This is a genomic window from Frigidibacter sp. SD6-1, assembly GCF_030143255.1.
Taxonomy (GTDB): domain Bacteria; phylum Pseudomonadota; class Alphaproteobacteria; order Rhodobacterales; family Rhodobacteraceae; genus TMP-24.
Genome location: NZ_JARJNR010000001.1, coordinates 222,800 through 280,470 on the forward strand (window position 1 = coordinate 222,800; position 57,671 = coordinate 280,470).

49 protein-coding genes (2 of these 49 running past the window's edge) are annotated in these 57,671 nt (G+C 65.9%); 27 read left to right on the forward strand and 22 right to left on the reverse strand.

The window, feature by feature from the left end; all coding sequences use genetic code 11:
* Positions 1-1,368, forward strand: partial view of a peptidoglycan -binding protein gene (locus P0645_RS01105; RefSeq protein WP_284162706.1) — the 3' portion only. 108 nt of this gene lie to the left of the window's left edge; 1,368 of the gene's 1,476 nt are visible here — the last part of the coding sequence; the start codon falls outside the window, past its left edge; the stop codon is at positions 1,366-1,368.
* A 198-nt stretch (positions 1,369-1,566) separates the two neighbouring features.
* On the opposite strand, the gene clpA is transcribed toward P0645_RS01105, so the two are convergent.
* A complete protein-coding gene (gene clpA, locus P0645_RS01110) occupies positions 1,567-3,894 on the reverse strand; it encodes an ATP-dependent Clp protease ATP-binding subunit ClpA (RefSeq protein WP_284162707.1) in 2,328 nt (775 codons plus the stop codon).
* Positions 3,895-4,214: 320 nt separating this feature from the next.
* Between clpA and P0645_RS01115 the strand changes: the two genes are divergently transcribed.
* Positions 4,215-4,901: a hypothetical protein gene (locus tag P0645_RS01115; protein WP_284162708.1), complete on the forward strand. Its 687-nt coding sequence runs from the start codon at positions 4,215-4,217 to the stop codon at positions 4,899-4,901.
* A gap of 209 nt (positions 4,902-5,110) precedes the next feature.
* On the opposite strand, the gene gloB is transcribed toward P0645_RS01115, so the two are convergent.
* Complete coding sequence (gene gloB / locus P0645_RS01120; protein ID WP_284162709.1) at positions 5,111-5,878, reverse strand: hydroxyacylglutathione hydrolase; 768 nt, start codon at positions 5,876-5,878, stop codon at positions 5,111-5,113.
* A gap of 78 nt (positions 5,879-5,956) precedes the next feature.
* Between gloB and P0645_RS01125 the strand changes: the two genes are divergently transcribed.
* From P0645_RS01125 to P0645_RS01155, 7 genes are all read left to right on the forward strand, one after another.
* On the forward strand, positions 5,957-6,703 hold the full coding sequence (locus tag P0645_RS01125) for a class I SAM-dependent methyltransferase (protein ID WP_284162710.1): 747 nt from the start codon (positions 5,957-5,959) through the stop codon (positions 6,701-6,703).
* A gap of 244 nt (positions 6,704-6,947) precedes the next feature.
* Positions 6,948-7,508: a F0F1 ATP synthase subunit delta gene (locus P0645_RS01130; RefSeq protein ID WP_284162711.1), complete on the forward strand. Its 561-nt coding sequence runs from the start codon at positions 6,948-6,950 to the stop codon at positions 7,506-7,508.
* Positions 7,508-9,046 (forward strand): F0F1 ATP synthase subunit alpha, encoded by a 1,539-nt coding sequence (gene atpA, locus P0645_RS01135; protein ID WP_284162712.1) that lies wholly within the window; start codon positions 7,508-7,510, stop codon positions 9,044-9,046. Before P0645_RS01130 ends, atpA begins: the two co-directional genes overlap by 1 nt.
* Before the next feature lie 21 nt (positions 9,047-9,067).
* Complete coding sequence (locus P0645_RS01140; protein ID WP_284162713.1) at positions 9,068-9,937, forward strand: F0F1 ATP synthase subunit gamma; 870 nt, start codon at positions 9,068-9,070, stop codon at positions 9,935-9,937.
* 18 nt (positions 9,938-9,955) lie between these two features.
* Positions 9,956-11,404, forward strand: a complete 1,449-nt coding sequence (atpD, locus tag P0645_RS01145; RefSeq protein WP_284162714.1) for a F0F1 ATP synthase subunit beta — start codon at positions 9,956-9,958, stop codon at positions 11,402-11,404.
* A 9-nt stretch (positions 11,405-11,413) separates the two neighbouring features.
* The gene (locus tag P0645_RS01150) at positions 11,414-11,827 is read left to right on the forward strand and encodes a F0F1 ATP synthase subunit epsilon (RefSeq protein ID WP_284162715.1); all 414 of its coding nucleotides are present in this window, start codon (positions 11,414-11,416) and stop codon (positions 11,825-11,827) included.
* Positions 11,828-11,928: 101 nt separating this feature from the next.
* A complete protein-coding gene (locus P0645_RS01155; RefSeq protein WP_284162716.1) occupies positions 11,929-12,279 on the forward strand; it encodes an H-type lectin domain-containing protein in 351 nt (116 codons plus the stop codon).
* A 3-nt stretch (positions 12,280-12,282) separates the two neighbouring features.
* Here the strand turns inward: P0645_RS01155 and P0645_RS01160 are convergent, their stop codons facing one another.
* Positions 12,283-14,199, reverse strand: coding sequence for a DEAD/DEAH box helicase (locus P0645_RS01160; protein WP_284162717.1), 1,917 nt, complete (start codon positions 14,197-14,199; stop codon positions 12,283-12,285).
* Positions 14,200-14,411: 212 nt separating this feature from the next.
* Between P0645_RS01160 and P0645_RS01165 the strand changes: the two genes are divergently transcribed.
* Complete coding sequence (locus tag P0645_RS01165) at positions 14,412-15,101, forward strand: FadR/GntR family transcriptional regulator (protein ID WP_284162718.1); 690 nt, start codon at positions 14,412-14,414, stop codon at positions 15,099-15,101.
* A gap of 47 nt (positions 15,102-15,148) precedes the next feature.
* Here the strand turns inward: P0645_RS01165 and P0645_RS01170 are convergent, their stop codons facing one another.
* The 15 genes from P0645_RS01170 to P0645_RS01240 form a co-directional block, all read right to left on the reverse strand.
* A complete protein-coding gene (locus tag P0645_RS01170; RefSeq protein ID WP_284162719.1) occupies positions 15,149-15,583 on the reverse strand; it encodes a hypothetical protein in 435 nt (144 codons plus the stop codon).
* Positions 15,580-17,637, reverse strand: a complete 2,058-nt coding sequence (locus P0645_RS01175) for a glycosyltransferase (protein WP_284162720.1) — start codon at positions 17,635-17,637, stop codon at positions 15,580-15,582. Before P0645_RS01175 ends, P0645_RS01170 begins: the two co-directional genes overlap by 4 nt.
* Complete coding sequence (locus tag P0645_RS01180) at positions 17,634-18,692, reverse strand: glycosyltransferase family protein (protein ID WP_284162721.1); 1,059 nt, start codon at positions 18,690-18,692, stop codon at positions 17,634-17,636. The genes P0645_RS01175 and P0645_RS01180 overlap by 4 nt, the downstream gene beginning before the upstream one ends.
* A gap of 19 nt (positions 18,693-18,711) precedes the next feature.
* Positions 18,712-19,017, reverse strand: a complete 306-nt coding sequence (locus P0645_RS01185) for a hypothetical protein (RefSeq protein WP_284162722.1) — start codon at positions 19,015-19,017, stop codon at positions 18,712-18,714.
* Positions 19,018-19,048: 31 nt separating this feature from the next.
* Positions 19,049-20,431, reverse strand: a complete 1,383-nt coding sequence (locus P0645_RS01190; RefSeq protein ID WP_284162723.1) for a hypothetical protein — start codon at positions 20,429-20,431, stop codon at positions 19,049-19,051.
* Positions 20,432-20,644: 213 nt separating this feature from the next.
* A complete protein-coding gene (locus P0645_RS01195; protein WP_284162724.1) occupies positions 20,645-22,654 on the reverse strand; it encodes a beta-N-acetylhexosaminidase in 2,010 nt (669 codons plus the stop codon).
* Positions 22,655-22,663: 9 nt separating this feature from the next.
* Positions 22,664-23,734 (reverse strand): ABC transporter ATP-binding protein, encoded by a 1,071-nt coding sequence (locus tag P0645_RS01200; protein ID WP_284162725.1) that lies wholly within the window; start codon positions 23,732-23,734, stop codon positions 22,664-22,666.
* Positions 23,735-23,823: 89 nt separating this feature from the next.
* A complete protein-coding gene (locus P0645_RS01205) occupies positions 23,824-25,041 on the reverse strand; it encodes an ABC transporter substrate-binding protein (protein WP_284162726.1) in 1,218 nt (405 codons plus the stop codon).
* Between the two features lie 45 nt (positions 25,042-25,086).
* Positions 25,087-25,947, reverse strand: a complete 861-nt coding sequence (locus tag P0645_RS01210) for a carbohydrate ABC transporter permease (RefSeq protein WP_284162727.1) — start codon at positions 25,945-25,947, stop codon at positions 25,087-25,089.
* On the reverse strand, positions 25,947-26,831 hold the full coding sequence (locus P0645_RS01215) for a carbohydrate ABC transporter permease (RefSeq protein WP_284162728.1): 885 nt from the start codon (positions 26,829-26,831) through the stop codon (positions 25,947-25,949). Before P0645_RS01215 ends, P0645_RS01210 begins: the two co-directional genes overlap by 1 nt.
* A complete protein-coding gene (locus P0645_RS01220; protein WP_284162729.1) occupies positions 26,831-27,997 on the reverse strand; it encodes a Gfo/Idh/MocA family protein in 1,167 nt (388 codons plus the stop codon). Before P0645_RS01220 ends, P0645_RS01215 begins: the two co-directional genes overlap by 1 nt.
* Positions 27,998-28,258: 261 nt before the next feature.
* Positions 28,259-28,726: a hypothetical protein gene (locus P0645_RS01225; protein WP_284162730.1), complete on the reverse strand. Its 468-nt coding sequence runs from the start codon at positions 28,724-28,726 to the stop codon at positions 28,259-28,261.
* 13 nt (positions 28,727-28,739) lie between these two features.
* On the reverse strand, positions 28,740-29,810 hold the full coding sequence (locus P0645_RS01230) for a D-TA family PLP-dependent enzyme (RefSeq protein WP_284162731.1): 1,071 nt from the start codon (positions 29,808-29,810) through the stop codon (positions 28,740-28,742).
* A 1-nt stretch (position 29,811) separates the two neighbouring features.
* The gene (locus P0645_RS01235) at positions 29,812-30,702 is read right to left on the reverse strand and encodes a MurR/RpiR family transcriptional regulator (RefSeq protein WP_284162732.1); all 891 of its coding nucleotides are present in this window, start codon (positions 30,700-30,702) and stop codon (positions 29,812-29,814) included.
* Positions 30,699-31,466 (reverse strand): SDR family oxidoreductase, encoded by a 768-nt coding sequence (locus P0645_RS01240; RefSeq protein ID WP_284162733.1) that lies wholly within the window; start codon positions 31,464-31,466, stop codon positions 30,699-30,701. Before P0645_RS01240 ends, P0645_RS01235 begins: the two co-directional genes overlap by 4 nt.
* A gap of 225 nt (positions 31,467-31,691) precedes the next feature.
* On the opposite strand from P0645_RS01240, the gene P0645_RS01245 reads away from it, so the two are divergent.
* From P0645_RS01245 to P0645_RS01255, 3 genes are read left to right on the forward strand one after another with little or no spacing between them, the layout of a single operon-like run.
* The gene (locus P0645_RS01245) at positions 31,692-32,090 is read left to right on the forward strand and encodes a RidA family protein (protein WP_284162734.1); all 399 of its coding nucleotides are present in this window, start codon (positions 31,692-31,694) and stop codon (positions 32,088-32,090) included.
* Between the two features lie 5 nt (positions 32,091-32,095).
* On the forward strand, positions 32,096-33,562 hold the full coding sequence (locus P0645_RS01250; protein WP_284162735.1) for a M81 family metallopeptidase: 1,467 nt from the start codon (positions 32,096-32,098) through the stop codon (positions 33,560-33,562).
* Positions 33,563-33,620: 58 nt separating this feature from the next.
* Entirely contained in the window at positions 33,621-35,207 is a 1,587-nt protein-coding gene (locus tag P0645_RS01255; RefSeq protein WP_284162736.1) for a N,N-dimethylformamidase beta subunit family domain-containing protein, read from the forward strand.
* A 1-nt stretch (position 35,208) separates the two neighbouring features.
* On the opposite strand, the gene P0645_RS01260 is transcribed toward P0645_RS01255, so the two are convergent.
* Both P0645_RS01260 and epmA read right to left on the reverse strand, forming a co-directional pair.
* The gene (locus P0645_RS01260; RefSeq protein ID WP_284162737.1) at positions 35,209-36,414 is read right to left on the reverse strand and encodes an MFS transporter; all 1,206 of its coding nucleotides are present in this window, start codon (positions 36,412-36,414) and stop codon (positions 35,209-35,211) included.
* A 149-nt stretch (positions 36,415-36,563) separates the two neighbouring features.
* Entirely contained in the window at positions 36,564-37,604 is a 1,041-nt protein-coding gene (gene epmA / locus P0645_RS01265; RefSeq protein WP_284162738.1) for an EF-P lysine aminoacylase EpmA, read from the reverse strand.
* Between the two features lie 126 nt (positions 37,605-37,730).
* On the opposite strand from epmA, the gene efp reads away from it, so the two are divergent.
* From efp to pcaF, 7 genes are all read left to right on the forward strand, one after another.
* The gene (gene efp / locus P0645_RS01270; protein ID WP_267632635.1) at positions 37,731-38,300 is read left to right on the forward strand and encodes an elongation factor P; all 570 of its coding nucleotides are present in this window, start codon (positions 37,731-37,733) and stop codon (positions 38,298-38,300) included.
* Positions 38,301-38,628: 328 nt separating this feature from the next.
* Complete coding sequence (locus tag P0645_RS01275; protein ID WP_284162739.1) at positions 38,629-39,762, forward strand: ABC transporter substrate-binding protein; 1,134 nt, start codon at positions 38,629-38,631, stop codon at positions 39,760-39,762.
* 60 nt (positions 39,763-39,822) lie between these two features.
* On the forward strand, positions 39,823-40,743 hold the full coding sequence (locus tag P0645_RS01280) for a branched-chain amino acid ABC transporter permease (RefSeq protein ID WP_284162740.1): 921 nt from the start codon (positions 39,823-39,825) through the stop codon (positions 40,741-40,743).
* Positions 40,740-41,720 (forward strand): branched-chain amino acid ABC transporter permease, encoded by a 981-nt coding sequence (locus P0645_RS01285; protein WP_284162741.1) that lies wholly within the window; start codon positions 40,740-40,742, stop codon positions 41,718-41,720. The genes P0645_RS01280 and P0645_RS01285 overlap by 4 nt, the downstream gene beginning before the upstream one ends.
* The gene (locus P0645_RS01290; protein WP_284162742.1) at positions 41,713-42,462 is read left to right on the forward strand and encodes an ABC transporter ATP-binding protein; all 750 of its coding nucleotides are present in this window, start codon (positions 41,713-41,715) and stop codon (positions 42,460-42,462) included. The genes P0645_RS01285 and P0645_RS01290 overlap by 8 nt, the downstream gene beginning before the upstream one ends.
* Positions 42,459-43,145, forward strand: coding sequence for an ABC transporter ATP-binding protein (locus P0645_RS01295; RefSeq protein WP_284162743.1), 687 nt, complete (start codon positions 42,459-42,461; stop codon positions 43,143-43,145). The genes P0645_RS01290 and P0645_RS01295 overlap by 4 nt, the downstream gene beginning before the upstream one ends.
* A gap of 9 nt (positions 43,146-43,154) precedes the next feature.
* The gene (gene pcaF, locus P0645_RS01300) at positions 43,155-44,357 is read left to right on the forward strand and encodes a 3-oxoadipyl-CoA thiolase (protein WP_284162744.1); all 1,203 of its coding nucleotides are present in this window, start codon (positions 43,155-43,157) and stop codon (positions 44,355-44,357) included.
* Between the two features lie 93 nt (positions 44,358-44,450).
* Here the strand turns inward: pcaF and P0645_RS01305 are convergent, their stop codons facing one another.
* Positions 44,451-47,894 (reverse strand): pyruvate carboxylase, encoded by a 3,444-nt coding sequence (locus P0645_RS01305; protein WP_284162745.1) that lies wholly within the window; start codon positions 47,892-47,894, stop codon positions 44,451-44,453.
* 304 nt (positions 47,895-48,198) lie between these two features.
* Here P0645_RS01305 and P0645_RS01310 point away from each other — a divergent pair, with 304 nt between their 5' ends.
* On the forward strand, positions 48,199-50,568 hold the full coding sequence (locus P0645_RS01310; RefSeq protein ID WP_284162746.1) for an ATP-dependent helicase: 2,370 nt from the start codon (positions 48,199-48,201) through the stop codon (positions 50,566-50,568).
* A 375-nt stretch (positions 50,569-50,943) separates the two neighbouring features.
* On the opposite strand, the gene P0645_RS01315 is transcribed toward P0645_RS01310, so the two are convergent.
* Positions 50,944-51,153 (reverse strand): DUF1127 domain-containing protein, encoded by a 210-nt coding sequence (locus P0645_RS01315; RefSeq protein ID WP_284162748.1) that lies wholly within the window; start codon positions 51,151-51,153, stop codon positions 50,944-50,946.
* Positions 51,154-51,424: 271 nt separating this feature from the next.
* Between P0645_RS01315 and P0645_RS01320 the strand changes: the two genes are divergently transcribed.
* From P0645_RS01320 to P0645_RS01345, 6 genes are all read left to right on the forward strand, one after another.
* Positions 51,425-52,492 (forward strand): Mrp/NBP35 family ATP-binding protein, encoded by a 1,068-nt coding sequence (locus P0645_RS01320; protein WP_284162749.1) that lies wholly within the window; start codon positions 51,425-51,427, stop codon positions 52,490-52,492.
* Between the two features lie 693 nt (positions 52,493-53,185).
* Complete coding sequence (gene mraZ / locus P0645_RS01325; RefSeq protein ID WP_284162750.1) at positions 53,186-53,689, forward strand: division/cell wall cluster transcriptional repressor MraZ; 504 nt, start codon at positions 53,186-53,188, stop codon at positions 53,687-53,689.
* A gap of 2 nt (positions 53,690-53,691) precedes the next feature.
* Positions 53,692-54,690 carry a 16S rRNA (cytosine(1402)-N(4))-methyltransferase RsmH gene (rsmH, locus tag P0645_RS01330; protein WP_502854772.1) on the forward strand — a complete coding sequence of 333 codons (999 nt, stop codon included), beginning with the start codon at positions 53,692-53,694 and terminating at the stop codon, positions 54,688-54,690.
* A gap of 3 nt (positions 54,691-54,693) precedes the next feature.
* A complete protein-coding gene (ftsL, locus tag P0645_RS01335; protein ID WP_284162751.1) occupies positions 54,694-55,050 on the forward strand; it encodes a cell division protein FtsL in 357 nt (118 codons plus the stop codon).
* A complete protein-coding gene (locus P0645_RS01340; RefSeq protein ID WP_284162752.1) occupies positions 55,047-56,831 on the forward strand; it encodes a peptidoglycan D,D-transpeptidase FtsI family protein in 1,785 nt (594 codons plus the stop codon). The genes ftsL and P0645_RS01340 overlap by 4 nt, the downstream gene beginning before the upstream one ends.
* Positions 56,832-56,847: 16 nt before the next feature.
* Positions 56,848-57,671: the 5' portion of a UDP-N-acetylmuramoyl-L-alanyl-D-glutamate--2,6-diaminopimelate ligase gene (locus P0645_RS01345; RefSeq protein WP_284162753.1), read on the forward strand. It continues 658 nt past the right edge of the window; 824 of the gene's 1,482 nt are visible here — the first part of the coding sequence; its start codon is at positions 56,848-56,850; its stop codon lies beyond the right edge, outside the window.

Sequence of the window (57,671 nt, forward strand, 5' to 3'; positions counted from 1 at the left end):
TTCATGATCCTGCAGTTCGCGCTTCGGGAAACCATATCGAACCAGGGCGACGAGCTTGCCGACCTCAATCAGCAGCTCGCGGGGCTTGCCGACAGCCTGGGAGTGGAGCGCGCGCGCACCGCCGAGCTGCAGACCGAGGTTGGCACATTGACCGCGACGCTTGCCGCGCGTGTCGCTGACCTGTCGGCGGCCGAAGGCAGGATCGACGATTTCGAGGCACAGGTCACCGCCCTCCTCGCCGCGCAGGCCGCCGACCGGGCGACGATTTCCGCGCAGGAGGAAGCGGCGCGGCTGGCAGAGGCCAAGCGGCTGGCACTGGAGGCTTTGGCCGCCGAGCTGAAGGCCGAAGGCGAGAAGACCGCAGCGCAGCTGAGCGAGACCGAGGCCGCGCGTCTCACCGAAGCCGCCGTCGCCGCCGCGCTCCGGGAGAAGCTGAAATCGTCCGAAGATGAACTGACGGCGATGACGCTCGCGCTTGAGGCACAGCGCAAGAAGGCCGAGGAGACGCTGACACTTCTTGCCGCCGCCGAGGCAGCGAAGAAGGAACTCGATGCCGCCAAGCTCGCAAGCCTCAGCGAGGCCGACCGCCAGAAGGCGCTTCTGGCGATGGCGGAAGCAGAACTGGGCAAGGAGAAAGCCTCAAGCGCGGAGGCTGCGCGCAAGGTCACGCTTCTGAACGAACAGGTCGCGGCCCTGCGCGGCCAGCTTGGCGCGCTGCAGAACCTGCTTGACGCCTCTGCCGCCAAGGATGCCGATGCCAAGGTCCAGATCGAGGCGCTGGGCAGCCAGCTCAATTCCGCGCTCGCCCGCGTCGCGGCTGAGGAAAAGCGCCGCGCCGAGCTTGAGGAGGCGGAGCGCAAGCGGCTCGCCGAGGAGGCGCAGGCAGCAAAGGACGAGGCGAAAGAGCTGGCCAAATACCGGTCGGAATTCTTCGGCAAGCTCTCCGAAGTGCTTTCAGGGCGCGAGGGCGTGCGCGTGGTGGGCGACCGGTTTGTCTTTTCCTCCGAAGTGCTGTTCCAGCCCGGCGCCGCCGACCTTTCGCCCGAGGGCAAGAGCCAGATCGCCGGGGTGGTCGCAACCCTACAGGAGGTGGCGGCGGTGATCCCGCCCGAGGTGAACTGGATCATCCGCGTGGATGGCCACACAGACAACGTGCCGCTTTCCGGTTTCGGCGCGTTTCGCGACAATTGGGAGCTCAGCCAGGCCCGCGCGCTTTCGGTCGTGCGCTACATGCAGGACGATCTCGGCTTCCCGCCCGAACGGCTGGCGGCGACGGGTTTCGGGGAATATCAGCCGGTGGCGGCAGGCGACACGCCCGAGGCGCTCGCCGCAAACCGCCGGATCGAACTGAAGCTCACAGAGCGATAGTCACAACACGACGTGATCGGTCGGCGCTTCCATCGGGTTCACCGTGCTTTCATCTTGGCCAAAATACCTCCGCCGGAGGCGCACGTCACCGCCCGCGAGGGCCTCGCAGAACCAATGACAAGGGGAGCGCAATGCGCTCCCCGACACGGCCCTTGGGGGCCTCGATGGCCCCCGAGGGGCGGGCCCGTCTGTCAGCCGTCAGTCCGCCGTCAGAAGAGGCGGCTTCGATCCGGTGATGCGCGGCCGCGACGGCTCCTCGATATCAAGCGAGATGGCGCCATCCCGCACCATCACCCGCACCACGCCGCCCTTGGTGAGGCGTCCGAACAGCAGCTCCTCGGCGAGCGGCTTCTTGATATGCTCCTGGATCACCCGGCCGAGCGGGCGCGCGCCCATGCGGTCGTCATAGCCCTTCTCGCCAAGCCAGGCGGCGGCTTCGGGCGAAAGCTCGATATGGACATTGCGGTCCATGAGCTGGGCCTCAAGCTGCAGGACGAATTTCTCGACCACCTGCAGGATCACCTCGCGCGGCAGGGCCGAGAAGGAGATGACCGCATCCAGACGGTTGCGGAATTCCGGCGTGAAGGTGCGCTCGATCGCCGCGGTATCCTCGCCCTCGCGCCGGTCGCGGCCGAAGCCGATGGCGGTCTTGGCCAGTTCCGCCGCCCCCGCGTTCGAGGTCATGATCAGGATGACATTGCGGAAGTCGACCTGCCGCCCGTTATGGTCGGTCAGCTTGCCGTGATCCATCACTTGCAGAAGGATGTTGTAGACATCCGGGTGCGCCTTTTCGATCTCGTCCAGAAGCAGCACGCAATGGGGATGCTGGTCGACGCCGTCGGTCAGCATGCCGCCCTGGTCGAAGCCGACATAGCCCGGAGGCGCGCCGATCAGGCGCGAAACCGCGTGCTTCTCCATATATTCCGACATGTCGAAGCGCAGGAGTTCCACGCCGAGGGTCGAGGCGAGCTGCTTCGCGACCTCGGTCTTGCCGACGCCCGTGGGCCCGGCGAACAGGTAATTGCCGATGGGCTTTTCCGGCTCGCGCAGGCCAGCGCGGGCGAGCTTGATCGCCGAGGACAGGGCTTCGATCGCCTTGTCCTGTCCGAAGACCACGCGCTTCAGCGTCTTTTCCAGATCGCGCAGCACTTCGGCATCGTCCTTCGAGACGTTGCGCGGCGGGATGCGGGCGATCTTGGCGACCACCGCCTCGATCTCCTTGGGTGTGATCGTCTTGCGGCGCTTGGATTCCGAGACCAGATGCTGGGCCGCGCCCGCCTCGTCGATCACGTCGATCGCTTTGTCCGGCAGCTTGCGGTCATGGATGTAGCGCGCGGAAAGCTCCACCGCCGACTTGATCGCATCCTTTGTGTAATGCAGCTCGTGGTGCTTTTCGAAATAGGGCTTCAGACCCATCAGGATCTTCACCGAATCCTCGACCGTCGGCTCATTGACGTCGATCTTCTGGAACCGGCGCGACAGCGCGCGGTCCTTTTCGAAATGCTGGCGGAATTCCTTGTAGGTCGTCGATCCCATGCAGCGCAGCTTGCCGCCCTGCAGCGCGGGTTTCAGCAGGTTCGACGCATCCATCGCCCCGCCCGAGGTGGCGCCTGCGCCGATGACCGTATGGATCTCGTCGATGAAGAGGATCGCGTCGGGATGATCCTCAAGCTCCTTCACCACGGCTTTCAGCCGCTCCTCGAAATCGCCGCGATAGCGGGTGCCGGCCAGCAGCGCGCCCATGTCGAGTGAGAAGATCGTCGATTTCGACAGGATCTCCGGCGTTTCGCCGCGCGTGATCTTCAGCGCCAGCCCTTCGGCGATGGCGGTCTTGCCCACGCCCGGATCGCCCACCAGAAGCGGGTTGTTCTTGCGGCGGCGACACAGGACCTGGATGCAGCGCTCAACCTCGGCATCGCGGCCGATCAGCGGATCGACATCACCCTTGCGGGATTTCTGGTTCAGGTCGACGCAATATTTGCCAAGCGCGCTTTCCTTGGCTTCGCCCCCTTCTGCCTCGCGCGGCTTGTGCTCTTCCTCGCGCTCGGTCGCGCCGGTCACGGGACGCGTCTCGCCGAAGGACGGGTCCTTGGCCACGCCATGGGCGATGAAATTCACCGCGTCATAGCGCGTCATGTCCTGTTCCTGCAGGAAATAGGCGGCGTTCGATTCCCGCTCGGCGAAGATCGCGACCAGGACGTTGGCGCCGGTCACTTCGCTGCGTCCCGAGGATTGCACATGGATCGCCGCGCGCTGGATCACGCGCTGGAAGGCGGCCGTCGGCACCGCCTCGGACCCTTCGACATCGGTGACGAGGGTCGAAAGGTCGTCGTCGATGAATTCCTGCAAGGTCTTCCTCAGTTCATCGAGATCGACCGAGCAGGCCCGCATCACCTTGGCGGCGTCCGGTTCGTCAATGAGCGCCAGAAGCAGATGTTCGAGCGTCGCAAGCTCATGCCGTCGCGCGTTGGCCAAGGCCAACGCCGAATGGATTGCCTGTTCGAGTGTGTTCGAGAATGACGGCACCTGCGTGCTCCTTTCTTCCGGGCGAGTCGGGGCTTTGCCTCCTCCTCACCTTGGCCTCATACCTTTAAAGTTCGGTGGAATTCCGGCGGCTTCAAGGGGAAAGTGGCAGATTTTGGCTGGCGCCGGGTCCGGACACCCAAAATGTGATCGTTTCGTGACCAATTGGCAAAGGCGCCGGGCTTTGATGACCTGCCGGGACCGCGTTTGATCGCTGCTAGAATGGTTGAGCGATGCCGCCGCGATCATCTTGGGGTATTTGCGCCACGGCCCAACTGAGCGATATGAAACTATTGATGGTTCACACTCGAGGAGACACCGAGTTGAATTTCCACGAACGCGAATATTGCGTGTACGCCGTTTTTTCAGGAGCGGATGCCCCGAAACCATGGCTGCACTCGACATGGCTTTCCATTGCTGAAGCGACGTCGGCCATCTTCACGGCAGCCCGTGATCGCGGAGCTGTGCGCTGCACGCAGTACGATCCAACCTCTCCAGGTTCGCCCGTTATCTCGTTCGGTCGTATCGGGCACAACGCGAGAGGTGCCGCAAAGTGGACGCATGAGGCGGACGGTAAACTAGTTTCTAGTATCCAGGCGCGGTTTCAATCGGCAGAGGTATGGGCTCCGAACTGGAATGCGTGCGAACGCGACCGGCTGGCGCCTGACACTTACCTTTGCATTTCAAATCGGCTCGCGTGGGCTCGGGAGTCCGACTTTGGCGCAGTGAAATTCCCGGCATTGTGCATCTTTGCAGTCGCTACGGACCTTGGAGAGCGGCTTCGCCGTGATGGACGACGCGCGAGTGCGATCTTGTCCGCAATCTTGATGTCGCCCATCGGCTTCGTCGGTGTTCGCCCATGGGGCTTTGCATCGTTCAACGGCTTTACTGACGCCATTAACGACCTCGAGCTGGTCGAACCATTTCGTCCACCCCTGCGAAGCAGAGACGAACCGTCGCTCTCCTTGCTAAGGGGTGACTGGGAAGTTTTCCGAGATAGCCTGTATTGACAGCAAAAAACAGGGCTGCATTCGGAAATCGCTGCCTTATCTGCTTCGATGGTAGACAGTGTTTCCGATCAAGTGGATCGGCGCATTTCGCTGCCGCCACTTCGCGCTTTGGGTGGTGTGCAAGCGTCGTCGATCTGGCGAGCCTCCTTCACATGTGTGCCGCTGCGCGCGATGCGGGGCGCCAACGCCCTGAAGCGGGGGCGAAGGCCTCAGAACCGGTCTTTCAAGGCCCGGAGGTGCGCGAAGACCTTGGCATCCGGCGCGCCCGCGAGGCCGACACGGGCCTTCATTCCCGGGTCGGTCGCGCGCAGGAACGGATTGGTCGCCTTTTCTTCCGCGAGCGTCACCGGCACGGTCGCCTCGCCCCTTGCGCGCAGCGCCGCAACCCGCGCGGCGCGGGCTTTCAGCGCGGCATTCTCGGGGTCGACCGAGAGCGCGAAGCGGATGTTCGACTGGGTGTATTCATGGCCCGAACAGACCAGCGTCTCGTCGGGAAGCGCCGCGAGTTTCGTCAGGCTTTCCCACATCTGGTCCGGCGTCCCTTCGAAGAGCCGCCCGCAGCCGCAGGACATCAGGCTGTCGGCGGTGAAGACGACCGCACTGTCGGGGAAGTGGAAGGCGATATGGCCGACCGTATGGCCCGGCACCTCGATCACCCGGCCCGCGCCCATGCCGAGAAGAACGCTGTCGCCCTCGGCGACCGCTTCGTCGAGCGGCGGCAGGCGGTGGGCATCCGCCGCCGCGCCGATCACCCGCGCCCCGGTCGCCGTCGCCAGCGTCTCGACCCCGGCGATATGGTCGTCGTGGTGATGGGTGATCAGGATATGGCTGGCCTTCCAGCCCCGCGCGGCCAGCGCGTTCAGGATCGGCGTCACCTCCGGCACGTCGATGACTCCCGTCGTCCCCGTTGCCGCATCATGGGCGAGGTAGGCATAATTGTCCGCAAGGCAGGGAATGGTGACGATTTCGAGGGGCATGGCGTTCGCGACTTTTGACGATATGGTACGGGCGGAGTTCGACTGAAACCACTCTGACCGAGGCCCGGGACCGGCGCAATGCATCTTGATGTGCATGATCTGCGGAATTTCTACTACCGGACCCAGCTTGGCCGGGTGGCCCAGAAGGCGATCCGCGACCGGGTGGTGGAGCTGTGGCCAGACGCTAAGGCGCAGACCGTCGTTGGCTTCGGTTTCGCCGTACCGCTGCTGCGGCCCTATCTGGACAGTGCGCGCCGGGTGATCGGCCTGATGCCGGGGCAGCAAGGCGTGATGCCCTGGCCCGCGGGCATGGCCAATGTCTCGGTCCTGTGCGAGGAGGTCCAGTGGCCGGTCGAGACCGGCATGGTCGACCGGCTGGTGGTGATGCACGGGCTGGAAACCTCGGACCGGCCTGCCGCCCTTCTGGAGGAATGCTGGCGCGTCCTCGGGCCGGGGGGGCGGGCGCTTTTCATCGTCACCAACCGCTCGGGCCTCTGGGCGCGGTCGGATGCGACGCCCTTCGGGCACGGGCGGCCCTATACGATGCGCCAGCTCGACGCGCAGCTTCGACAGAACGGTTTCACCACCGAGCGGTTCGAGACGGCGCTTTTCGCCCCGCCGTCCGATCGGCGCTTCTGGCTCAGGACCGCGCAGATGTGGGAAAGGGCGGGGCAAAGGGTGCAGCGGCTGCTGGCGGGCGGCGTCCTGATGATAGAAGTGTCAAAGCAGATCCATGCACCGATCCGGCCCGGCCTGCGGGCGGTCGTGAAGCGGCCCCTGAAAGCGATCGAGGCGCTGCCGAAACCTGCACCGGCGCCGGTCTGATTCTGGCGCCGACGGCCTTTGGCATCCGGCAGGTGCGTCCCTGCCGCCACGCCCCGGCCGCTGTGACCGCTAAAGGCCCGCAAAAGCGCCTGACAGGTGATCAAAAACTCGCTCCGGGGCGGTTGCGGGGCAGGGACCTCTCTGATAGAGGGGCACGCAATTGAGGCGCGCGCCACCGGTGCGCGCACTGGGGATGCCTTGGCCGGACGACAGGCCGCCGGGCGCAACAATCGGAAGGGTGGACGTGTCCGAAACAGCTTCGACAGCTTCCGGGATCGCAGGGCGCTATGCGCTTGCTGTCTTCGATCTCGTCAAAGAGACCAATGGCGTGAAGGCGCTTGAGGCGGATGTGGCGGCTCTGGGTGCCGCGCTGAACGACAGCGCCGAATTCCGCGCGCTGATTTCCTCGCCGGTCTATTCCCGCGAAGAGCAGGGCGCCGCGATCGCCGCGATTGCCAAAAAGATGAAACTCTCAGGCGTTCTGGCGAACACGCTGGGCCTGATGGCCGCGAACCGCCGCCTCTTCGTCCTGCCGCAGCTTCTGTCGGCCCTGACCGCGATGATCGCCGAGGAAAAGGGCGAAGTGACCGCCGATGTCACCGCCGCCGCCGCGCTGACCGCCGCCCAGTCGAAGAAACTCGCCGCCAGCCTCAAGGCTTCGGTCGGCAAGGACGTCAAGCTGAATGTCTCTGTCGATGAAAGCCTCATCGGCGGTCTTATCGTCAAAGTGGGCTCGAAGATGATCGACACCTCGATCCGCTCGAAGCTCGCATCCCTTCAGAATGTCATGAAAGAGGTCGGATAATGGGTATCCAGGCAGCCGAGATTTCTGCGATCCTCAAGGAGCAGATCAAGAACTTTGGCCAGGAAGCGGAAGTGGCCGAAGTTGGCCGCGTCCTGTCGGTCGGCGACGGGATCGCCCGCGTCCATGGCCTCGACAATGTCCAGGCCGGCGAGATGGTGGAATTCCCCGGCGGCATCCGTGGCATGGCGCTGAACCTTGAAGTCGACAACGTCGGTATCGTTATTTTCGGCGACGACCGCGCCATCAAGGAAGGCGATACCGTCAAGCGCACCAAGGCCATCGTGGACGTGCCGGTGGGTGACGAGCTTCTGGGCCGCGTCGTCGACGCGCTCGGCAACCCGATCGACGGCAAGGGCCCGCTGAAGACCAAGAAGCGTTCGGTCGCCGACGTGAAGGCCCCGGGCATCATTCCGCGGAAATCGGTGCACGAGCCGATGGCAACCGGCCTCAAGTCGGTCGACGCGATGATCCCGATCGGCCGTGGCCAGCGCGAACTGATCATCGGCGACCGTCAGACCGGCAAGACCGCGATTGCGCTCGACACGATCCTGAACCAGCAATCCTACAACACGGCCGCTGGCGACGACGAGGGCAAGAAGCTTTACTGCGTCTATGTCGCCATCGGGCAAAAGCGCTCGACCGTCGCGCAGCTGGTGAAGAAGCTCGAGGAAACCGGCGCGATCGCCTATTCGATCGTTGTTGCCGCGACCGCCTCGGACCCGGCGCCGATGCAGTTCCTTGCGCCCTATTCGGCGACCGCCATTGCGGAATATTTCCGCGACAACGGCCGCCATGCGCTGATCATCTATGATGACCTGTCCAAGCAGGCCGTTGCCTACCGCCAGATGTCGCTGCTGCTGCGCCGTCCGCCGGGGCGTGAAGCCTATCCGGGCGACGTCTTCTATCTGCACTCGCGCCTTCTGGAGCGTTCGGCCAAGCTCGGCGATGCTTCGGGCAACGGTTCGCTGACGGCGCTGCCGATCATCGAAACCCAGGGCGGCGACGTGTCGGCCTTCATTCCGACCAACGTGATCTCGATCACCGACGGCCAGATCTTCCTGGAAACCGAACTCTTCTACCAGGGCATCCGCCCGGCCGTGAACACTGGTCTGTCGGTGTCGCGCGTCGGTTCGTCCGCGCAGACCAACGCGATGAAGTCGGTCGCGGGTCCGGTGAAGCTGGAACTGGCGCAGTACCGCGAAATGGCGGCCTTCGCCCAGTTCGGTTCCGACCTTGACGCCGCGACCCAGAAGCTTCTGAACCGCGGTGCGCGTCTGACCGAGCTGATGAAGCAGCCGCAGTACTCGCCGTTGACCAACGCCGAGATCGTCTGCGTCATCTTCGCGGGCACCAAGGGCTATCTCGACAATATCCCGGTCAAGGATGTGGGCCGCTATGAGGCGGGCCTCCTGAAGCACCTGCGCACCAATGCCAAGGACCTGCTGGACTGGATCACCAAGACCGACCCCAAGATCAAGGGCGAGGCCGAAGACAAGATCCGCGCCGCGCTGGACGCTTTCGCCAAGACCTTCGCGTAAGGCCGGGGTAGGGACAGGGACATGCCCAGCCTAAAGGACCTCAAGAACCGGATCGCCAGCGTCAAGTCGACGCGGAAGATCACCAAGGCCATGCAGATGGTCTCGGCGGCCAAGCTCCGCCGGGCCCAGGATGCGGCCGAAGCCGCCCGGCCCTATGCCGAGCGGATGAATGCGGTCATGTCGGGCCTCGCGTCCGGCATGGCAGGCGCCGAGAACGCGCCCCGGCTTCTGGCCGGGACCGGTGCGGACAAGGTGCATCTTCTGGTCGTGATGACGGCCGAACGTGGCCTCTGCGGTGGCTTCAACTCGACCATCGTGCGGCTTGCCCGCGCGAAGGCGAACGAGCTGATTGCCCAGGGCAAGACGGTCAAGATCCTGACCGTCGGCAAGAAGGGCCGCGAGCAGCTGAAGCGCGACTTCGCCGACAAGTTCGTGGGTCACCACGATCTGAGCGAAGTCAAGAAGATGGGCTATGACGTCGCCCAGCGGATCGCCAAGGACATCCTGACGCGGTTCGAGGCGGGCGAGTTCGACGTCGCCACGATTTTCTACAACCGCTTCCAGTCGGTCATCAGCCAGATCCCGACCGCCAAGCAAGTGGTCCCCGCATCGTTTGACGATACTGCGGGCGCCTCGGCCCAGTACGACTATGAACCGAGCGAAGAGGGCATCCTCGCGGACCTGCTGCCGCGTGGCGTGGCGACCCAGGTCTTCACCGCCCTTCTGGAAAACGGCGCCTCCGAACAGGGCGCCCGGATGAGTGCCATGGACAATGCGACCCGCAATGCGGGCGACATGATCAACAAGCTCACCATCCAGTTCAACCGCTCGCGCCAGGCCGCGATCACCAAAGAGCTTATCGAAATCATTTCGGGCGCCGAGGCGCTCTAACGGAACCGGAGAAACCAAATGGCTAAAGCGAAAGCAGCAGCAGCGACAGGTGCGACGGGCCGCGTGACGCAGGTCATCGGCGCTGTCGTTGACGTGCAGTTCGACAATGCGCTTCCGGCGATTCTGAACGCGCTGGAAACCACCAACAACGGCAAACGGCTGGTTCTGGAAGTCGCCCAGCATCTGGGTGAGAACACCGTCCGTACCGTCGCGATGGACGCGACCGAAGGCCTCGTGCGCGGCGCCGCCGTGACCGACCTCGGCGCGCCGATCCAGGTGCCGGTGGGCAACGCGACGCTGGGCCGCATCCTCAACGTCATCGGCGAACCGGTCGACGAAAAGGGTCCGGTCAAGGCGAAGGAACATCGCGCCATCCACCAGCCGGCGCCGGAATTCGCTGCCCAGTCGACCTCGTCGGAAATCCTTGTGACCGGCATCAAGGTCATCGACCTTCTCGCCCCCTATTCGAAGGGCGGCAAGATCGGCCTCTTCGGCGGTGCGGGCGTGGGCAAGACGGTTCTCATCATGGAACTGATCAACAACATCGCCAAGGTGCACTCGGGCTTCTCGGTGTTCGCGGGTGTTGGCGAACGGACCCGTGAAGGCAACGACCTTTACCACGAGATGATCGAGTCCGGCGTTATCGTGCTGGACGATCTGGAGAAATCCAAAGTGGCCCTTGTCTACGGCCAGATGAACGAACCGCCGGGCGCGCGTATGCGCGTGGCGCTCTCGGGTCTGACGCTCGCAGAACAGTTCCGCGACCAGTCGGGGACCGACGTTCTCTTCTTCGTCGACAACATCTTCCGCTTCACGCAAGCCGGTTCGGAAGTGTCCGCCCTTCTCGGCCGTATTCCTTCGGCCGTGGGCTACCAGCCGACGCTGGCGACCGACATGGGTGCCATGCAGGAACGCATCACCTCGACCAAGGCGGGCTCGATCACCTCGGTTCAGGCCATCTACGTTCCGGCCGACGACCTTACCGACCCCGCACCCGCGACCTCGTTCGCCCACCTCGACGCCACGACCGTTCTGTCGCGCGCGATCTCGGAACTGGGCATCTACCCGGCCGTGGACCCGCTCGACTCCACCTCGCGGATCCTCGATCCGGCCGTCGTCGGCGAAGAACACTACAACGTCGCCCGTTCGGTTCAGGGTATCCTTCAGCGCTACAAGTCGCTGCAGGACATCATCGCCATCCTCGGCATGGACGAACTGAGCGAAGACGACAAGCTGACCGTGGCCCGCGCCCGGAAGATCCAGCGCTTCCTGTCGCAGCCCTTCGACGTGGCGAAGGTCTTCACCGGTTCGGACGGCGTTCAGGTTCCGCTCGAAAAGACTATCGCCTCGTTCAAGGCGGTTGTCGACGGCGAGTATGACCACCTGCCGGAAGCCGCCTTCTACATGGTCGGCGACATCGAGGAAGTGAAAGCCAAGGCGCAGCGTCTGGCCGCGGAAGCGGCGTAAGGGGGCACAATGGCCGATATGATGCAGTTCGACCTCGTCAGCCCGGAGCGGCGCCTTGCCTCGCTTCAGGTGCGCGAGGTCCGCATTCCCGGCGTCGACGGCGAACTGACCGCGATGCCGGGCCACGCGCCGCTCATCACGACGCTGCGGCCGGGCGTTCTCGCCGTCGCGGGCGCGGAGGGCGAGACGGATTATGTCGTCACCGGCGGCTTCGCCGAAGTGACGGCGACCGGTGTCTCGGTTCTGGCAGAGGTTGCGCATCCGACCAAGAATGTGACCCAGGCGATGATCGACGATATGGTCGCCGAGGCGCACAGGCTGCACAAGGAAGCGGGTCCTGATCTGGTCGATGCCGCTGCCAAGACGCTTGCAGACATGGTGGCGCTGGGCGGGCGGATCGGCCTTGAGCCGAAACTGCCCTGAGCGGTCACAATCCTGAAGAGAAATCGCCCCCGCCGCTCGCGGGGGCTTTTTTTTTGGTAAACCGCCGCTAAAGTCCCCCAACATTTTGAGGGGTAGGATTGATGAAGCGGTTGGCGTCCCATTTGCTGGGGGTGGAACAGGGGTCGATTGTCCTGTTCTCGGACTTCAAGGACGGCGGCGTCATGTGGACCGGCGAGGGACCGCGCGAGTTGCGAAGGCTCGTCGAGTTCAGCGAACCGTTCCTGGGAGAGCCGGTCGTGCAGGTCTCCCTGTCCATGTGGGACATGGATCAGAAGACCAACCAGCGTGCCGACATCTCGGCCGAGATGGTCAATGCCGAAGGGTTCGTCATCGTCTTCCGCACCTGGGGCGATACGCGGGTGGCGCGGGTGCGCGCCGACTGGCTCGCCATGGGCGAGGTGCGGTCCGAGGACGACTGGGCGATCGACTGACGCTTAGCGCGGCTTTCCAGCGGGTTTTCCGCCGGGTTTGCCAGTGGGTTTGCCAGTGGGCTTGCCGCCGGGCTTCGTCGACTTGGGCTTCATTCCCGACCGCCGTGGTTTCTTCCACGGCTTCGCGGTCCCCTCGGTCTCGGCTGCTGGGTCGCGCTTGCGCTCAAAAGGCCGCTTGGGTTTCCTCTCGTCGGCAGGCAAAGGGGCTTCCCGTAGCAGATCGGCAAGCGCCGCCTCGTCGCTCGGGCGGGCAGTCGGGCGCGGCTTGTCACCCTTCTGATATTTCGCTTTCCGCGCCGGTGCCTCCACCGGCCGGTCGGCCACCGGTGCGGGCCGCTCGGGCGCAAAGGGCGGATTGGCGAGTGGGTGGATGGTGACCCCGCCTTCCAGCTCGCGCGCCTGACCGAGGCGCTTCAGCATCGGCTTCACCGCCACTTCGGCGATCTCGACGAAGGTCTCCGCTTCCTGCACCCGGATCGCGCCGACATCGGTGCGGCCCAGCCCCGCCGTCCGGCAGAGCATCGGCAAGACCCAGCGCGGCTCTGCATTGGCGTTGCGGCCGACCGACAGGGCGAACCAGCGGCTCGGCCCGAAACTTCCCGGCTCGCGCGGCTGCGTGCCCTGCAATTCCTCCGGCGCGCTGCGCTGGCTCATGTAGAGCCGAACGAAGGCGGCGGCGATCCGCCGCGCGTTCTGGCCGTTCAGAAGCCGCGCCGCCAGCGCCGCCTCGCGCTCGCTCACCTCTTCGGCCCAGACCGGATCGGCGATCAGCCGTTCCTCGTCACGGGCGCGGACCGCATCGGCCGAGGGTGGGTCGACCCAGTCGGCACTGACCTTGGCAAAGCGCAGCAGGCTTTCGGCCTTGCGGCGGGCGTTCTTGCCGACAATGAGCGCGCTGATCCCCTTGCGACCAGCGCGTCCCGTGCGGCCGGACCGATGCAGCAGCGTCTCGCCGTTCGTCGGCAGGTCGGCATGGATCACCAGTTCAAGGTTCGGCAGGTCGATGCCGCGCGCGGCCACGTCGGTCGCCACGCAAACCCGCGCGCGGCCGTCGCGCATCGCCTGCAAAGCATGGCTGCGCTCGGCCTGGCTCAGCTCGCCCGACAGGGCCACCACCTGAAAGGCGCGGTTCGAAAGCCGCGTGGTCAGGCGGGCAACCGCGGCGCGGGTGTTGCAGAAGATGATGGCATTCTGTGCTTCGTGAAAGCGCAGAAGGTTGACGATCGCATGATCGGCATCCGCCATCGCCACCTGCATCGCCTGATAGGCAATGTCGGCATGCTGGCTGCCGGACGCCGCGACCTGCAGGCGCAGCGCATCCTTCTGGAACTCCTGCGCGAGCTTTTCGATGGCCTTGGGAACGGTGGCCGAGAACATCAACGTCCGGCGGCCTTCCGGCGCGGCGCCGAGGATGAATTCCAGATCTTCGCGGAAGCCGAGATCAAGCATCTCGTCGGCCTCGTCGAGCACGACCGCGCGCACCGCCGACAGATCGAGCGTGCCGCGCAGAAGATGGTCCTTCAAACGCCCCGGCGTGCCGACGACGATATGGGCCCCGCGCTCCAGCGCCCGGCATTCGTCGCGGATATCCATGCCGCCGACGCAGGAGGCGAAGCGCGCCCCCGTCGCATCATAAAGCCACCCAAGCTCGCGCTTGACCTGAAGCGCCAGCTCCCGCGTCGGCGCGATGATCAGCGCCGCGGGGCTTTCTGCCGGGCCGAACCCGCCCTCGTCCGCAAGGATCGTCGGCGCGATCGCCAGCCCGAAACCCACGGTCTTGCCCGATCCGGTCTGGGCCGAGACCAGAAGGTCGCGGCCGGTGTCGGCTGCCACCACGGCCTCCTGGACCGGCGTCAGCTGACTGTAGCCACGCGCCTGAAGCGCATCGGCAAGGGCGGGGGCAAGGCGGGGAAGGGTCATGGCGCTCTTTTCAGGGAAGGCGCAGCCCTACGCTGGATCGCGCGGTTTGTACAGATGCCGTTTTCGAACCGGCGTGCGGTGGTGCCGTCGCATGCCGGTACGCGGGCCCGTTATCGTTTGTGCAACAATGACCTGGAAATGCGCTCCGGTGAACTTCTTCTGATGAAATTCCTGCGACCTGTCGCTATGAGTGCGATCAAATGGGGGAACATATGGAACCGGAGCAGCTTACAAAGCCGCAGACAATTGTCGTGCGCCTGACGGAATTCCTGTCAGGCGGAAAATACGCACCCGGCGATCAGCTACCGACGGAAAAGATGCTGATGCAGGCGCTGACTGTCGGGCGCTCGTCGCTTCGCGAGGCGATCCGCACGCTTGAGGCGATGGGGATCGTCCAGGTCCGCCATGGCACCGGCACCTTCCTGATGCGCGCGCCGGAGAAGTCCGAGATCCTCGTGCCCCTCGCCATCGGCGGAGAGCGCGAGAGCCTGCTGCGCGCCCTGGACATTCGTCGCGCGCTTGAAAGCCATGCCGCGGCGCTTGCCGCGTCGCGCGCGCGCGAGGACCAGCTTGCGCGGATCAGGGCGACGCTCGAGGCGATGGAGGAGACCTATCGGCGCGACGGCACCGCGCTGAAAGAGGATATGCAGTTCCACCTGGCCATCTATGAAGCCGCCAACAATCCGCTCTTCGAGACTTTCATCGAAGCCATTCGCGGCCAGTTCCAGCTGTTCTTTTCCGGGGTCGTGGCCTCAAGCGACGGGCGTGGCACCAGTTCTTTCGATCAGCACCGCGAGCTTTACGAGGCGATCGCCGCCCGCGATCCCGAAGCGGCGCGGCTGAAGACGCTCGAACTGCTCGACCATGTCGAGGACGATGTCCGCTCGTTCGGAAAGTCCTAGCGTGCCTGTTTCGCTGCAGGCTGCCGGGAAGAGGCTGTTGACAGACCCTAGCCCAGGCAGGCGATCTCTGCCGCGTCGATCACCATGACCATATCCCAGAACCGGACCAGTTCCGCCTCCTCAAGCGCCTGATCCGCGGCCGGGCCGGATGACAGCCGCTCCACCCTGAAGCCGAACGGTTCCAGCCCGCAATGGGGCAGCGCGCTGAGAATGACCGGGGTCAGGCCGCGCTCGATCGCGGCTGCGGCAATGCGGGCAGCGGTCGATGCCGGGTCGGGCAGGGCTGACGTCACTCTGATCCCGAGGACCGGGTGCGCCGGCGTTCCGCGCGCCCATATCAGCGCCGAGGGCGCGCGCGACTGTAGGGGCGCGGCGGCGCTGGCCTGCGCGGCGCCAGACTGCGGGCGGCAGGGCGGGTCGAGGTCGACCGGCGCGTTTGGCGTCAGCCGGGCAAGCAGGAAATGAAGATCGCGCTCGCTCATTGCCGGGCCACCTCGTCGATCAGGGTGGCCGCCTCTGCGGTTCCGGTCGGCGGTAGATCGGCCGCATCGAGGGCCGCACGCAGGGCGGATGCGTCGTCCATGTCCAGAAGCTGGACGATCTCACGCTCAAGCCGCAAGAGGTCCGTGGCTTCGACGGCACGCGCGAGCCCGCGCTCGGCCGCTGCCTGGGCGCGGCGGGCCTGATCGTCCATGAACTCGGCCATTTGCGGGATGAAGATCGCTGGCAGACGGTGATAGAGCATCTCGTGGAAGGAATTGTAGCCGGCCGCCGTGATGACCAGATCGGCCTCGCGGGCAATCGAAAGGGCGTCGGTCGTTCGGGCCACGCGGCTGCGCTGCCAGCCATAGAGCCCGGGCGGCACAACGGCGCCGGGCCAGACGATGATCAGATGCAGGATGTCGCTCCGCCGCTCGAACAGGCTGCAGAGGAACTGCAACTGCGCCGTCCGGTCTGCGGCGGCACCCGCGCCGAGCATCGTCACCACCAGACGCTCAAACGCCACGCCGGTTCTGTGCGCCAGCCGGTCGGGCAGCGCGGACCCCGCAGGCGCGAGGCTGCGCGGCCGGACAATCGGTCCGACCGTGCGGATCCTCTGATCCCAGCCGGGCGGGCGGTTCAGCTCGGCGAAGGCCTCGCTCGGGATGATGATCCGGTCGAACAGATGTTCGCGGTCGAAGGTCGCCGAGGAAGAGGCGCCTGCCTGCCAGAGCCCGCGCCTGATCCAGACCGACCGCAGGTCCTTTTCGCGGATCGCCCGCGCGACGGAATCGAATATGAACCCGCCATCGAAGACGAACGTGTCGCCCTCTGCCAGAAGGCGCTGCAGGCGCAGATGATTGAGGATGTCATTGGCAAATGGCTCGGGGTGGTCGGGGCTTTTCTGCACGAGTGCGGCCGCGTCGAAACCCTTGGCGCCGAGAAGCGGCAGGCAACTCGGAAAGGCCGCAAAGGCGGCCTTGCCCTTCATCTCGCCCGCGATCAGGGCGCAACGCTGCGCATGGCCGAGCCCGATGCCGTTGGTGGGCAGGAAAAGCGCGCGAGGCGCGCGCGGGGGGGCGGTTGGCAGCCGTTTCGGCGGTGGCAGGCCCGCCAGTTCGGCAAAACGCGCGACCGTCCGTGACCTGCACCAGGGCGAGGCGCGCAGCGTGGCTTCGATCTGGGCAAGGTTCGGCAAGATGGTCCCGTCGAGATAGGCGCCGAGCGTCGACAGATCGCCCGGCCCCTTCAGAACCGGCGCGTCGCCGGATGCCAGCAGGTCCGCCGTCGTCGCATCGATGACCGGCCGCCCCGCGCCGAGAAGCTGGGTCAGGATCACCTGCAGACGCTCATCGGGCGGCGCGTCGCCAAAGAAGGCCGCCAGGTCGATCGTGGCCGCGGCCGGGATCGGCGAAAATTCCGACAGGTCGGCGACGTTGCGCACGGCCGCTTGCAGGGCCGCTGCCTCGGTGGTCCACCCGTCAGTCAGGACGACCTGAAGGTCGAGCCTCGGATGATAATCGAGCGCCTGAAGCGCGGCGGTTGCGCCCGGCGCGCTTGTCGCAGCACCGGGAAGGAAAATCGCCAGACGCGGTCTGGCGGTTCCGGCCCGCGTAGCGGCCGCGGTGCCGATCAGGCCGGGGCAGCCAGCGCCTGCAACGAGTGCGGTCAGGGACTGCGATTGCAGGTCGATCAGGTGAGGTTCCCGCCCGGTCGCATAAGCGACCTTTGCGCGTATCCCGAGCTCTGCCTGCCGGTTCGCGAAACGTCCCGCAAGGATCACGCCAACGGCGGGATCGAGCCGGTAATCGTGCAGTGTCGAAAGCGTCGCCTGGCCGATGGTACCGTCGGTCAGGACAAGGACCTGCGCAGGCGCAAGGTCTTCGGTCGCGGCGACAAGCGCCGCGGCCTCATACTTCTGGTGCCGTCGCAGCCCGTCGGGCAATGTCGCCTCGTCGATGACGGCATCATGACCGTCCGCCCTCAACAGGCCCGCCAGGGCGAGCCGCGCCTCGAACGCCGTTGCCGAGCGATCCCCTGACTCGATCACGATCATGCGGCCAGCCTGCGTGCGGGTGCCGCGAAGGCGGCGAGCATCTGGCGGAACGCGGCGGGAGAGTAGCGCTCGAGCAGGGCCTGCGCGCGCAGCACCTGATCGCGGTAGGCGGCGGGTTCGGCGACGTAATGGCCGATCAGCGCGTCGATCTGCAGGGGCTGGCAGCCGATGACCGCGCCGCCGAAATTCGACGCCGTCTCGGGGTCGGACAGCACGACCTTGCCCGCCGCGATCCCCTCGGCGAGCACCCGGCCGAAGCTTTCGCGCCAGCCGGGCGCGGTGAAATGCACGAGGAAGTCTATCTCGCCGAAGAAGGAAGCGACCGGCAGCGTCCCGAACGGCACAAGGCGCCAGTGTGGCCTGGCAAGACCGGCGCCCAGAAGGTGATCGGCCCCGAGGATCAGGTTCGCCTCCGCCGAGGGGGGAAAGCAGAGGTCGAGATCGGCCGGCGCGGGGAACTTCTCCCACCCGGGTCGCGACAGGCGGCCGCGCCGGTCGCGCGGGCAGGAGGCCGGGGGCCGGCGCGGCTGGTCGACGATATTGAACCAGTCCGTCGGTGTGAGGCGCCAGCGCCGGGCGCGGCCCGGCTCCGCCGCGAGCCAGGTCTCGATCGTGGCGCGGTTTGACGGTGATACCGGCGCCAGCCATTTGGCGAGCGCCAGGCTTGCCCGGTCCAGCGCATCAAGGCACTTGCCGATGTCGAATGCCTCGACCGCGCCCCGCCTCAGAAAGTTCTCGTGGGTGACGACCACAAGGTCGCGGCAAAAGATGCGGCGGCGGAGGTCGGCCTGGAATTTGAGGAATGCCGGATTGTGGACGACGACCATCTCTGCCGACACCGGGCCTTCGCCAAGGATGAGCGGCAGCGCGAGGTCGGTCAGGGCATCGGTCAGCACCGGCGCGACGGCACGGTCGGGAAACATCATCGAAGCCGCGTCATGGACGGCGGGGCGGACCAGCGGCTCGACTGCCCTCAGCTCCGCCGCCACGGCCGCCGATGTGCCGCCGGGAAAGCGCGGCTCGATCAGATAGGCGATGTGTGGACGCTGAGGCATCACCGATCCCGCGTGCTGGCTAGTAGATCGAACGCGCGGTGGCAGGTTGGGCCGCCGCGGTCACCGTGCGCTGGGAGGCGAAGCAATCGAGGCGGCCACTGGACATGCAATTCTGAAAACTGCGCAGCTCGCGCGCCAGCGGGTCATCGCCCTGCGTCAGGCGCGGATTGGAAGCCAGATAGCGGCCAAGCGCGAGCGAATCGCGCGACAGGACCAGTTGTTCGATCGTCTTCAATTGATCGAGCGAGAAATCGGCCCTGCACGGCGCGCCGCTGCCCAAAAGGACAAGCGCGGTGACGATGGCAAGCAGTCTTGGGTCGGGCATACGCGTCTCTCTTTCAAAGGCCGGGCGCCGCTCAGGGCGATGCGCCGGACTGAAGCATCAGGATCAGGCGCTGTTTCAGCGCCTCCGCTTCGGCCTGCTGCGCCGCAGTCGGGCCGCTTTGGGCCGCGCGTGTCTTCTTCTTTGACGGCGCGGGCGCAGGAGCGTCGCCGCCGCCCGATCCTGCAAGCCAGATTTCGATGAATCCGGGTGGCGGCGGATCGGCGCGGCTGGTGAAGTCACGGGCCTCCATCTGCAGGGCTTGCGCCAGTTCCCCGGCCGCCCCGGCATCTTCGGAATGGTAATAGCGCAGGTGAGACGCACTGACCCTGAAGCCGACGATGTCCTGATCCGCGATCGGGGCTCCGGCCGCCGACAGTATGGCCAGAGCATTCTCGGTCGGCGCCGGATCGGAGGTCGCGCTGTGAAGATGGATCGACAGATCGGAAAAGCGGGTGCTCGCAACCGTCGGTTCCGGCGCCGGTTGCGGCGGGGGGGCGGCGATATCGTCGGCAGGGGCGGGGTCGACCTTGGGTTCTGCCAGCAAGATCTGTGGCGGGCTAAACGTCAGACCAGAAGCGGCAGGAAGGGTCGGCATGCGCTCCGGTGCGGAAGGGCGCCCGAGGACGGTGGGGGCTGGCGGCGAGACGGGCAGGGATTTGGGCGCGACGACCACTGGTGGCGCAGGCGCGTCACCGGGACCTGGCGCTGCCAGCAGGGCCACCGCAGCGATGCGATGGCTGCTGTCGGCAACCGGCAGCCGCAGCGCCGGATCCGTGCCGGACAGTCTGACACTGCCCAGGTTCGGCTCGGTTGCGGCCGGCGGGGCAGGTTCTGCTGGTCGGGATGCTGCCACCCGGGGTTCCGGTGCAGCGGTCATGACGGGCGCAGGGACGGCCAGGGGCGCGCGCGCACTGAGAAGATCGTCGGGCAGCGACTGGTGGGCGGACGGCACGAGAGACGGCAGCGGCAGCCGCGAGATCACGAGCCCTGCCGTCACACCGAGCGCGAAACCAAGCGCGATCCTGAGGCCGATCCGGCGCGGACGCGCCGAAGGCCGGTTGGCAGCGACCTCGGCTACCTGGGCCTGCGCTTCCAGTGCCTCGGCATCCGTTCTGAGGAAGAGCGGCACGGCAGCGGCGGGATGGGCCAGGGCCCGCGATTCTGGCTTCGCCTGCACCGCCGAGGCGGGCGGCGGAGTGCCCAGCATCCGGTCCTGCCGGTCCCAGGGTCTTGCCAGGTCACCGCCGCCCTCCGGGCGCCCCGGGTCGGGCGGCGACTGGCGCAGGACGCGTTCCCGCTCTCTGCGCGCGCGTTCCATCCGTTGCTGGAAGGTCTCGTTGCGCAGAAGGACCTCCGCCGTCGCGGCGGAATCGTCCTGTTCGCGGGAAGCGGCGGTGGCCGCGCCCTTTTCCATTCCAGCCCCCCTTGTCCTGTGACCGGCGCGCTCTATGCTCCGCCAGACGACGCGGCTGGCAGTTTCCGCGCCTTGCACAATGACAGCCGGAATCTACCATTGACCGGCATCTTTTTAAACATTGCGCCTTAACGATGGTCAACGTCAGACAATGCGCCTCCATTCTGCGCATTGGTCATTTCCTGTGGATAATATCGCGCCTTCCGCGCGCGGTCAGGCTTCGCGGTGACCGTAGAGGAGCGGCATCAGCCCGACCGTGGCTGCGAATCTCTGCCAATCCTTGCGCTCGGCCCGGGTCCAGCCGGTTTCGGCGATGGCTGAAAGGCGGGGGAATGTCAGCCGGTCGAAAAGCGCGCGGTCGGTCATGGATTCCGACCAGATGCAGGCCTGAATACCCATGAACCTGGCCAATTGCGCCTCCGTCCAGCCCGCTGTCGGATCGAACGCATAGGTCTCGCGCGGCGAGGACCAGCCCGCCCAGCCCGCGCCCGGTTCGACCCAGTCGGGGGATTGCGACATGTCCAGATAGTAGGATTGGCCGGGGCTGACGACGATGGAATAGCCCTTCGCGGCCAGCGCCCCCGACACTTCCCTATCTCGCCAGCCGACCAGATAGGACGCCCCCTTGTCTATCACATCGCCATGGGCGGCCTCTTCCCAGCCGCCGGTCACGCAGCCGCGCTCGGCCAGCATCCGCTGGACCCGCGCAAGGAAATCCGCCTGCAGAAGAGCGGTCGCCGATCCCTCGATCGCATCGGCGCCGCCGTGATTGCCCTCGCTGTCCTTCAGCCGCGCGTGGGCCTCGGCCAGTTTCGCCCCGCCCAGCTCGGCAATTCGCTGAAGCGCGAGGGGAGAGCCGGACCAGGCGGCGAGCGGTACTTCATCTGCGCCGACATGGATAATCCGGGCGGGGAAAAGCTCCGCCAGCTCGTCGAAGATCGTGCCGAGGATTTCATAGGTGCGGGGCACTGCCGGATTGAGGCAATTGTTCGGAAAACCCTGCACCGAAGCATAGGTGCCGCTTTCGCCCGGGTCGCGCAGGTCGGGGCGCGCGGCCAGAAGCGCGAAGGAATGGCCGGGGATGTCGATCTCGGGAACGGTCGTGATGCCGTAGCTTTCGGCAGTTCCGACGATGCGGCGGACGGTGTCCTGCGTGTAATAGCCGCCCGCGCGATCGGCTCCGGTCCCAAGAAGCGACGGGATCGGCAGACCCTCGCCGCGCCAGGCACCGATGCCGGTCAGTTCCGGCAAGGCCGCGATCTCGATCCGCCAGGCCTCGTCATCGGTCAGATGCCAGTGGAAACGGTTCAATTTGTTCCAGGCCATGACGGCAAGGAACCTTTCGATCTCGTCCGGAGCATAGAACTGCCGCGCGCAGTCGAGGTGGCAGCCGCGCCACCCCATGGCCGGCCTGTCGGCTATCGTGCCGGTTTGGGGGAAAGCAAAGGTCTGCGGATAGTCGCGCGCGCCGCGCAGGGCCTGGGCGAGGGTGATGAAGGCGTAAAGGAAGCCCGCATGGCCTGAGGCCGTTACGGTTATGCGGTCGCGCGCAAAGACAATCCGGTAGGCTTCGGGCGCGAGCGTTCCATCCGTTGCGGCATCAACCGGGAAACCGCCTTCGGCCGCGCTGCGGCTCAGGGCCTCCGTCGGGAAAAGCGCCTGGCAAAGCTGGGTGAAGGCGGTGGCGGCGGTTCCTGCTTCGGTCGCTTCTGCCGTAATGGCGAACCCGGCGGGCGCGGCGCGGGTGGCGGTGACCTCGACCTGCTCAGGCCAGGGGATGACCGCGAGCGCTTCGGGTGCGCTGGCCGGGACCGGGTAGGGCGCCGCGCCGCGCTTCAGCGGGCGGTTGTCGCCGACCTTGTGTGTGGGGCGGACCTCGACCGGCTCCACCTGCCCGTCGGCATGTTTCAGATAGGCGGTCGTCGCCCCGTCGCTCCAATGGCGGAGCGGATAGGAAAGATGGTGGGCGACCGTCGTCCAGGAGGCGCCGGGGCCGAGACCTTTCCCGTCTTCGGGTGCAAGCTCGGTATGGTTCGACAGCCGCCGGATCAGCCGCGCGCCCTCGACCCGGTCCTTTGCCGTCAGGCGGGCGGGGCCGGTGATCACCAGCGTGAAATCCGTGACCGGTTCCCGCCCCCGGTTGGTCAGGCGCAGGCGATATTCCGGCGGGCGGCCCCCCTCTGCCGGTGTCCAGTGGGTCTCTAGCAGAAACGGGTAGCGCATGACGGGCTTTCAGGCTGGGGGCAGGGCCACGCCCTGCGCATCGAAGAAATAAAGCGCGCCCGCCTTGACCGACACCACCAGATCCGCATCTTCGGCGATCTGCGGCTTGCCTTCGAAAAGTGATACGAAGTTCTGGCCGTCGGTGAGCGGGCTGTAGGCGATTGTGTGCAGGCCGAGCCGTTCGATCAGGTTCGGCCGCAGCGTGAAGGATATGGCGCCGGGGCTGAGCGAGAGATGTTCGGGTCGGAGACCGACTGTGACCTTGTCGCCCGCCGCGAGACCGGGCCGGGCGGGCACGGTGATGCGGCCGAGGGGGCCAAGGTCGATCTCTGTCGCGCTCAGGCAGTTTCCGGGCAGGAAATTCATCCGCGGGCTGCCGATGAAGCCCGCGACGAACTGGTTCCGAGGCCGTTCGTACAGCTCGAGCGGCGCGCCCACCTGTTCGACCCGGCCGCCGTTCAGGACGACGATCTTGTCGGCCATGGTCATCGCCTCGACCTGGTCGTGGGTCACATAGATCATCGTGGTGCCGAGCGACTTGTGCAGCCGCATCAGCTCGATCCGCATTTCGGAGCGGAGCGCGGCATCGAGGTTCGACAAGGGCTCGTCGAAGAGAAAGATCTTCGGCTGACGCACGATGGCGCGGCCGATGGCAACGCGCTGGCGCTGGCCGCCGGACAGCGTGCCGGGTTTTTGCTGAAGCCGCTGGGTCAGTTGCAGGACGGATGCCGCCTCTTCGACCCGGCGGCGGATATCGGCCTCGGGCAGGCGTTCGACGCGCAGGGGAAAGGCGATATTCTCGAAGACGGTCATATGCGGATAAAGCGCGTAGGACTGGAAGACCATCGCGATGCCGCGCTTGACCGGTGGCAAGTCCTTGACCGGTCGGCCGCCGATGACGATCTCGCCCGAGGAGACATCCTCAAGCCCGGCGATCATCCGCAGAAGCGTCGATTTCCCGCAGCCAGAGGGGCCGACGAAGACCACGAACTCGCCCTCCTCGACGTCGAGCGTGACGCCCTTGATCACTTCGGCGGCGCCGAAGGATTTCGTCAGGTCCGACAATGCAAGCTGGCTCATGCCTCTTTTGTCCTTCGCGAAGGGTCGTCGGGTGGCTGGCGCCCCGGACGAAATTTCCGGGGCGCCGCCCATGGCGCCAGTGGTGGTGGCTACTTGAATTCCTCGAGCGCGGCCGCCGCCTGCTCGAGCGCCGCCGCAGGTTCCGCCGCGCCGGTGACGACCGACTGGACCATGGTGATCATCGTGTCCTGCAGGCCCTTGTAGTCGAGGAACAAAGGCTCGGGCCCGCCAAAGGAAATCCCGTCGATGAAGGGTTTCCAGTTCGGATCGTCGGCCACGAGCTTGTCGACCGCCGGGCCCGGACGCAGCGGCGTGAGGCCTTCGGCCGCCTCGTAGACCGGTTGGTTTTCGGTGCTGGCGAGGAATTTGGCGAAGTCGATCGCCTTGTCTTCGACACCCGTTCCCTTGAAGACCGCAAGGCTGTCGGTGATCAGGAGCGTGCCCGGACCCTGGGCGTGCGGACCGAGCGGCAGGGGGGCGACGCCCCAGTTGAACGGCGCGTCCTTGAGCAGGTTCTTGGCGCCGACCGAGGCATGGATCATGCCAAGCTTGCCATCAAGGAAGATGGCGCGGACCTCGTTCTGCTCGTAGGCGGTCGGGCCCTCCTCCGCATAGGCGGTGATGTCGCGCAGCGCCGTCAGCGCCTCGAGATTCTCGGGGCTGTTGAAGGTGATGTTGCCGTCGGCGTCGATCACCGTGCCGTTGTTGGTGTAAACCCAGTGCAGGAACTGGTGCATCGTATTGTCGAAGGTCTTGGCGACAACGCCGAAACCCGCGGTGCCGGTCTTTTCCTTGATCGCCTTGGCTGCGGCGATTTCCTCTTCCCAGGTTGCCGGGGGCTTTTCGGGGTCAAGCCCGGCGGCGGCGAAGAGATCCTTGTTCCAGTAAAGCGACTTGGTCGAGAAGGCGACCGGCACGCCCCATTGCTGGCCGTCGGTTGTGACGGTCGAGACGACGAAGGGGAAATAGGTCGCCTGTTCGTCGGCGCTCATCGGGATCGGCACGATCAGGTCGTTCTGCGCGAGCTGCTTGAGGACGCGCGAGCCCATATAGGCAAGGCCCACCGGTGTTCCGGCGGCGGCCAGTGTCGTGGCTTTCTCCTGACACTGGTCCCAGCCCACGGCCTCGACCTCGATCTTGTAGCCGGGGTTGGCTTCTTCCCATTTCGGAAATAGCGCCTCGTGCACGGCCGAAACCCTGTCGCCGCAGGAAATGAAGGTGATCGCCTGATCCTCGGCCGAGGCGAGGCCGGGCATGGTCAGCACGGCCAGCGCCGTGCCCGCTTTCAGAATGGTCGTCGGTTTCATTCTTTCCTCCTGTTGGTGCCCCTTTTCACGGGGCGTTCTCTTTCGTCATTCCTTCACGGCGCCGGCGGTGAGGCCCGCGACGAGATAGCGTTGCAGGATGAGGATCACGATGAGCGCGGGCGCGATGCCCACGAAGCTCGCCGCCATCAGCTCGTTCCACGAAACTTCCTGCCGCCCGAAGAAGGCAAAAAGGCCGACCGGCAGCGGCATGTACTCGGTCTTGGAATTGAAGGTGACCGCATAGACGAACTGCTGGGCATAGGCGCCAAGGAAGGTCGCGATGGCGGTGACGATGATGCCGGGCGTCGCCAAGGGCAGGATAACCCGGCGGAAGATGTAGAAGCGCGAGGCGCCGTCGGCCCAGGCGGCCTCCTCGAGCTCTCGCGGGATGCGCAGCATATAGGCGCGCAGAAGCCAGATTGCCGTCGGGATCAGGAAGGCCGCCCCCGGCACGATCATGGCGAAATAGGTGTTGAGCAGCCCGAGGCTTCGCATCAGCCGGAAAAGCGGGATGAGAAGCACCGCGCCCGAGACCATGTTGACGGTCAGGAAGCCGCCAAGGATGGCGCTTTGACCCGGGAAGCGGAAGCGCGACAGCGCATAGGCTGCTGGCACCACCAAGACGATCACCAGGGCTGTCACCACGCCTGCGACGAAGAGGCTGTTGACCACATAGCGCCCGAAGGCCGGGACCGAGACCCACATCGTCCGGTAGGCTTCGAACGACGGATTTTCCGGCCAGAAGCGATAGGGCGAGGAGAAGAGGAGCGACAAGGGCTTCAGCGAGACATTGAACCCTTCGATGAAGGGCGCAAGGCAGAAGAACAGCAGGCAGAAGATGCCCGCGTAGATGCCGAGAAGCTCGTACCAGCGATAGCGGTCGATCATCGGGCGCGGCTGTTTCATCAGCGGGCCTCCACCGGGTTGAGGCGGCTGATGAGCCGGTAATAAGCGAGGCAGAAGACCGACAGGAAAAGGCAGATCATCACGGCGCGCGCCGAGCCCTCGCCATATTTGTAGGAGCCGATCCCCGACTTATACGTGTCGATGATCATCGTCGTCGTCTGGCCCGACGGCCCGCCGCGCGTAAGGATCCAGATGATGTCGAACGAGTTGAATGTGAAGATCAAGGACAGCATCGACATGGTCAGAAGCGAGGGCACGATCATCGGCAGCGTGATGCGCCGGAAGCGGTAGAACCGGCCCGCGCCATCGGTCCAGGCGGCCTCGTAGAGGTCCTTGGGAATCGTCTGGATGGTGGCCAGCATGTAGAGCGTGACGAAGGGCACACCGATCCAGACATCGGTGACGATGGTCGCCCAGAAGGCGGTCTTGCCATAGCCGAGAAAGGCGATGGGTCCATCGGACAGGCCGAAATTCTGCAAAAGGCCGGAAATCATGCCGAACTGGCCGTTGTACATCCAGCCCCACATGAAGATGCCGATGGCCATGGGGATGATCCAGGGCGGCATGATCAGGATACGGAAGAGCGTCTGGCCCGGCACGGCGGCGTTCAAGAGAACCGCACCCAGGACCCCGATGGTCATCTTCAGCGCGACCGAACAGAAGGTCCAGATGAAGGTCCTCAGGATCACATCGTCGAAATTGGCCTTGAAGATCTTCTGATAATTCTTCCAGCCGACCCAGTTGGTTTCGGGTTTCAGGGCAGCGTCGGTGAAGGACAGGATCACCGTATCGACCAGCGGATAGGCCACGATGAACAGCACATAAAGAACCGCCGGGGCGAGCAAAAGATAGGCGAAGGCACGCGCCGAGGGGGAATGGTTCATCAGGCCACCTCGCGTGCAGGGCGTCCGAGTGCGGCATCGAACTCGGCCCAGATCGGCGCCATGTCGACGACGCGCCGCGTGCGCCGCGCCTCGTCGATGGCCATGGCAAGAAGCCCCGCCTCAAGCGCGTCGATGACCGAGACGGGCAGGGCGGCGCCGGTCGCCATATGGGCGCCGATATCTTCGGCCATCTGCTCGTCCGCCCCATAATGGACCGAGAGGTCGGAGGCCTCATAGCGCTTGTCGGTCAGCTTCTCGCCGGTCCGTGCCCGGTGCAGGCGGAAGAAATTGCGGACGAAATCGCCCTCGGCCATGCCATCGACGCCGATCACGCAGAAGCGGCGGAAATCGTCCGGCACGTTAAGGTTGGTGTGGAAGGTCATCGCCGCGCCCGAGGCATATTCAACGATCGCGGTCTGGAAATCGATGATGTCGCCGTCGCCGTCGAAGACCCGGTCGCTGCCCATCCAGCCGGAAGGCTTGCGGTGATAGACCTCAAGGTCATTAGCCCCGAGGCCTTGCGGATCGTTCTTCGGAATGAAGGTCCGCCGCCCGCCGAACGAGGCGACGCGCGCCGGACGGCAGCCCATCACGCCATTGTAGAGGTCGAGGTCGTGGCAGCATTTCTCCAGCAGGAACGAGCCCGACCAATGTTCGTGCCGCCGCCAGTCGCGCATGAAGAAGGCGCCGTGATAGGGCGGGATATGCTCGGACGCCTCGATCGACACGACCTCGCCGAGGTGCCCGTCCGCCTGCGCCCGGCGCAGGTCGCGGTAAAGCGGCGCATAGCGCAGGACGAGGCCGACCATCACCTGATCCGCCGGATGGGCGGCAAGCAGCCGCGCCAGCGCCATCGTCTCCTCGATGGTCGAAACCACGGGCTTTTCGGTGAAGATTTTCATGCCGCGCGCGAGCCCCGTGCGCAGATGGTCGAGATGCAGGTGATTGGGCGAGCCGACCATGAGAAGGTCGAGATCCTCGCCCGCCAGCATCTCGTCGAGCGTCGCATAGGCGCGGCCTGCGCCGACGCCATGGCTTTGCATATAGGGCAGGCCCGCGGGCGCGGGGTCGACATGGGCGGCGACGGTGAAGCCCGGCACCCGTTCCGAAAAGACCCGGGCAAGATAGCCCAGCCGGAAGCCAAGCCCGATGATGCCTGCTCTCATCCTTCGCTGGTCCCCTCGCTGGTGGTCGTCGGCAATGTAAATCATTTACAAATTAGAAAGGTCTGACGTGACGTGTCAAGGGCGTTTCAAGCAGTCACGCCGCGCTTGGTCGCATTGATGCGCACAAATTCCTTTGTTTATATGCAAATGCCCCGCTTCGGGGAGCAGCCAGCAGCACAGTTCACGCAAACGGCACGCTGCGCAGGCTTATTGGTCGGAAATTTACATATCAGGCACGCAACGGGCGCGCCGGACAATGTTTCAGCGATGCGCCATGTAGCCGGTGAAACCGGCGATCCTCCAGCGTCCGTCAACGCGGCGGCAATGGTACAGCGTCTGCCAGTTCAGCCTGTCTTCGCGGCCCGAGGCGAGCCGGATCGTGCCGTCGAACTTCTTGTGCGCGATCGCCATGTCACCCGCGATGTCGATTCGCGTGAGGCTGGTTGCGCGATGGATCGCCGCGGCCGGGTCTTCGGCGAACTCGGTTGCGGCGGTCTCGGCCGCCTGTCGCAGCCATTCGTCGCGGTAGGCGGCAAGCGTCGGGAAGGCGAGCGTCCAGTCGTCGGGGTCGCGGGAGCCATGGGCATGCAGGCCGCAGAAGCCTTCCGCGATGAAATCGTCCGCGACCATCGACCAGTCGGCGGCGATGAAGGCGGCAATATCGCGCGGGACCAGCATCTCCCAGATCCGGGTGCGGTCGGGGTCGGCGGGGAAGGGGTTCGCGCTCATCTTCTCTCCTGGATCAGCCGACGCGGCCCCGGGCCGCGACGGGAAGGCACTCGACCACGCGCTCGCCCGAGACCAGATAGACCTCGTCGAAGAGGTTCGAGACCGGGCAGGCGTGATTGGGCAGCACCCGCACCCGGTCGCCCACGGCAAGCGGGCTGTCCTTGGGCAAGGTGACGGTGCCATGTTCTTCCGACAGGCCGGTGACGCGGGCGCCGGGGTGGCCCACGATCTCGCCATGGTCGGGCTGGCCCAGAAGGTCCGAGGTCAGGGCCTTGGACCCGGCATCGAGGATGGCACGGCCGGGCACCGGGCGGCTGACGATCGTGGTCAGCACGGTCAGCGCGCAATCGTCCGCGCTGCCCACGCCCTTCGCGATGCAGTAGCGGTCCATGTAGATATAGGTGCCGGGGCGGTATTCGGTGACGACGCCGCCGGTCTCCGCCCGCCAGATATCGGGCGTGCCGCCCGACGAGATGACCGGGCAGGGCAGCCCCGCGCCATCCAGAAGCCCGCGCGCCGCGCGCAGCCATTGGGTGGCCTCGCCGGGCCGCCCGGCGGGCGGATAGGTCATCAGCCCGCCGAAGGACAGGCCCTTCGCGGCGGCGATCTGCCGGGCGAGAGCGAGCGCCGCCTCTGGCGACTGGACGCCGCAGCGGCCCATGCCGGTGTCGCATTCGATGAGGACGGGCAGGGGATGGTCCGGGTCGGTGAAGGTCTCGGCCAGCCCGTGGATCACCGTGGCGCTGTCGGCTGTCACCGACATGCGCGCCCGCCGGTGCAGCGCCGCAAGCCGCGCCCGCTTGTCGGGCCCGAGAATATTGTAGGGCAGAAAGAGGTCGTGAAAGCCCGCATCCGCCATCACCTCGGCTTCGCCAAGTTTCTGCACCGTCAGGCCGACCGCCCCCGCCGCGATCTGCTCGCCCGCCCAGAAGGGCAGCTTGTGGGTCTTGATATGGGGGCGCAGCGTCAGCCCGGCGCGGTCGGCATGGGCCTGCGCGCGGGCGATATTGGCGCGCGCGCGGTCGATGTCGATCAGGACGGCGGGCGTGTCGATCTCGGCGATGGTCTTCGGCAGCGCTTTCATCTCAGTCTCCGAGCGGCAGTTTCGGGTTGTCGACCTTGAATGTGTTGATGCTCTGTTTCACCCGGCGCAGCGTCTCCAGCGCCCTGGTGCCGCGATGCTCGGCAACCGCCATGGCGATGATGTCGACGAGCGCCAGAAGCGCGAAGCGCGAGGAGGTGGGCTTGTAGAGATTGCCATCCTCGGCAGGCTGATATTCGACGACATGGGTCGCGGCCTCGGCCAGCGCCGATCCGGGCGCGGTGACGGCGATGGTCGTCGCGCCATACTGGCCCGCCACAGCGACCGCATCCACCACCGACTGGGCGTAGCCCGAGGTGGAAAAGGCGATCACCACCGTGCCCTTGGTCGCGGTTGCGGCAAACATGCGCTGCAGCTGTCCGTCCACCTGGGCGATGGCGGCGATCCCCAGGCGGTAGAGGCGGTTCTGCATCTCGGTCGCCATCATCGAGGAGGTGCCGCCAGAGCCGAGCGCGAGCACCTGTGTCGCCGCCGTCAGCCGCTCTGCCACGGTCTGGATTACCGCCATGTCGACCGCGCCCGCCGCGCGCTGCACCGCCGCTGCAGCGCCTTCGGCCACCAGTTGCGGAATGCGGCCCATCTCGGCCTCGGCGGGCGCGGGGTTCGCGGCCAGATATTGCCCGCCGACCGCCAGCGCCTGCGCGATCCAGAATTTGAAATCCCGCGTCCCGTCCAGCCCGAGGCTGCGGCAGAACCGGGTGACGGTCGGTTCGCTGACCCCGATGCGCGCGGCCATTTCCGAGATCGAGGCCTTCGAGGCGAAATCGAGATCGTCGAGCACCATGCGCGCCAGCTGCCGGTCGGATTTCGACCCTTCCTGCGCCCGGGCCTGCAGCCGGGTGATAATATCGATGACCGATCGCCTGTCGCTCATTCCGCCCCCCCGAGGATCATGTCCAGGAAGGGTTTATTGCCCGCCGACAGGCCCGCGTCCACCGCAAGCGACACGCCGGTGATACCCGAGGCGCGGTCGGAGGCAAGGAAGGCGACCGTTTCTGCCACCTCTTCGGCGGTCACGATCCGCCCCATCGGGTAAAGCCGTTCAAGCTTTGCCGCGATGGTCGGGTCGCGCGCGATCCGGTGGTCCCAGGCCGGGGTGCGGATCGAACCGGGGCAAACCGCATTCACCCGGACGCCGCGCCCGCCATATTCGACGGCGAGCGCGCGGGTGAAGGCATTCAGCCCGGCCTTGGCGGCGGCATAGGCCGGGTTGCCGTAATGCAGGAAGGCGTTGACCGACGAGATGAAGACGATGTTGCCCGTGCCGCGCGCCGCCATTGCCGCCGCGACAGGCGTCGTGAAGGCCGCGACAGAGGTCAGGTTCAGGTCGATCTCGGCCAAGGCCTTTTCCGGCGAGAGATCGGCAAGGGTTTCGGCCCGCGTCCAGCCCGCATTGTTGATCAGCACATCCGGCGGCTGGTCCGCCAGCGCCCGAGCGGCAGCGACTGTCGCACCGCGGTCGGCGAGATCGAAGATGAGCCGCTCTTCAAGCGGCAGCCCGTCAAGCAGCGCCGGATCGCGGTCCGCGCCGATGACCCGCCCGCCCCGGGCCGCGAAGAGGCCCGCAAGCGCCCGCCCGAGGCCGCCACCTGCGCCGGTGACCAGAATGCGCCTGCCTGAGAATTCCAGTTCTGTCATCGTCCTCTTCCGACGCTCTTCCGTCGTTCAGTGGATGCAGGTTAGGCTGCAAATGTAAGTTTGCAACACAAATTTCCACTTGAATGACGGGATAAACCGAATAATGTAAATTACCAACGCGACCGTCGGATCTCCCACCGGCGAGGCGCGCCATCGGCCCGCTCTCCCATCATGGGCCGGTATCGCTGCCGCCGGTGCCACCATGCGCCGGCGGCATGCGATCTGATGAGGAAAGGACAGGGTGTGCCCGAACGCAAGCAGACTTTTGGCAACTCGCATGTACCGCTCTCGCCCGCCGTCCGCGCGGGCGACATGGTCTATGTCTCGGGTCAGGTGCCGGTGCGGCCGGATGGAACCTATGTCGAGGGTGGGATCGAGCCGCAGACCCGGCAGGTGCTGGAGAATGTGAAGTCCGCGCTGGCGCTCGCCGGGGTGACGATGGATCAGGTGGTCAAGACCACGGTCTGGATCGAGGATGCGCGCGACTTTTCCGGCATGAACAAGGTCTATGCCACATTCTTTCCGTCCGAACCGCCGGCGCGCACGACGGTCGAATCCCGCCTGATGGTCGATATCAAGGTCGAGATCGAGGCCGTCGCCTTCGCGCCCGTCGCGAAAGGCTAGGCGGAATGCGGATATTCACCGCGTCGCTCGCGACCGAGACGAACACATTCTCGCCGTTGCCGACCGACCGCGCCTCGTTCGAGGCGGCCTTCTATGCCCCGCCCGGCCAGCATCCCGAAACGCCGACGCTCTGTTCCTCGCCGATGGTGGTGTTGCGCCGTCGCGCCGCCGCCGAAGGGTTCGACCTGATCGAGGGGACGGCTGCCTGGGCGGAGCCGGGTGGCCTTTTGCAGCGGCAGGCCTATGAGGCGCTGCGCGACGAAATACTTGGCCAGCTTCAGGCGGCGATCCCGGTCGATGGGGTGATCCTCGGCCTGCACGGGGCGATGGTGGCGCAGGGCTACGACGATTGCGAGGGCGATCTTTTGTCCCGCGTCCGCGCGCTGGTCGGCCCCGGCGTGGTGATCGCGGCCGAGCTTGACCCCCACAGCCATCTGACGCCCGCCCGGCTTGCCGCCGCCGACATCCTCGCGGCCTTCCTCGAATTCCCGCACACCGATTTCTATGAACGCGGCGAACATCTGGTCGATCTGGCATTGCGCGCGATCCGGGGCGAGATCCGGCCCGCGATGGCCGCCTTCGATTGCCGGATGATCGCGGTCCTGCCGACAAGCCGCGAGCCGATGCGGTCCTTCGTCGACCGGATCAAGGCGCTGGAGGGGCAGGACGGTATCCTGTCGATCTCGGTCATCCATGGTTTCATGGCCGCCGATGTGCCCGAAATGGGCACGCGGATTCTGGTCGTCGCCGATGGCGATGCCGCTGCCGCCGCCGCACTGGCCGAACGGCTGGGGCGAGAGCTATTCGCGCTGCGCCATCAGACGATCATGGAGATCGTGGGGGTCGAGGACGGGATCGTGCAGGCTGCGGGCCGCGCGCGCCCGGGACGGCCAGCGGTGATCGCCGACACATGGGACAATCCCGGCGGAGGGGTGCCGGGGGACGGGACGGTGATCCTCAGGGCGCTGATGGCACGGGGCGGGCTCAAGATCGGCGTCGCGACGATCTGGGACCCGATGGCGGTGATGACCGCCCATGCGGCGGGCGAAGGGGCAGTGATCAACCTGCGCTTCGGGGCCAAGTCCGGGCCCGAGGCCGGCGAACCGATCGACGCGCCAGTCCGGGTCATAAAGGTGGCGGAGGAGGCTTGGCAAAGCTTCGGCCCGAGCCGCGTGCCGCTTGGCCGGTCGGCCGTCATAAGAATCGAAGGCACCGAGATCGACGTGATCCTGAACACCAACCGCACCCAGACCTTCGAGCCTGACATCTTCACCGGCCTCGGAATCGATCCGCTCGCGAAGGATGTGCTCTTGGTGAAATCAACCAATCATTTCCACGCGGGCTTCGCCCCCATCGCCGCCGGGATCATCTATGTCTCGGCGCCGAGCGCCTATCCCTCCGACCCGGCGCGTACCGTCTACCGCAAACTCACCCGCCCGATCTGGCCCCGCGTCGCCGACCCTTTCGGCTGAGGCCCGCGTTGCGCCCGGCGCCGCCGACCGCTAGCGTCTGGCGGCGGGAGGAGATGCGATGCTCAAGGATTTCTTTGTCGCCGGTCCCTATGACGATGGCGATCCTGTCACCGGTCACTATTACGAGACGGCGTCGCCCGACCCGCATCGCGCGCAGGTCTGGGCCTATACCGACCGGCTGTCCTACGCCCCGGGCGAGCGGCTTGCGCTGCACGCCATGTCAAGCGCGCCGCGCGCCCGGCTGGCGATCGCGCGCGACGGGCTGCACGCGGAGGTGCTGGTTGAAACCGAGATCGCGCTCTCATTCGAAGACACGCCCGCCGACTGTTCCGTCAGGGGCTGCGACTGGCCGGAACGCTATGCGCTGACGATCCCGGGCGATTGGCAGAGCGGGCTTTACACCGCCACGCTTACGGTTCCCGGCCACCAGTCTCAGCATATGTTCGTCCTCAGCGCCGCGCGGCCGCAGGCGCGGATATGCATGGTGCTGACCACGGGAACCTGGTGCGCCTACAATGACTGGGGGGGCTCGAACCATTATCAGGGCCTGACCGGCCAGTCGGGCGGCGATTTCGCGCCCGAGGTTTCGCTTCATCGTCCCTGGGCCAAAGGCTTCGTGCGCTGGCCCGAGGATGCGCCGCGCATCCCGCATGCCTCGCCCCTTCTGTCGAAGCCGCGCTATCCGCATATGGATTATGCCCGCGCGAAGGGGATTTCCAAGAAATATGCCTCTTCCGGCTGGGCGGCGTTCGAACGGCCCTTCGCGCTCTGGTGCGAGACGCAGGGGATCGCGCTCGACTATGCGACGCAGCATGACCTGCACCGCGATCCGGGGCTTCTGGATGGCTATGGGCGCGCGCTGATCGTCGGCCATGACGAATACTGGACATGGGAGATGCGGGATCATCTGGACGGCTGGCTTGACCGGGGCGGGCGGCTGGCGCGGTTTGCGGGGAATTTCTTCTGGCAGACGCGGCTCTCGCCCGATCTGGCCACCCAGATCTGCTACAAGACCACTGCCAATCAGGCCGATCCGGTCCGCGACACAGACCCACGCCGCCTGACCGGCTATTGGGACGACCCGACCGTCGCCCGCCCCGCGACCGCGACGATGGGCCTGACCGGCTCGATGGGCGTCTATGCGGGCTGGAGCCGCTGCGCGGCGCATGGGTCGGGCGGTTTTGCCATCTACCGGCCCGATCACTGGTCGCTTAGGGACACGGGGCTTGGTTATGGCGACGTGCTGGGGGCGGGTGCGAAGATCTTCGGCTATGAGGTCGACGGGATCGACTATACCATGACCCATGGGCTGCCCTTTGCCGCCGAGGGCACCGGCCTTGAAGGCGATCTGACCATCGTCGGCCTGTCGCCCGCGACGACGCTCTCGCATTCCACCGGCCCGCATGACCGCGACGGGTTCATCGGCCATCTGGATGCCGAGGAGGTGGCTGAGTTCGTCTACGGCGAGGTGACGCCCGAGAGCTTCGGGCGCGCCAGCCGTGGCAACGGCTGCATGGCCGACTATCGGCGCGGCAAGGGGGCGGTCTTCAACGCTGGCTCCTGCGAGTGGGTTGCGGGCCTTATCGCCCGCGACCGGACGGTCGAACAGGTGACGCGGAACGTGCTGCTGGGCGACTGGGGCTAAGTCACTCCGCCGCGACGGCGAAGGTCGGTTCGGCCAGAGCAGCCTTTGGCGGCTGCGATGCGGCGGCCGCCGTTTGCGGCTGCCTGTGCATGGCGAGCGCGATGCGCGCCGCGAGCGCCAGCGCCAGAGCGCTCGCGACGAAAGCGCTGCCGACACCCGCTACTGCGGCAAGTGCCGCGCCGAGGGGCGGTGCGGCGAGGAGGACCGCGCCCTCTACCCAAGCGCCGAGGCGCTCGACCGATGCGGCGCGCTCGGGCGTTGCCCAGGCTTCGGGGCGCGTCGCGATCTGATCGGTGCAGTGACCCATGGCGAGGCCTAAGCAGACGCAGTAGGCGCAGATCACCGCCCCGCCCGCCGACAGGCTTGCGATGGCCAGAAGCCCGAGCCCCGCCATCGCGATCGCCGCGCCCGCCGTGCCGTCAGCGATCCGCCAGAACCTTCGGTCGGGTGCGGGCCCTGTGGGCCATAGCGCCGCAAGCGCCCCGCCGGAGGCGAGGGCCGAGAAGGCAAAGCCGATCATGGCGGGGCCCTGCCCAAGGTCAGCGACCAAGGGCGCCATCAGGCCTTCCTGTACGAAAAGTGCCGCACCGGTCAGCGCGCCGATCAGAAGGGTCGCGCGGACCTCGGGCACGGCGCGCGCCTCGGCCAGCCCGGCCCGGATCGGCGCCGGTTCGGCCGCGCGCCACCGGCCCTCGGCGGCAGGCAGGGCGGGCAGGGCCCAGAGCAGCAGACCAGCCAAGAGCGCGAGGCCCGCCGACAGGAAGAAGAGATGGGCAGGCGCGAACGAGAGAAGCAGGACCCCGCCGACGGCGGGCGCGATGATCCGCGCGGCGCGGTCGTGGCTGCGGCGCGCGGCCAGGGTCATCGGCACATCCTCGGCCGGGGTGAGGCGCGCGAAGGCCGCCGCGCGCGCCGGGTGCAGGAGGCGATCGGCAGTGCTGCGGACAAAGACAAGGGCCAGCAGCGCGGGCCAGCCGGGCGCGAGGATCATGCCGATGGCGATGAGCCCGCGCAGCTTGATCGCCGACGCCATGACGGACCGGCTGTCATGGCGCGCGCAAAAGGCCTCGGCGCCCGCCGCGCCAAGGACATGCGGCAGTCCTGCGGCAAGTGCCAGTGCGGCATAGATCATCAGGCCCGCCTGCCAGTGAAATGCCAGCAGGGCGAGGATCGCGACATAGTCCAGCCAGTCGCTGCAATCGGTCACGACCTGCGTCCCGAGCAGGCGGCGCAGGTTTCGGTCGGCTGGGTTGGTGCGAACTTGCGGCATGCGCCAAGGGTACGCTACCCCGGGCGCCTTGCAAGAAATCGTTCGATAAAACTTATGGTTATCAGTGTGGTAACGGGAAATCCCGATCAGGCGACCGGTGTCCAGATCACATCGTCGATGCGCGGCGCGCCGGTTGCGAGCATCACCAGCCGGTCAAAGCCCATCGCGATGCCGGAAGCGGCGGGCATGAGCGCGAGCGCGGCCAGGAAAGCCTCGTCCAGAGGATAGCGTTCCCCATAGACGCGCTGCTTGATCTCCATTTCCTCGGTGAAGCGGCGGCGCTGTTCGTCCGCATCGGTCAATTCGCCGAAGCCGTTGGCCAGTTCCACCCCGCAGGCATAGAGCTCGAACCGTTCCGACAGCCGGGGATCATCGGCGGTGCGCCGGGCAAGCGCGGCCTCGGCGGCGGGGTAGCGGTCGAGGATCGTCGCCTGCCCGAGTCCCAGATTCGGCTCGACCCGTTCGGACAGGATGCGCGAGAAGATGTCGGACCAGCTGTCGTCGGGCGCCGTCCCGACGCCTGCCGCGCCCGCCGCCGCGCGGAGCGCCGCCTCGTCCGTCGTGCCGTCGGGGCGGATCGTCGCCAGAAGGTCGACCCGGGCATGGCGGGCGAAGGCCTCTGCGACCGACAGCCGCTCAGCCGCAGCAAACGGGTCGCAGGTCCGGTCGCGGAAGCGCAGTTCCCTCGCCCCGGCGCCTTCGGCCGCAAGCCGCAGGAATGAAGCGCAGTCGTCCATCAGCACCGTGTAATCCTCGCCCGCGCGATACCATTCCAGCATGGTGAACTCGGGCGAATGCAGCGCGCCGCGTTCGCGGTTGCGCCAGACATGGGCGAAGGCAGCGATCCGCGTCTCGCCCGCCGCGAGCAGCTTCTTCATCGCAAACTCGGGCGATGTGTGCAGATACATGGCGCGCGGCTGGCCATGGTTGCCGATAGCCTCGGTCGCGAAGCCGTGCAGATGCGCTTCGTTTCCCGGACTGACCTGCAGGGCCACTGGATCGACCTCCAGAAACCCTTCGCCCGCGAACCAGGAACGCAGCGCCGACTGGATGCGGTTGCGCGCCAGAAGCAGCCCGCGCCGGTCCGCGTGGCGGTGCGGCTGCCACCAGGCATGGGAATGATCCAACGGCTCTCTCACGGGCAGGACGCTTTCATCTGGCGAAATCGGGAAAGATCGGCTAAGGGCAGCGCGATCCATTCAAGATGTTGCCCGGGCCATAGCGCAAGGGCCCGAACGACTGCAAGGAACACCATGGTCAAAGTCATCGCCTCGTCGCTGCGCAAGGGCAATGTCGTCGAACTCGACGGCAGGCTCTATGCGGTTCTCTCCGCCACCAACTTCCACCCCGGCAAGGGCACGCCGACGACGAGCGTCGACATGCGCCGCATCTCGGACGGGGTGAAGGTCTCGGAGCGCTGGAAGACCACCGACCAGGTGGAAAAGGCGACCGTCGACGAGCGTGAATATGACTTCCTCTACGAGGATGGCGAAGGGTTCCACTTCATGAATCCCGAGAATTACGACCAGCTGACCGTCACCGAGGATGTGATGGGCGACAACAAGGTCTATCTGCAGGAAGGCATGCGTTGCTGGCTGAAGACTTTCGACGGCGTGGCCATCGCCCTTGAGGTGCCGCAGAAGATCACGGTCGAGATCACCGAGACCGAGCCGGTGGTGAAGGGCCAGACTGCGTCCTCCTCCTACAAGCCCGCGATGACCTCGAACGGCCTCCGGATCATGGTTCCGCCGCATATCGATGTCGGCACCCGCGTGATCATCAACACCGATGACAACAGCTATCAGGGCCGCGACAAGGAGTGATCCGGGTCTGAAGGCGAGAATGGAAGGCGGGGTCTTGGCCCCGCCTTTTGCCTTCTGCCGCGTAAAGATCGCCGCGCAACCATGCACATTTTGACGATATTCCCGCGCTATGCGGTTCCGCTGATCTGACCGGCGCCGCATTTAGGTCGGACGGTGTGCGGAATGAACATTTCAAGCTTGAAATAAAAATCCGCCCCGCCGATCATGAAGCGGCGAATCGAAATCCCGCAAGAGCCGTTCAGGCTTGCACAACAGGGCAGCGGTCGCGCAGGCTGCGAGGGGACCACCGTTGCGGTCGGCACTTCGATGAGGAACAAGGGAGGATCGAATGAAAATGGGACGTTTCCTGCTGACGGCGGCCTTTGCCGCTTTGGCGAGCGCCGCTGCGGCCGAGGTGAAGGTCGGCATGATCACCACGCTTTCGGGTGGCGGCGCCGGGCTTGGCATCGATGTGCGCGACGGGTTCCTGCTGGCGATCCAGCAATCGGGGCGGTCGGACATCGAGCTGGTGGTCGAGGATGACCAGCAAAAGCCCGAGATCGCGGTGCAGCTCGCCGACAAGATGATCCAGTCCGACAAGGTCGATCTGATGACCGGGATCATCTGGTCGAACCTCGCGATGGCCGTGGTGCCATCCGTGACCGCGCAGGAGATGTTCTACCTCTCGCCCAACGCCGGACCTTCGGCGCTTGCCGGTGCGGGTTGCAGCCCGTTCTATTTCAATGTCGCCTGGCAGAATGATGCCCTGCACGAGGCGGCGGGCGCCTATGCCAATGGTGCGGGCTACGGCAATGCCTTCATCCTCGCCCCGAACTATCCCGCCGGGAAGGATGCCTTGACCGGCTTCAAGCGGACCTTCACCGGCAAGCTGGCGGGCGAGATTTATACCGAGCTTGGCCAGACCGACTACGCCGCCGAGATCGCGCAGATCCGGGCCTCGGGCGCGGATTCGGTCTATTTCTTCCTGCCCGGCGGCATGGGGATTTCGTTCCTGAAGCAATATGCCGACAGCGGCGTCGGCCTGCCGCTTGTGGGCCCTGCCTTCTCGTTCGACCAGAACATCCTGCAGGCAGTAGGCGATGCGGCACTTGGCGTCGTGAACACCAGCCAATGGTCGAAGGACCTCGACAACGAGGCCAACAAGGCCTTCGTCGCGAGCTTCCAGGAAGCCTACGGGCGGTTGCCGTCGCTGTACGCGAGCCAGGGGTTTGACACGGCGAACCTGATGCTGTCGGCGCTCGCCAAGGCCGAGCCCTCGGACAAGGCCGCCTTCCAGGCGGCGCTTGAGGCCGCCGACTTCGCCAGCACGCGCGGCAAGTTCGCCTTCGGGCCGAACCACCATCCGGTACAGGACGTCTACGCCCGCAAGGTGGTGAAGGAAGGCGACATCTACACGAACGAGACCATCGGCACGGTCCTGACCGATCACGGCGACTCCTATGCCGCCGAATGCAAGATGTAAGCTGGCGGCCGGCCCCTTCGCAGGTTCCTGTGCAGGGGCCGGCGCTGCCGGATGCAGATGATGAGCCTTGTCCTTCTCGCAGAGCAGGTGCTGAACGGGCTGCAGTTCGGCGTGATGCTGTTTCTTATGGCTGCAGGCCTGACGCTGATCTTTGGCGTGATGGGGCTGATCAACCTCGCCCATGGGTCGCTCTACATGCTCGGCGCCTTTGCTGCGGCGAGCGTGGCGGCGGCGACCGGTTCTTTCACGCTGGCGCTCCTTGCCGCGCTCGCGGCGGCGGCGGTGGCGGGCGTGATCGTCGAGCTCCTCATCATCCGTCGCCTCTATGACCGCGACCATCTCGATCAGGTTCTGGCGACCTTCGCGCTGATCCTGATCTTCTCGGAAGGCACGCGCTGGGCCTTCGGCTCCTTCCCGCTCTATCTCGACATTCCGCCCGCGCTCTCCGGGCCGGTCAGTCTGCCCGGCGGTATAGATTATCCGCTTTACCGGCTGGTCCTCATCGGCGCGGGGCTCCTCATCGCGCTCGGGCTCGATCTGATGATCACCCGCACGCGCATCGGCATCCGCATCCGCGCGGGCGAGAACGACCGCGAGATGACGGCAGCCCTTGGGATCGACATATCAAGGCTTTACACGCTGATCTTCGCGCTTGGCGCCGCACTTGCGGGTCTTGCAGGTGCGCTTGTGGGCGCGATCCAGTCGGTGCAGGTCGGCATGGGAGAGCCGGTCCTGATCCTTGCCTTCGTGGTGATCGTGATCGGCGGCATCGGCTCGATCCGCGGCGCCTTGCTTGGCGCGCTGCTCGTGGGGCTGACCGATACGCTTGGCGGCGTCTTCCTGCCCGAGGCGCTGAAGCTTGTAACCGATCCCGCAAGCGCCAAGGCAGTTGGTGCCTCGCTTGCCTCTATGGCGATATATATCCTGATGGGGGCGATCCTGATCTGGCGGCCGACTGGCCTCTTCGGAGGCCGCGCATGAGCCGCGAAGCGCAAGTCAACCTGGCGGTCGTCGTGGCACTTGTCCTCCTGCCGCTGGCCGCGCATCTGATGGGAGAGAGCTATTGGGTGACGCTTGCCACCCGCGCCGCCGTGCTGGCGCTGGCGGGCGTCGGGCTGAACATCGCACTGGGGCAGGGCGGGCTTGTCAGCCTTGGGCATGCGGTCTTCTTCGGGATCGGCGGCTATTCGATGGGTATCCTCGCCTATCATGCCCAGACCTACACGCCGCTGATCGAAAGCTTTGGCCTGCCGGGGACGAACCTGATGCCCGTGATCTGGCTGGTCGCGGCCATCTCTGCCGCGCTTGCCGCCCTTCTGATCGGCGCGCTCTCGCTCAGGACCACGGGCGTCTATTTCATCATGATCACGCTCGCTTTCGGCCAGATGTTCTATTTCTTCGCGCTTTCCTGGCCGACCTATGGCGGCGAGGACGGGCTGTCGATCTATGTGCGCAACCGCTTTCCCGGCGTGAATACGCTGGCGCCGATCCAGTTCTACGGGATCGTCATTGCGGTTCTGCTCCTCGCGCTCTTGCTCAGCCACCGGCTGGCGCGCTCGCCTTTCGGGCTGGCGCTGGCGGCAGCACGTCAGGTGCCCGCGCGGGTCGCCGCGGTCGGGCTCGATCCGCAGCGGCTGAAACTTGTGGCCTTCGTTCTGTCGGCTGCGGTAACCGGCCTCGCCGGGGCGCTTTTTGCCGATCTGAACCGCTTCGTCAGCCCGACGATGTTCAGCTGGCACACCAGTGGTGAGATCATGGTTTTCGTCATCATCGGCGGTGTCGGGCGGCTGATGGGGCCGGTCGTTGGGGCCATGGTCTTCGTGCTGCTCGAACATCTGCTCGGCGGGATCAGCGAATACTGGCAGATTGCGTTTGGCGTGCTCCTGCTGTTGATCGTCCTCTTCGCCCGGGGCGGTCTGATCGGTCTGGTCGCTGGGCGGGAGAAGGCGCATGGCTGAACCGGTCCTTGAAACCAGAGGCCTGACCAAGAGCTTCGGCGCGCTGAGGGCGAGCGAGGATGTCTCGATCGACCTCCGCCCCGGAGAGATCCATGCGATCATCGGACCGAACGGTGCTGGAAAATCGACGCTGATCGCCCAGATATGCGGCGCGTTGCGGCCAGACCGCGGCACCGTGCGCTTCGCCGGAGAGGATGTGACAGCGCTGTCCGTCCTTGCCCGCGCCCGGCGCGGGATGGCGCGGACCTTCCAGATTTCGGCCCTGGCGATGGATCATACGGTCCTGCAGAACGTGATGCTCGGCGCGCTCGGCGCCCGCGGACGACCCTGGAGGTTCTTCGCGCCGGTCCTATCGGACCGGGGGCTACGCGAAACGGCCGAAGCGGCGCTGGAGCGGGTGGGGCTTTCGGACCACGCGGCCACACGCACCGCAGAACTCAGCCATGGCCAGCGCCGCCAGCTTGAGGTGGCGGTGGCACTGACGCTCCGCCCGCGTGCCTTCGTGATGGACGAGCCGATGGCGGGCCTTGGTGCCGGCGGATCGAAGCGGCTGACCGGCTTTCTCGACGGGCTGAGGTCGGAGGCGCCGATCCTTCTGGTGGAACATGACATGGACGCGGTCTTCGCGCTCGCCGACCGGATCAGCGTGCTGGTCTATGGCAAGGTGATCGCCACCGGAACGGTCGCCGATATCCGCCAGAGTGACGTGGTGCGCGAAGCCTATCTGGGGGAGGAGGCATGACGCTTCTGTCCCTCGCCTCGGTCACAGCCTCTTATGGCGCGAGCCAGGCGCTGTTCGGCGTCGATCTCGACATTCGCGAGGGCGAAGTGGTCGCGCTTCTCGGGCGCAACGGCATGGGCAAGACCACGACCGTGAAGGCGATCTGCCGGATGATCCCGGCCTCGGGCTCAATGCAGTTCGCGGGGCAGGATCTGATGCTGCTGCCAAGCCACAGGGCGGCGCGGCTCGGGATCGGGTTGGTGCCGGAAGGCCGGCGCTGTTTCCGCGATCTGACCGTCGCCGAGAACCTGATCTGCGCCGCGCGACCCGGCGAGTGGGGACAGGCTGAGGTCGAAACCCTGTTTCCGCGCCTTGCCGAGCGCCGCGGCCAGCGGGCCGCGACGCTTTCCGGCGGCGAGCAGCAGATGCTGGCCATCGGCCGGGCGCTGATGACCAATCCGCGGCTTTTGATCCTCGACGAGGCGACCGAAGGGCTGGCGCCGGTGATCCGGCAGGAGATATGGGCGGCGGTCGCGCGGCTCAAATCCGCCTCGGGTCTTGCTCTCCTCGTCATCGACAAGACGCTGAAAGAGTTGAAGGCGGTGGCGGACCGTGCTGTCGTTCTCGAACGCGGGCGCACGGTCTGGACCGGTCCGATAGCCGAGCTGACGCCGGACCTCAGCACACGCTACGTGGGGGTTTGAAGGGCGGGCATGGACTGTTTCATCTGCGATTTCGTACGGACACCGATCGGACGCTATGGTGGCGCCCTCTCTTCTGTCCGGACGGACGATCTGGCGGCGCTGACCTTGCGCGCGCTGCTGGCGCGCAACCCGTCGCTTGGGCCGGATGCGGTCGAGGAGGTCGTCCTCGGCTGTGCCAATCAGGCGGGCGAGGACAATCGCAACGTGGCGCGCATGGCGTCGCTGCTGGCCGGGTTTGGGCCTGAGGTGCCCGCCTATACCGTGAACCGCCTCTGCGCCTCGGGGCTGGATGCAGTCATCGCGGGGGCTCGCTCGATCCGGCTGGGTGAAAAGGGCCTGGTGATCGCAGGCGGCGTCGAAGGTATGAGCCGCGCGCCTTTCGTTATGCCGAAGGCGACCGGCGCCTTCAGCCGACAGGCGGAAGTGCATGACACGACCATCGGCTGGCGCTTCGTCAATCCGCGCATGGCGGCGGAATACGGAGTGGAGTCGATGCCGGAGACTGCCGACAATCTGGCGGCCGACTTCGCCATCTCGCGCGCCGATCAGGATGCTTTCGCGCTCCGTTCGCAGGAACGGTTCGCCGCCGCCGACGCCGCTGGCTTCTATGCGGAAGAACGGCTTTCGGTCGACCTGCCGGGCCGGAAAGGGGCGGTCAATCTGGTCGACCGCGACGAACATCCCCGGCCGGAGACGACGCTGGAAGGTCTCGGGAAGCTGAAGGGCATCAACGCGCCGGACAGGACGGTCACGGCAGGCAATGCGTCGGGCGTGAACGACGGCGCAGCCGCGCTGATCCTCGCCTCGGGCGAGCGAGCGGCCACCCTTGGCCTCGCGCCACGGGCGCGGGTGCTTGCCGCCGCCTCGGTCGGCGTGCCGCCCCGGATCATGGGTATCGGCCCGGTCGAGGCGAGCCGCCGGGCGCTGGCGCTTGCGGGGATCGGGCTTTCCGACCTCGATCTCATCGAGATCAACGAGGCTTTTGCGGTTCAGGTTCTCGCCTGCCTGCGCGGACTTGGCCTTGCCGACGACGATCCGCGCGTGAACCCGAACGGCGGGGCGATCGCGCTGGGCCATCCGCTGGGAATGAGCGGCGCGCGCCTTGCCGGGACGGCGGCGCGCGACCTTGCGCGACGGGGCGGGCGCTATGCCCTCGCCACCCTGTGCGTGGGTGTGGGGCAGGGCGTGGCGCTGGTGATGGAGCGCACCTGAAGCGCCGGGCCGTCCGCACCCCCGACGTTCATCGCAACGGTGCCGCCAAAATCCTTCGCGAAGGATTTTGGTCCCCGGCGTCGCGCCCGCACCTCAGTCGGCGAATTCGATCAGCAGGTCCTTGGCGTCGATCTGCGCGCCCGCCGCCACATGGACCGCACGCACAAGGCCCGCGCGCTCGGCATGTATACCCGTTTCCATCTTCATCGCCTCGATGGTCAGAAGCAGGTCTCCCGCAGCCACCTTCTGCCCCGCCGCGACCGAAAGGCTTGCCACAACGCCCGGCATCGGCGCGCCGATATGCAGCGGATTGCCGTCCTGCGCCTTGGGGCGGCTCGCGGTCTTGGCCTTCACCGCGCGGTTCGGAACACGGATCACGCGCGGCTGGCCGTTCAGTTCGAAGAAGACCTTGGCCTCGCCGGTATCATCGGTCTCGCCTACCGCCTGCAGCCGGATTTCCAGCGTCTTGCCCGGGTCGATCTCGACCGAGATCTCCTCGCCCGGCTGCATGCCGTAGAAGAAGGTCGGCGTCGGCAGGGTGCGGACCGGGCCGTACTGCCGGTGGCGGCCCATATAGTCGAGGAAGACCTTGGGATACATGAGATAGCCGTTCAGATCCTCGTCATCGACCCGAAAGCCTTCAAGATCGGCCGACAGCTTGTTGCGGATCGCCTCCAGTTCCACTGGCGGCATGTTCTTGCCCGGCCGCTCGGTCGAGGGCTTTTCACCCTTGAGAACCTTCCTGACGATCCCCTCGGGCCAGCCACCCGGGGGCTGGCCGAGATTGCCCCTCAGCATGTCGGCAACCGAATCCGGGAAGGCAAGATCGACGGCGGGGTCCTCGACCTGTTGCCGCGTCAGGTTCTGCGCGACCATCATCAGCGCCATGTCGCCCACGACCTTCGACGATGGCGTGACCTTCACGATATCGCCGAACATCCGGTTCGCGTCGGCATAGGCCTGCGCGACCTCGTGCCAGCGCTCCTCAAGCCCGAGCGAGCGCGCCTGCGCCTTGAGGTTGGTGAACTGGCCGCCGGGCATTTCGTGCAGGTAGACCTCTGAAGCCGGGGCTTCGAGGCCGCTCTCGAAGGCCCGGTACTGGTGGCGGACCGCTTCCCAATAGTTGGAGATGCGGCGGATTTCCGCGATGTCGAGGCCGGTATCGCGGTCGGTATGGGCCAGCGCCTCGACGATCGAGCCAAGGCAGGGCTGCGAGGTGCCGCCCGAGAAGGCGTCCATCGCCGCATCGACGGCATCGACACCGGCGTCGGCGGCGGCGAGGATCGTCGCGCCGGCAATGCCCGAGGTGTCATGCGTGTGGAAATGGATCGGCAGGCCGATCTCTTCCTTCAGCGCCCTGACGAGCACGCGCGCGGCGGCGGGCTTCAACAGGCCCGCCATATCCTTGAGACCTAGAACATGTGCGCCCGCCGCCTTCAGCGCCTTGCCCATGGTGACATAGTAGTTCAGGTCGTATTTCGCCCGGTCGGGGTTCAGGATGTCGCCGGTGTAACAGATCGTGCCTTCACAGACCTTTTCCTGCTCGACGACCGCGTCCATGGCGACGCGCATATTCTCGACCCAATTGAGACTATCGAACACGCGGAACACATCGATGCCGGTTTCGGCCGCCTGTTTCACGAAAAATCGAACAACATTGTCCGGGTAGTTCGTATATCCCACGCCGTTCGAGGCGCGGAGCAGCATCTGCGTCATCAGGTTCGGCATCGCCTTGCGCAAGTCGCGGAGCCGCTGCCAGGGACATTCCTGCAGGAACCGGTAGGCCACGTCGAACGTAGCGCCGCCCCAGCATTCGACACTGAAAAGACCGGGCAGGTTCGCCGCATAGGCGGGCGCCACGCGGATCATGTCGATCGAGCGCATCCGGGTCGCCAGCAGCGACTGGTGGCCATCGCGCATCGTCGTGTCGGTGATGAGAAGTTTCTTCTCAGACGCCATCCAGTCCGCGACCGCCTGCGGGCCTTTTTCTTCCAGCAGAGTCCGGCTGCCGGGCGCGGGGGCGACCACGGGCTTCGGCGCACGCGGCGCGCGGGCCTCGGCCGGGGGCTTCGCCCGACCGGCGGTTTCGGGATGGCCGTTCACCGTGATGTCGGCGATGTAGATCAGGATCTTCGTTGCCCGGTCGCGCCGCTTCCTGAAGGCGAAAAGCTCCGGTGTCGTGTCGATGAACTTGGTGGTCGCCGCGTTCGTCAGGAAGGTCGGGTGGCGCAGCAGGTTTTCGACGAAGGCGATATTGGTGGCGACGCCCCGGATGCGGAATTCGGCGAGCGCGCGCTTCATCCGCGAAATCGACTGCTCGGGCGTCTGCGCCCAGGCGGTGACCTTCACCAGAAGCGAATCGTAATAGCGGGTGATGACCGCGCCCGAATAGGCGGTGCCGCCGTCGAGCCGGATACCGGCACCGGTCGCCGAGCGATAGGCGGTGATGCGGCCATAGTCGGGGATGAAATTGTTCAGCGGGTCTTCGGTCGTCACCCGGCACTGGATCGCGTGGCCGTTGAGATGCACGTCGGCCTGGCTCGCCATGCCGGTGGCCTCGGCGAGGGTCTTTCCTTCGGCGATCTTGATCTGGGCCTGGACGATGTCGATGCCGGTTACCTGTTCGGTGACGGTATGTTCGACCTGGACGCGGGGGTTGACCTCGATGAAGTAGAACTTGCCGCTGTCCATATCCATCAGGAATTCGACCGTTCCCGCGCATTCGTAATTCACATGGGCGCAGATGCGGCGGCCGAGTTCGCAAATCTCGGTGCGCTGTTCCTCGGACAGATAAGGCGCAGGCGCGCGTTCGACGACCTTCTGGTTGCGGCGCTGGACGGTGCAATCCCGCTCGTAAAGGTGATAGATGTTGCTCATCTGGTCGCCGAGGATCTGCACCTCGACATGGCGGGCGCGCAGGATCATCTTTTCGAGGTAGCCTTCGCCATTGCCGAAGGCCGCTTCCGCCTCGCGCCGCCCCTCGCGGACCTTGTCGGCGAGTTCCGCCTCGGACTGGATCGGCCGCATGCCGCGCCCGCCGCCGCCCCAGGAGGCCTTCAGCATCAGCGGATAGCCGATCTCGGCCGCCTGGCGCTTGATCTCTTCCATGTCGTCGCCAAGCACCTCGGTCGCCGGGATGACCGGCACACCGGCGGCGATCGCCACCCGCCGCGCGCTCGCCTTGTCGCCAAGCGCGCGCATGGTTTCGGCCTTCGGTCCGATGAAGGTGATGCCATTGGCCGCACAGGCCTCGACGAATTCGGGGTTTTCGCTGAGGAGGCCGTAACCCGGATGGATCGCATCCGCGCCGCATTCCCTGGCCACACGGATGATTTCATCGATCGACAGATAGGCCTGCACCGGGCCAAGCCCTTCGCCGATCCGGTAGGCCTCGTCGGCCTTGAAGCGGTGGAGCGACAGCTTGTCCTCCTCGGCATAGACCGCGACGGTGCGCTTGCCGAGTTCGGTCGCGGCCCGCATGACCCGGATGGCGATCTCGCCCCGGTTCGCTACAAGGATCTTGCGGAATTCTGCCATCGGTCCCTCCCTGGTCGCGGCGCGCACTTTAGGCATGCTGCAGCGCAGCGCAAGTGGCGTCGTGAGACTAGAGCCGCCCCGGCAAACCGCAGGCACGAAACCGGCACTTTGCACGCGAAAGCGGCGTGGGGTCGGCGTTCCGCCGGAACAAGCCGCAGAACAGCCGGTCGGCGGCCGCTTGTCGAGCGTTTGATGCAATCCTCGCCGCACACTGGCGACGGGTGCGCAAACTGCTCGACAAGGTTTCCGGAACATTGCAAGAACTCTTCTTTAACTTTGCCGCCCGCCCCGTTATTGTCGCGCCATGAGCCAGTTCGACGAGGATGATGCCTTCGCCGCCGCCGTGCCGCTGTCGCAGCGGGCGATGGCCGCGCGCGCCGTGGGGCAGGGGGCACCATACCTTGACGGGCTGAACGCGCCGCAGCGGCAGGCGGTCGAGGCGCTGGAGGGACCGGTCCTGATGCTCGCGGGCGCGGGCACCGGAAAGACGCGGGCGCTGACGGCGCGGATCGCGCATCTTCTGGCGACCGGAAAGGCGCGACCCCATGAGATCCTTGCGGTGACCTTCACCAACAAGGCCGCGCGCGAGATGAAGGAAAGGGTGGGGCGCCTTCTTGCCCAGCCGGTCGAGGGCCTGCCCTGGATGGGCACCTTCCATTCGGTGTCGGTCAAGCTCTTGCGCCGGCATGCGGAACTTGTCGGTCTGAAGTCGAGCTTCACCATCCTCGATACCGACGATCAGATCCGGCTGCTGAAGCAGCTGATCGTCGCGGCCAATATCGACGAAAAGCGCTGGCCTGCGCGCCAGCTTGCGGGGCTGATCGACCACTGGAAGAACCGGGCCTGGACGCCCGACAAGGTGCCTTCGGCCGAGGCGTCAAGCTTCAACCACATGGGATCGGAACTTTACGCCGCCTATCAGGAGCGGTTGAAGACCCTCAACGCCTGCGATTTCGGCGATCTGCTTCTGCATTGCGTGACGATCTTTCAGGCCCATCCCGATGTTCTGGACCAATACCAGCGCTGGTTCCGCTATATCCTCGTCGACGAATATCAGGATACGAACGTCGCCCAGTATCTGTGGCTGCGCCTTCTGGCGGCCAGGCACAAGAACATCTGCTGCGTGGGTGATGACGACCAGTCGATCTATGGCTGGCGCGGGGCGGAAGTCGGCAATATCCTCAGGTTCGAGAAGGATTTTCCCGGCGCGACCGTCATCCGGCTGGAACAGAACTACCGCTCGACCGAGCACATTCTTGCCGCCGCCTCGGGCCTGATCGCGGCCAACGCCGGGCGGCTGGGCAAGACGCTCTGGACAGACGCGCAGGGCGGCGAGAAGGTGCGCCTGATCGGCCACTGGGACGGCGAGGAGGAAGCGCGCTGGATCGGCGAGGAGGTCGAGGCGCTGCAGCGCGGCACCCGCCATCTGGACCCTGTCGGCCTGAACCGTCAGGCGATCCTTGTCCGCGCCTCCCACCAGATGCGCGCCTTCGAGGACAGGTTCCTGACCATCGGCCTGCCCTACCGGGTGATCGGCGGCCCGCGCTTCTATGAACGGCAGGAAATTCGCGATGCGATGGCGTATTTCCGCCTCGCCTGCTCGCCCGCCGATGATCTGGCCTTCGAGCGGGTGGTGAATGTGCCCAAGCGCGGCCTGGGCGACAAGGCGGTGCAGACGATCCAGATGCAGGCGCGCGAGGATGGGGCGGGGCTTCTGGAGGGCGCGCGCTATCTGGTGGCGGCGGGCCGCATGCCCGGCAAGGGCGGCGGGCAGCTGAGGATATTTGTCGAGGCGGTGGACCGCTGGCACCGGGTGACCCGGCAGCAGGGCTATGACCATATCGCGCTGGCCGAGACGATCCTTGAGGAATCGGGCTACACGGAAATGTGGCAGAACGACAGGACGCCCGAGGCGCCGGGGCGGCTTGATAACCTGAAGGAACTCGTGAAGGCCCTGGAACAGTTCGACAGCCTTCAGGGCTTCCTAGAACATGTGGCGCTGATCATGGACAATGACAGCCAGGACGCCGAGGAGAAGGTCACGATCATGACCCTTCATGCGGCGAAAGGGCTGGAATTCCCGGTGGTGTTCCTGCCGGGCTGGGAGGACGGGCTGTTCCCCTCGCAGCGCTCGATGGATGAAAGCGGGCTCAAGGGCCTCGAGGAGGAACGGCGGCTGGCCTATGTGGGGATCACAAGGGCCGAGGAGCTGTGCACCATCTCTTTCGCCGGAAACCGCCGGGTCTATGGCCAGTGGCAATCGCAGCTTCCCTCGCGTTTCATCGACGAACTGCCCGCGAAGCATGTGGATGTCCTGACCCCGCCCGGCCTTTACGGCGGGGGTTTCGGTGCGGCGGCGCCGCGGGCGGGCGGGATCGAGGAGCGGGCGACGAAGGCCGATGTCTACAATTCCCCCGGCTGGCGGCGGCTGCAGGAACGGTCGGGCCAGCGCGGCCTGTCGCAGCCGCGCGAGGCGCGGAACCAGATCATCGACCTCGATGCAGTGGCGGCCTTCATCGAAGGCGACCGGGTCTTCCACAAGAAGTTCGGCTATGGGACCGTGGAAGGGACAGAGGGCGACAAGCTCGAGATCGCCTTCGACAAGGCGGGCGTGAAGCATGTGGTGGCAGGCTTCGTGATCGCCGCCGATCAGGTTGACGACATTCCGTTCTGACGGACCCGGGCGCAAGTCAGCCCTTTTCCCAGCACATCAAATCGGCAGACGGCGCAAGCCGCGCGATTTCATTGCCTGTTGTGAAAGGGAAAAGCGCGGCGATGGCCAGGGGAGGAGGAACAGCCATCGCCGCAGGGATCTGTCGGCAGGGAGGAGGAAGCCGACGATCTCAGGGAACCCGTGGGTTCCTTTGGGGTAAGGGCGGCGCCCCAGGGAGGAGGAGGGGGCGCCGTCCTTATGCGCCGCGGACCCGAGGGAGGAGAAGGGTCGGCGGCGGTTCTTCTGGGGCATCAGCCCCGAAAAGGGAGGCGGTGACAGGGAGGGTAGTCACCGCCATATCCGGCCCGAGGGGGAGGAGAAGGGCCGGAAATCCGATCACTTACCGTAGGCGGCTTCGACGGCGACGCGCTCGATTTCCGAACGGTGCAGGCCGAGGTCGTTCAGCTCGCGGTCGTTCAGGCCGTCAAGCTCGCGCAGCGTCTGGCGGTAGATGCCATAGCGGCGGCGGCTTTCGTTCAGGCCGGCGAAGAAGGCCGAAATCCGTTCGAGGAGCGTTGCGTTGCCGCGAAGAATGGTCGTGTTCATTTTGATGCCTCATCTAACTCGTTGCACGATCCGTGTCGTGCTGTTGGGATGAAGATGCGCTTCATGCTGCAACTGCACAATCCCGGAAAAGATCAATGCCGCCATGCAGAAAATGCATACCGCTTGCTGACCTATTTTGACGCTGCGGAAACGGGTATGTAACGGTTTCGTGAAGGAAAACCGCTGCCGGGGCGGGGCTGCGACCATTTCGCCCTTGCCGAGGCAGACCGGTTGAAGCCAAGTGTTCCGCGCATAGCAAAGGATGGCTTTCATGACCCCCGATCGCGACCTGATCCTCTCGGCCCTTGCGCGGATCGCGCTGCCTGACGGTGGCGATCTGGTGAGCCGCGACATGGTCCGGGCGCTGACGGTGGAAGCGGACAAGGCAAGTTTCGTGATCGAGGCTCCGTCGCCCGAGATGGCGCGCCAGATGGAACCGGTGCGTCAGGCAGCGGAGGCGGCGGTCAAAGCGCTGGGTATTGCGCGGGTTTCCGCGCTTCTGACCGCGCATGGCCCGGCGGCCAAGGCGCCGCCGCCCTCCTTGAAGATCGGCGGCCATCCGACGCCGCAGGCAGGGCCGCAGCATGTGCCTGGCGTGGCCCGCATCCTTGCCATCGGGTCGGGCAAGGGCGGGGTTGGCAAATCGACGGTATCCTCGAACCTCGCCGTGGCGCTGGCGCGGCAGGGCAGGCGGGTTGGCCTTCTGGACGCCGATATCTACGGCCCGTCGCAGCCGCGGATGATGGGCGTGTCGAAACGCCCGGCGTCTTCCGACGGAAAGACGATAGAGCCCTTGCACGCACATGGCGTCACGATGATGTCTATCGGGCTGATGCTGAAGGAAAACGAGGCGGTGGTCTGGCGCGGGCCGATGCTGATGGGGGCGATGCAGCAGCTTCTGAACCAGGTGGCCTGGGGCGATCTGGACGTTCTGATCGTCGATCTGCCGCCCGGCACCGGGGATGTGCAGCTGACGCTTTGCCAGAAGACCCATGTGACCGGCGCGGTCATCGTATCGACCCCGCAGGATGTGGCGCTGCTGGATGCGCGGCGCGCCATCGACATGTTCGGCAAGCTGAAGACGCCGGTCCTTGGTCTAATCGAGAACATGTCGTCCTATGTCTGCCCGAACTGCGGGCATGAGGCACATATCTTCGGCCATGGCGGCGTGGCGGCAGAGGCGGACAAGCTGGACGTGCCGTTCCTTGGCGAGATACCGCTGTCGCTTGATGTCCGCCTCGCCGGGGATGCGGGTACACCGATTGCCGCGGGCGAGAGTGCCGTGTCCGAGGCCTATGCGCGGATCGCCCACCGCCTGATCGCGGGCGGCATGGCCTGACCGGTGGGGCCGGGAGGGGCCTCGTCGTCGCACTTTGTGCGCTCCTCGGGGCATCCCGACGAGAAGCGAAGCGCCCGAGGAGGTTCCCATGGGAATTCATGGGATCGGCGTGGCTCCGGCAGGGCTGTTTCGAATCATTCGCGACGAAATATCCCGCTGGATCAGGGTTTCCTGCGGGATCTTCCTTGTCTGAGGCGGCAGGAAAGCCTGCGCGCCGCTGAAATCCTCGAAACTGACGGTCCGGTATGGGAATGACGCGCCTCGGCTGGATTGATCTATATATGGTGTTCATTCGACGAATCGGCTCGATATATCGCCCGATCGGGCGCAAATCCTAGCCGACTCCATCGTGACCCGCTCCTCCCATCGTAGAATTTCCTGCGTGGGATCCAAAAATTCCTGTTGATTCCCATGAATTCCCGTGTCATCCCTTTCTGTACCGGCAGGACGGGATCAAGACTTCGGGGCGGCAAGACCCCAAACGGCAAAAGTCAGGTTTCATACAGGCGCCCGCCCTGCCGAACCAAGAGATCCGGCGCTGTGACGAGCAGACATCCCCCCAGGTGGTCACCAGCCGGACAGACCCAGTGATGGGACGAGGGCGGCGGATCGGGCAGTGGCAGCAGCCCGATCCGCCGTTGTCTTTCCGGGGCCCCGCTCCGGCAAGAGGGACAGGCAAAGGAGCGCGGGCCGTTGGCACGCAGGTTCAGAGGGTCGGAGACGTTCAAGGTGGACGCGAAGGGTCGCGTATCCATCCCCGCCCCGTTCCGCCGCGTGATCGAAGCCTCGGACCCTGACTGGCGCGAGGGGCTGCGCCCCAATATCGTGATCGTTTACGGCGACGCCCGGCAGGATTGGCTGGAAGTCTATACGATGCGCGCGATCGAAGAGATTGACGAACAGATCGAAGACATGCAGCGCGGCTCGGCCGAACGGCTGATGCTGGAAGAGCGTATGTACGGCCAGTCGGTCGAGACCAATATCGACGACGACGGCCGCCTCGTCCTGCCGCAGAAATTGCGCGAGAAGATCGGGCTGACGTCCGAGGCCTTCTTCATCTCGGCGGGCGACTATTTCAAGATCTGGAAGCCCGAGACCTATGAGGAGCGCGCGGGCGCCCGCTCGCGGCGGTTGGCCGACCAATATCCCGACGATTTCGACCCGCGCAGCCTTCTGCCGCCGAGGACGAGGGTATGAAGATGCCGCTGCCACGGCCCGATACACAGCCAGATGCCCCCCATGTTCCGGTCCTGCTGAAGCCGCTTCTCGAAGCGGTTTCGCCCGTTTCGGGAGTTTGGGTCGATGGCACTTTCGGGGCAGGCGGCTATACGCGCGGCCTTCTGGCGGCGGGGGCGGACAAAGTCATTGCCATCGACCGCGACCCCTTGACCTTCCGCATGGCGCGGGACTGGGCGGGCGCCCATGGCGCGCGGCTGGAACTGGCCGAAGGCACCTTTTCCGACCTCGACCTGATCGCCGCCGCGCCGGTCGATGGTGTCGTGCTCGACCTGGGCGTTTCCTCGATGCAGATCGACGAGGCGGAGCGCGGCTTTTCCTTCCAGAAGGACGGTCCCTTGGACATGCGCATGGGTGATGCCGGGCCGACCGCCGCCGATCTGGTGAACGGGGCCAGCGAGGCTGAACTCGCCGATATTCTCTATCATTACGGCGAAGAGCGCGCCTCGCGCCGCATCGCCCGCGCCATCGTCGCGGCCCGTCCCTTCACGACGACATTGCAGCTTGCCAGGGTCGTGGAAAGCTGCCTGCCGCGCCCCAAGCCCGGGCAAAGCCATCCGGCGACGCGCACCTTCCAGGCGCTTCGCATCGCGGTGAACGATGAATTCGGCCAGCTTGAAGCCGGGCTGGCGGCAGCGGAACGGGCGCTGAAACCGGGTGGACGGCTCGCGGTCGTGACCTTCCATTCGCTCGAAGACCGCGTGGTGAAGCGCTTCTTCCAGATGCGGTCGGGCGCCGAGGGGCAGGGCAGCCGCCATGCGCCCGCCCGGGCAGAGGCACGCCCGGCCTTCATGATGATCACCCGCAAGGCGATCGGCCCGGATGCGGAGGAACTGGCCGCGAACCCCCGGTCGCGCTCGGCCAAGTTGCGCGTTGGCCGGCGGACCGATGCACCTGCGGGGCAGGCCGATGCCGCCAGCCTGGCGCTGCCGCGCCTGCCGCAAAAGAAGAAAGGACGCTGAGCCATGCGCGGCTTCATCCTCACGCTCTTCGCGACCTCGCTCATCGCGCTCGGCTTCTGGGCCTACCGCGAGAATTACCGGACCCAGGCGGAACTTGCCGAGGTGCGCAGCCTGCGGATCGAGATCGGCGAACTGAAGGAAAGCCTGTCGGTCCTGAACGCCGAATGGGCCTATCTGAACCGGCCCGACCGGCTACGCGCGCTCGCCGATCTGAATTTCGAACGGCTGGGCCTTCTGCCGCTGGCGCCGGAACAGTTCGGCGACGTCGCCCAGATCAGCTATCCCGCGACCGAGATGCCGTCGCTTGAACCGATCACCGACCCGATTTCTACCGTTGCCGCGCTGGAAAAGACGCCATGATCCGCACGCCGCTCCGCCCCTTGGCCCGCATTCTCTCGGCCCGTGCCAAGGGCGAGAATCCGGATGCGATCGAGCGCGAAAACCTGCGCCTGCGCCATGAGGAGATGCGTGACAGCGCGCGACTGAAGGCCGAGGGCCGCCTTCTGCTCCTCGGCCTTGCCTTCGTGGCGGGCTTTGGCACGGTCGGCCTGCGGATGGGCGTTCTCGCATCCACCGCACCCGAGGAGCCGAAGAGCGGGCAGGCAGGCCCTGCGATCGTCGCGCAGCGCGCCGACATCACCGACCGCGAGGGGCGCATCCTTGCCACGAACCTTGTCACCCACGCGCTTTATGCCCAGCCGAAGCTGATGGTCGATCCGGCGGGCGCGGCGGAAAAGCTCGCGCTGATCTTCCCCGACCTCGATGCCGAGAAGCTGAGGAAGGATTTCACCGGGTCGAAGAAATTCCTCTGGATCAAGAAACGCATCTCGCCCGAACAGATGCAGCTTGTGCATGAGATCGGCGATCCCGGCCTTCTTTTCGGGCCGCGCGAGATGCGGCTTTACCCGAACGGTGCGCTGGCTTCCCACATCCTCGGCGGCTCGTCCTTCGGGCGCGAGGGTGTGGCCTCGGCCGAAGTGATCGGCACGGCGGGGATCGAGAAGACCTTCGACCAGTGGCTGCGCGACCCGGCGAACGGGGGCGCGCCCCTGCAGTTGTCGATCGACCTGTCGGTTCAGGCGACGGTCGAGGAAGTGCTCGACGGCGGCATGAAGCTGATGAACGCCAAGGGGGCGGCCGCCATTCTCATGGATGTGAGAACCGGCGAAGTGATCGCCATGGCCTCGCTGCCCGACTTCGACCCCAACACCAGACCCGCGCCGCTGGTCAAGGGTCAGGCCGGGGACAGCCCGCTCTTCAACCGGGCAGTGCAGGGGGTTTACGAGCTTGGCTCGACCTTCAAGATATTTGCCGTGGCGCAGGCGCTCGACCTCGGTCTCGTCAATCCGATGACCATGGTCGATACGAAAAGCCCGATGTTCTGGGGCAAGTACAAGATCCGCGATTTCCACAATTACGGCGCCCAGAACACGGTGACGGACGTGGTGGTGAAATCTTCGAACGTCGGCACCGCCCATATCATCGGCATGGTCGGCGCGGAGAAGCAGCAGGCTTTCCTCAAGTCGCTCGGCTTTTTCGAGCCTACACCGGTCGAACTGGTCGAGGCGCCGACCGGCAAGCCGCTGATCCCCAAGAAATGGTCCGAGATTTCGATGCTGACCATCTCCTACGGCCATGGCCTGTCGGCGAGCCCGCTGCATCTGGCCTCGGCTTATGCCTCGATCGTCAATGGCGGCACCCGGGTTCGCCCGACGATCCTGAAGACCGACAAGGTACAGGAAGGCGAGCGTGTCATCAGCGAAAAGACCTCGGAGATTGCGCGTTCGCTTCTGCGGCAGGTGGTGGTGCGCGGCACGGCGTCCTTCGGCGAGGTGCCGGGCTATGCGGTCGGCGGCAAGACCGGCACTGCCGACAAGCCGAAGCCGACGGGCGGCTATTATGACGACAAGGTCGTGACCACCTTCGCTTCTACCTTTCCCTCCTACGACCCGAAATATGTGCTGATCGTCACGCTCGACGAGCCGGTCGAAAGCTCGGGCGACGAACCGCGCCGCACGGCGGGCTGGACCTCGGTTCCGGTCGCGGCCGAGATGATACGCCGCGTTGCACCGCTTCTGGGTCTCAGGCCAGAGGTTGAACCCGGGCTGGAGGCGGGTGTAACACGCGTCAGTTCGAACTGACGGTTCCGGGGGTAGCATGGCGGCGACGAAATCACTGGCGGACCTGGGGCTGACCTCGCGCGATGGGCGCGAAGCGCGGATTACCGGGCTGACCGCCGACAGCCGCCAGGTGAAGCCGGGGTTCCTGTTCGCGGCACTGCCGGGTTCGAAGATGCATGGGGGCGAATTCATCCAGTACGCGCTTCGGATGGAGGCGGGCGCGATCCTGACCGACCGCGAAGGGGCAGAGATCGCGAAAGCCGAACTGGCCGGATCGCAGGCGGCGCTGGTGGTGGCAGAAGAACCGCGTCAGGCACTGGCCTATGCTGCGGCTCTCTGGTTCGGGCGCCAGCCCGAGACTGTCTTCGCGGTCACCGGTACCTCCGGCAAGACCTCGGTCGCGACCTTCACCCGCCAGATCTGGCAGGCGCTTGGCCTCAAGGCCGCGAACCTTGGCACGATGGGTATCCTTGGCGACTTTCACGGCAAGCTTGCCCATACCACGCCCGAACCGATCACGCTTCATTCGGTGCTGGCCGAGATGGCGGCGGCGGGCATCGACCATGCGGCGATGGAAGCCTCCTCGCACGGTCTGGACCAGTACAGGCTGGACGGGGTGCGGTTGAAGGCAGCGGCCTTCACCAACTTCAGTCAGGATCACCTCGACTATCACGCTGATTTCGATGAATATTTCGCGGCGAAGGCCGGGCTTTTCGCCCGCGTTCTGCCGGAAGAGGGCACTGCCGTCATCAATATAGACGATGCCCGCGGGGCCGAGATGGCAGCGATCGCGCGGGGACGCGGGCATCGGCTGGTGACGATCGGTCAGGCGGCCAGTGCCGACATCCGGATTGGCGCGCA

Bases quoted from the DNA above. Each gene is read 5' to 3' on its own strand.
- gloB (WP_284162709.1), bottom strand. From the start codon at position 5,878: ATGCCCCTCGAAATCGTCACCATTCCCTGCCTTGCGGACAATTATGCC.
- P0645_RS01125 (WP_284162710.1), top strand. From the start codon at position 5,957: ATGCATCTTGATGTGCATGATCTGCGGAATTTCTACTACCGGACCCAG.
- atpA (WP_284162712.1), top strand. From the start codon at position 7,508: ATGGGTATCCAGGCAGCCGAGATTTCTGCGATCCTCAAGGAGCAGATC.
- P0645_RS01140 (WP_284162713.1), top strand. From the start codon at position 9,068: ATGCCCAGCCTAAAGGACCTCAAGAACCGGATCGCCAGCGTCAAGTCG.
- atpD (WP_284162714.1), top strand. From the start codon at position 9,956: ATGGCTAAAGCGAAAGCAGCAGCAGCGACAGGTGCGACGGGCCGCGTG.
- P0645_RS01150 (WP_284162715.1), top strand. From the start codon at position 11,414: ATGGCCGATATGATGCAGTTCGACCTCGTCAGCCCGGAGCGGCGCCTT.
- P0645_RS01155 (WP_284162716.1), top strand. From the start codon at position 11,929: ATGAAGCGGTTGGCGTCCCATTTGCTGGGGGTGGAACAGGGGTCGATT.
- P0645_RS01160 (WP_284162717.1), bottom strand. From the start codon at position 14,199: ATGACCCTTCCCCGCCTTGCCCCCGCCCTTGCCGATGCGCTTCAGGCG.
- P0645_RS01165 (WP_284162718.1), top strand. From the start codon at position 14,412: ATGGAACCGGAGCAGCTTACAAAGCCGCAGACAATTGTCGTGCGCCTG.
- P0645_RS01170 (WP_284162719.1), bottom strand. From the start codon at position 15,583: ATGAGCGAGCGCGATCTTCATTTCCTGCTTGCCCGGCTGACGCCAAAC.
- P0645_RS01175 (WP_284162720.1), bottom strand. From the start codon at position 17,637: ATGATCGTGATCGAGTCAGGGGATCGCTCGGCAACGGCGTTCGAGGCG.
- P0645_RS01180 (WP_284162721.1), bottom strand. From the start codon at position 18,692: ATGCCTCAGCGTCCACACATCGCCTATCTGATCGAGCCGCGCTTTCCC.
- P0645_RS01185 (WP_284162722.1), bottom strand. From the start codon at position 19,017: ATGCCCGACCCAAGACTGCTTGCCATCGTCACCGCGCTTGTCCTTTTG.
- P0645_RS01190 (WP_284162723.1), bottom strand. From the start codon at position 20,431: ATGGAAAAGGGCGCGGCCACCGCCGCTTCCCGCGAACAGGACGATTCC.
- P0645_RS01195 (WP_284162724.1), bottom strand. From the start codon at position 22,654: ATGCGCTACCCGTTTCTGCTAGAGACCCACTGGACACCGGCAGAGGGG.
- P0645_RS01200 (WP_284162725.1), bottom strand. From the start codon at position 23,734: ATGAGCCAGCTTGCATTGTCGGACCTGACGAAATCCTTCGGCGCCGCC.
- P0645_RS01205 (WP_284162726.1), bottom strand. From the start codon at position 25,041: ATGAAACCGACGACCATTCTGAAAGCGGGCACGGCGCTGGCCGTGCTG.
- P0645_RS01210 (WP_284162727.1), bottom strand. From the start codon at position 25,947: ATGAAACAGCCGCGCCCGATGATCGACCGCTATCGCTGGTACGAGCTT.
- P0645_RS01215 (WP_284162728.1), bottom strand. From the start codon at position 26,831: ATGAACCATTCCCCCTCGGCGCGTGCCTTCGCCTATCTTTTGCTCGCC.
- P0645_RS01220 (WP_284162729.1), bottom strand. From the start codon at position 27,997: ATGAGAGCAGGCATCATCGGGCTTGGCTTCCGGCTGGGCTATCTTGCC.
- P0645_RS01225 (WP_284162730.1), bottom strand. From the start codon at position 28,726: ATGAGCGCGAACCCCTTCCCCGCCGACCCCGACCGCACCCGGATCTGG.
- P0645_RS01230 (WP_284162731.1), bottom strand. From the start codon at position 29,810: ATGAAAGCGCTGCCGAAGACCATCGCCGAGATCGACACGCCCGCCGTC.
- P0645_RS01235 (WP_284162732.1), bottom strand. From the start codon at position 30,702: ATGAGCGACAGGCGATCGGTCATCGATATTATCACCCGGCTGCAGGCC.
- P0645_RS01240 (WP_284162733.1), bottom strand. From the start codon at position 31,466: ATGACAGAACTGGAATTCTCAGGCAGGCGCATTCTGGTCACCGGCGCA.
- P0645_RS01245 (WP_284162734.1), top strand. From the start codon at position 31,692: ATGAGGAAAGGACAGGGTGTGCCCGAACGCAAGCAGACTTTTGGCAAC.
- P0645_RS01250 (WP_284162735.1), top strand. From the start codon at position 32,096: ATGCGGATATTCACCGCGTCGCTCGCGACCGAGACGAACACATTCTCG.
- P0645_RS01255 (WP_284162736.1), top strand. From the start codon at position 33,621: ATGCTCAAGGATTTCTTTGTCGCCGGTCCCTATGACGATGGCGATCCT.
- efp (WP_267632635.1), top strand. From the start codon at position 37,731: ATGGTCAAAGTCATCGCCTCGTCGCTGCGCAAGGGCAATGTCGTCGAA.
- P0645_RS01275 (WP_284162739.1), top strand. From the start codon at position 38,629: ATGAAAATGGGACGTTTCCTGCTGACGGCGGCCTTTGCCGCTTTGGCG.
- P0645_RS01280 (WP_284162740.1), top strand. From the start codon at position 39,823: ATGAGCCTTGTCCTTCTCGCAGAGCAGGTGCTGAACGGGCTGCAGTTC.
- P0645_RS01285 (WP_284162741.1), top strand. From the start codon at position 40,740: ATGAGCCGCGAAGCGCAAGTCAACCTGGCGGTCGTCGTGGCACTTGTC.
- P0645_RS01290 (WP_284162742.1), top strand. From the start codon at position 41,713: ATGGCTGAACCGGTCCTTGAAACCAGAGGCCTGACCAAGAGCTTCGGC.
- P0645_RS01295 (WP_284162743.1), top strand. From the start codon at position 42,459: ATGACGCTTCTGTCCCTCGCCTCGGTCACAGCCTCTTATGGCGCGAGC.
- pcaF (WP_284162744.1), top strand. From the start codon at position 43,155: ATGGACTGTTTCATCTGCGATTTCGTACGGACACCGATCGGACGCTAT.
- P0645_RS01305 (WP_284162745.1), bottom strand. From the start codon at position 47,894: ATGGCAGAATTCCGCAAGATCCTTGTAGCGAACCGGGGCGAGATCGCC.
- P0645_RS01310 (WP_284162746.1), top strand. From the start codon at position 48,199: ATGAGCCAGTTCGACGAGGATGATGCCTTCGCCGCCGCCGTGCCGCTG.
- P0645_RS01315 (WP_284162748.1), bottom strand. From the start codon at position 51,153: ATGAACACGACCATTCTTCGCGGCAACGCAACGCTCCTCGAACGGATT.
- P0645_RS01320 (WP_284162749.1), top strand. From the start codon at position 51,425: ATGACCCCCGATCGCGACCTGATCCTCTCGGCCCTTGCGCGGATCGCG.
- rsmH (WP_502854772.1), top strand. From the start codon at position 53,692: ATGCCGCTGCCACGGCCCGATACACAGCCAGATGCCCCCCATGTTCCG.
- ftsL (WP_284162751.1), top strand. From the start codon at position 54,694: ATGCGCGGCTTCATCCTCACGCTCTTCGCGACCTCGCTCATCGCGCTC.
- P0645_RS01340 (WP_284162752.1), top strand. From the start codon at position 55,047: ATGATCCGCACGCCGCTCCGCCCCTTGGCCCGCATTCTCTCGGCCCGT.